64 protein-coding genes, 3 tRNA genes and 2 pseudogenes (1 of these 69 only partly in view) are annotated in these 55,416 nt (G+C 40.2%); 51 read left to right on the forward strand and 18 right to left on the reverse strand.

Annotation, left to right across the window (positions count from 1 at the left end; genetic code table 11):
• Nucleotides 1–184 precede the first annotated feature (184 nt).
• The 6 genes from RMB03_RS12075 (at nucleotide 185) to RMB03_RS12100 (ending at nucleotide 3,729) form a co-directional block, all read left to right on the forward strand.
• Complete coding sequence (locus RMB03_RS12075) at nucleotides 185–394, forward strand: hypothetical protein (RefSeq protein ID WP_026055540.1); 210 nt, start codon at nucleotides 185–187, stop codon at nucleotides 392–394.
• 90 nt (nucleotides 395–484) lie between these two features.
• The gene (locus tag RMB03_RS12080) at nucleotides 485–1,303 is read left to right on the forward strand and encodes an ABC transporter ATP-binding protein (protein ID WP_005043907.1); all 819 of its coding nucleotides are present in this window, start codon (nucleotides 485–487) and stop codon (nucleotides 1,301–1,303) included.
• Nucleotides 1,300–2,079, forward strand: a complete 780-nt coding sequence (gene mlaE, locus RMB03_RS12085; RefSeq protein ID WP_017388296.1) for a lipid asymmetry maintenance ABC transporter permease subunit MlaE — start codon at nucleotides 1,300–1,302, stop codon at nucleotides 2,077–2,079. Before RMB03_RS12080 ends, mlaE begins: the two co-directional genes overlap by 4 nt.
• Complete coding sequence (locus tag RMB03_RS12090; RefSeq protein ID WP_311076372.1) at nucleotides 2,079–2,762, forward strand: outer membrane lipid asymmetry maintenance protein MlaD; 684 nt, start codon at nucleotides 2,079–2,081, stop codon at nucleotides 2,760–2,762. Before mlaE ends, RMB03_RS12090 begins: the two co-directional genes overlap by 1 nt.
• A 26-nt stretch (nucleotides 2,763–2,788) precedes the next feature.
• Nucleotides 2,789–3,430, forward strand: coding sequence for a phospholipid-binding protein MlaC (locus tag RMB03_RS12095; RefSeq protein WP_005038459.1), 642 nt, complete (start codon nucleotides 2,789–2,791; stop codon nucleotides 3,428–3,430).
• 11 nt (nucleotides 3,431–3,441) lie between these two features.
• Nucleotides 3,442–3,729: a lipid asymmetry maintenance protein MlaB gene (locus RMB03_RS12100; protein ID WP_017390219.1), complete on the forward strand. Its 288-nt coding sequence runs from the start codon at nucleotides 3,442–3,444 to the stop codon at nucleotides 3,727–3,729.
• A 72-nt stretch (nucleotides 3,730–3,801) separates the two neighbouring features.
• On the opposite strand, the gene RMB03_RS12105 is transcribed toward RMB03_RS12100, so the two are convergent.
• Nucleotides 3,802–4,815 carry a magnesium and cobalt transport protein CorA gene (locus RMB03_RS12105; protein ID WP_004639553.1) on the reverse strand — a complete coding sequence of 338 codons (1,014 nt, stop codon included), beginning with the start codon at nucleotides 4,813–4,815 and terminating at the stop codon, nucleotides 3,802–3,804.
• Between the two features lie 158 nt (nucleotides 4,816–4,973).
• On the opposite strand from RMB03_RS12105, the gene RMB03_RS12110 reads away from it, so the two are divergent.
• Together RMB03_RS12110 and RMB03_RS12115 are read left to right on the forward strand one after the other, a co-directional pair.
• Complete coding sequence (locus tag RMB03_RS12110; RefSeq protein WP_005038465.1) at nucleotides 4,974–5,555, forward strand: TIGR00730 family Rossman fold protein; 582 nt, start codon at nucleotides 4,974–4,976, stop codon at nucleotides 5,553–5,555.
• 13 nt (nucleotides 5,556–5,568) lie between these two features.
• On the forward strand, nucleotides 5,569–5,967 hold the full coding sequence (locus RMB03_RS12115) for an NUDIX domain-containing protein (RefSeq protein WP_311076377.1): 399 nt from the start codon (nucleotides 5,569–5,571) through the stop codon (nucleotides 5,965–5,967).
• Between the two features lie 5 nt (nucleotides 5,968–5,972).
• Here the strand turns inward: RMB03_RS12115 and RMB03_RS12120 are convergent, their stop codons facing one another.
• Both RMB03_RS12120 and recG read right to left on the reverse strand, forming a co-directional pair.
• On the reverse strand, nucleotides 5,973–6,602 hold the full coding sequence (locus RMB03_RS12120) for a phosphoribosyltransferase family protein (protein ID WP_311076440.1): 630 nt from the start codon (nucleotides 6,600–6,602) through the stop codon (nucleotides 5,973–5,975).
• Nucleotides 6,595–8,640: an ATP-dependent DNA helicase RecG gene (gene recG, locus RMB03_RS12125; RefSeq protein ID WP_311076379.1), complete on the reverse strand. Its 2,046-nt coding sequence runs from the start codon at nucleotides 8,638–8,640 to the stop codon at nucleotides 6,595–6,597. Before recG ends, RMB03_RS12120 begins: the two co-directional genes overlap by 8 nt.
• A gap of 20 nt (nucleotides 8,641–8,660) precedes the next feature.
• On the opposite strand from recG, the gene RMB03_RS12130 reads away from it, so the two are divergent.
• Nucleotides 8,661–9,476, forward strand: a complete 816-nt coding sequence (locus RMB03_RS12130) for an SDR family NAD(P)-dependent oxidoreductase (protein ID WP_311076381.1) — start codon at nucleotides 8,661–8,663, stop codon at nucleotides 9,474–9,476.
• Between the two features lie 79 nt (nucleotides 9,477–9,555).
• Nucleotides 9,556–10,539 (forward strand): putative solute-binding protein, encoded by a 984-nt coding sequence (locus RMB03_RS12135; RefSeq protein ID WP_311076382.1) that lies wholly within the window; start codon nucleotides 9,556–9,558, stop codon nucleotides 10,537–10,539.
• Between the two features lie 45 nt (nucleotides 10,540–10,584).
• On the opposite strand, the gene plsB is transcribed toward RMB03_RS12135, so the two are convergent.
• Entirely contained in the window at nucleotides 10,585–13,149 is a 2,565-nt protein-coding gene (gene plsB, locus RMB03_RS12140; RefSeq protein WP_003653675.1) for a glycerol-3-phosphate 1-O-acyltransferase PlsB, read from the reverse strand.
• Nucleotides 13,150–13,425: 276 nt separating this feature from the next.
• On the opposite strand from plsB, the gene RMB03_RS12145 reads away from it, so the two are divergent.
• Both RMB03_RS12145 and RMB03_RS12150 read left to right on the forward strand, forming a co-directional pair.
• Nucleotides 13,426–14,298, forward strand: coding sequence for an acyl-CoA thioesterase II (locus RMB03_RS12145; RefSeq protein WP_311076383.1), 873 nt, complete (start codon nucleotides 13,426–13,428; stop codon nucleotides 14,296–14,298).
• 109 nt (nucleotides 14,299–14,407) lie between these two features.
• Entirely contained in the window at nucleotides 14,408–15,673 is a 1,266-nt protein-coding gene (locus tag RMB03_RS12150; protein WP_035359955.1) for a dicarboxylate/amino acid:cation symporter, read from the forward strand.
• Between the two features lie 48 nt (nucleotides 15,674–15,721).
• On the opposite strand, the gene RMB03_RS12155 is transcribed toward RMB03_RS12150, so the two are convergent.
• The 7 genes and pseudogenes from RMB03_RS12155 to RMB03_RS12180 form a co-directional block, all read right to left on the reverse strand.
• Entirely contained in the window at nucleotides 15,722–16,672 is a 951-nt protein-coding gene (locus RMB03_RS12155) for a metal-dependent hydrolase (protein ID WP_080632450.1), read from the reverse strand.
• A gap of 123 nt (nucleotides 16,673–16,795) precedes the next feature.
• The gene (yihA, locus tag RMB03_RS12160; RefSeq protein ID WP_003653671.1) at nucleotides 16,796–17,572 is read right to left on the reverse strand and encodes a ribosome biogenesis GTP-binding protein YihA/YsxC; all 777 of its coding nucleotides are present in this window, start codon (nucleotides 17,570–17,572) and stop codon (nucleotides 16,796–16,798) included.
• Nucleotides 17,573–17,672: 100 nt separating this feature from the next.
• A complete protein-coding gene (locus tag RMB03_RS12165) occupies nucleotides 17,673–18,110 on the reverse strand; it encodes an Rrf2 family transcriptional regulator (RefSeq protein WP_004639536.1) in 438 nt (145 codons plus the stop codon).
• A gap of 87 nt (nucleotides 18,111–18,197) precedes the next feature.
• Nucleotides 18,198–18,962 carry a globin domain-containing protein gene (locus tag RMB03_RS12170; RefSeq protein ID WP_056482620.1) on the reverse strand — a complete coding sequence of 255 codons (765 nt, stop codon included), beginning with the start codon at nucleotides 18,960–18,962 and terminating at the stop codon, nucleotides 18,198–18,200.
• Nucleotides 18,963–18,964: 2 nt separating this feature from the next.
• A pseudogene (locus tag RMB03_RS21080) lies at nucleotides 18,965–19,116 on the reverse strand (hypothetical protein).
• On the reverse strand, nucleotides 19,106–20,653 hold the full coding sequence (locus RMB03_RS12175; RefSeq protein ID WP_311076387.1) for a helicase HerA-like domain-containing protein: 1,548 nt from the start codon (nucleotides 20,651–20,653) through the stop codon (nucleotides 19,106–19,108). The pseudogene RMB03_RS21080 and the gene RMB03_RS12175 overlap by 11 nt, the downstream one beginning before the upstream one ends.
• Before the next feature lie 43 nt (nucleotides 20,654–20,696).
• Nucleotides 20,697–21,887: a PLP-dependent transferase gene (locus tag RMB03_RS12180; protein WP_311076390.1), complete on the reverse strand. Its 1,191-nt coding sequence runs from the start codon at nucleotides 21,885–21,887 to the stop codon at nucleotides 20,697–20,699.
• Nucleotides 21,888–22,055: 168 nt separating this feature from the next.
• On the opposite strand from RMB03_RS12180, the gene RMB03_RS12185 reads away from it, so the two are divergent.
• From RMB03_RS12185 to RMB03_RS12330, 30 genes and pseudogenes are all read left to right on the forward strand, one after another.
• Entirely contained in the window at nucleotides 22,056–22,784 is a 729-nt protein-coding gene (locus RMB03_RS12185; RefSeq protein ID WP_005038489.1) for a type 1 glutamine amidotransferase, read from the forward strand.
• A 252-nt stretch (nucleotides 22,785–23,036) separates the two neighbouring features.
• On the forward strand, nucleotides 23,037–23,348 hold the full coding sequence (rpsJ, locus tag RMB03_RS12190) for a 30S ribosomal protein S10 (protein ID WP_000070912.1): 312 nt from the start codon (nucleotides 23,037–23,039) through the stop codon (nucleotides 23,346–23,348).
• A 58-nt stretch (nucleotides 23,349–23,406) separates the two neighbouring features.
• Nucleotides 23,407–24,045: a 50S ribosomal protein L3 gene (gene rplC / locus RMB03_RS12195; protein ID WP_004639526.1), complete on the forward strand. Its 639-nt coding sequence runs from the start codon at nucleotides 23,407–23,409 to the stop codon at nucleotides 24,043–24,045.
• Between the two features lie 11 nt (nucleotides 24,046–24,056).
• Entirely contained in the window at nucleotides 24,057–24,659 is a 603-nt protein-coding gene (rplD, locus tag RMB03_RS12200) for a 50S ribosomal protein L4 (RefSeq protein WP_003653663.1), read from the forward strand.
• The gene (gene rplW / locus RMB03_RS12205; protein WP_003653662.1) at nucleotides 24,656–24,976 is read left to right on the forward strand and encodes a 50S ribosomal protein L23; all 321 of its coding nucleotides are present in this window, start codon (nucleotides 24,656–24,658) and stop codon (nucleotides 24,974–24,976) included. Before rplD ends, rplW begins: the two co-directional genes overlap by 4 nt.
• A gap of 11 nt (nucleotides 24,977–24,987) precedes the next feature.
• The gene (gene rplB, locus RMB03_RS12210) at nucleotides 24,988–25,812 is read left to right on the forward strand and encodes a 50S ribosomal protein L2 (protein ID WP_004789629.1); all 825 of its coding nucleotides are present in this window, start codon (nucleotides 24,988–24,990) and stop codon (nucleotides 25,810–25,812) included.
• A gap of 13 nt (nucleotides 25,813–25,825) precedes the next feature.
• Nucleotides 25,826–26,101, forward strand: a complete 276-nt coding sequence (rpsS, locus tag RMB03_RS12215; protein ID WP_001138119.1) for a 30S ribosomal protein S19 — start codon at nucleotides 25,826–25,828, stop codon at nucleotides 26,099–26,101.
• A gap of 11 nt (nucleotides 26,102–26,112) precedes the next feature.
• Nucleotides 26,113–26,442, forward strand: coding sequence for a 50S ribosomal protein L22 (rplV, locus tag RMB03_RS12220; protein WP_004639524.1), 330 nt, complete (start codon nucleotides 26,113–26,115; stop codon nucleotides 26,440–26,442).
• Between the two features lies 1 nt (nucleotide 26,443).
• Nucleotides 26,444–27,260 (forward strand): annotated as a pseudogene (gene rpsC, locus RMB03_RS12225) (30S ribosomal protein S3).
• Nucleotides 27,200–27,613, forward strand: a complete 414-nt coding sequence (gene rplP, locus RMB03_RS12230; protein ID WP_002049688.1) for a 50S ribosomal protein L16 — start codon at nucleotides 27,200–27,202, stop codon at nucleotides 27,611–27,613. The pseudogene rpsC and the gene rplP overlap by 61 nt, the downstream one beginning before the upstream one ends.
• Nucleotides 27,613–27,810 carry a 50S ribosomal protein L29 gene (gene rpmC, locus RMB03_RS12235; RefSeq protein WP_000849928.1) on the forward strand — a complete coding sequence of 66 codons (198 nt, stop codon included), beginning with the start codon at nucleotides 27,613–27,615 and terminating at the stop codon, nucleotides 27,808–27,810. The genes rplP and rpmC overlap by 1 nt, the downstream gene beginning before the upstream one ends.
• Nucleotides 27,807–28,064, forward strand: a complete 258-nt coding sequence (rpsQ, locus tag RMB03_RS12240; RefSeq protein ID WP_001291845.1) for a 30S ribosomal protein S17 — start codon at nucleotides 27,807–27,809, stop codon at nucleotides 28,062–28,064. Before rpmC ends, rpsQ begins: the two co-directional genes overlap by 4 nt.
• A gap of 92 nt (nucleotides 28,065–28,156) precedes the next feature.
• Nucleotides 28,157–28,525, forward strand: coding sequence for a 50S ribosomal protein L14 (gene rplN, locus RMB03_RS12245; protein ID WP_001982634.1), 369 nt, complete (start codon nucleotides 28,157–28,159; stop codon nucleotides 28,523–28,525).
• 9 nt (nucleotides 28,526–28,534) lie between these two features.
• Nucleotides 28,535–28,852 (forward strand): 50S ribosomal protein L24, encoded by a 318-nt coding sequence (gene rplX / locus RMB03_RS12250; RefSeq protein WP_002116820.1) that lies wholly within the window; start codon nucleotides 28,535–28,537, stop codon nucleotides 28,850–28,852.
• Between the two features lie 15 nt (nucleotides 28,853–28,867).
• Nucleotides 28,868–29,404: a 50S ribosomal protein L5 gene (gene rplE / locus RMB03_RS12255; protein ID WP_003653658.1), complete on the forward strand. Its 537-nt coding sequence runs from the start codon at nucleotides 28,868–28,870 to the stop codon at nucleotides 29,402–29,404.
• 9 nt (nucleotides 29,405–29,413) lie between these two features.
• Nucleotides 29,414–29,719, forward strand: coding sequence for a 30S ribosomal protein S14 (gene rpsN, locus RMB03_RS12260; RefSeq protein WP_003653657.1), 306 nt, complete (start codon nucleotides 29,414–29,416; stop codon nucleotides 29,717–29,719).
• Nucleotides 29,720–29,730: 11 nt separating this feature from the next.
• Entirely contained in the window at nucleotides 29,731–30,126 is a 396-nt protein-coding gene (gene rpsH / locus RMB03_RS12265) for a 30S ribosomal protein S8 (protein ID WP_003653656.1), read from the forward strand.
• Between the two features lie 13 nt (nucleotides 30,127–30,139).
• The gene (gene rplF / locus RMB03_RS12270; protein ID WP_003653655.1) at nucleotides 30,140–30,673 is read left to right on the forward strand and encodes a 50S ribosomal protein L6; all 534 of its coding nucleotides are present in this window, start codon (nucleotides 30,140–30,142) and stop codon (nucleotides 30,671–30,673) included.
• Between the two features lie 14 nt (nucleotides 30,674–30,687).
• The gene (gene rplR / locus RMB03_RS12275) at nucleotides 30,688–31,038 is read left to right on the forward strand and encodes a 50S ribosomal protein L18 (RefSeq protein ID WP_003653654.1); all 351 of its coding nucleotides are present in this window, start codon (nucleotides 30,688–30,690) and stop codon (nucleotides 31,036–31,038) included.
• 2 nt (nucleotides 31,039–31,040) lie between these two features.
• Nucleotides 31,041–31,538, forward strand: a complete 498-nt coding sequence (rpsE, locus tag RMB03_RS12280; protein WP_003653653.1) for a 30S ribosomal protein S5 — start codon at nucleotides 31,041–31,043, stop codon at nucleotides 31,536–31,538.
• 6 nt (nucleotides 31,539–31,544) lie between these two features.
• Complete coding sequence (gene rpmD, locus RMB03_RS12285) at nucleotides 31,545–31,721, forward strand: 50S ribosomal protein L30 (RefSeq protein WP_003653652.1); 177 nt, start codon at nucleotides 31,545–31,547, stop codon at nucleotides 31,719–31,721.
• Nucleotides 31,722–31,724: 3 nt separating this feature from the next.
• Nucleotides 31,725–32,165, forward strand: coding sequence for a 50S ribosomal protein L15 (gene rplO, locus RMB03_RS12290; protein ID WP_003653650.1), 441 nt, complete (start codon nucleotides 31,725–31,727; stop codon nucleotides 32,163–32,165).
• Nucleotides 32,166–32,210: 45 nt separating this feature from the next.
• Nucleotides 32,211–33,530: a preprotein translocase subunit SecY gene (secY, locus tag RMB03_RS12295; RefSeq protein ID WP_281836318.1), complete on the forward strand. Its 1,320-nt coding sequence runs from the start codon at nucleotides 32,211–32,213 to the stop codon at nucleotides 33,528–33,530.
• A 20-nt stretch (nucleotides 33,531–33,550) separates the two neighbouring features.
• Nucleotides 33,551–33,667 (forward strand): 50S ribosomal protein L36, encoded by a 117-nt coding sequence (rpmJ, locus tag RMB03_RS12300; protein ID WP_000867907.1) that lies wholly within the window; start codon nucleotides 33,551–33,553, stop codon nucleotides 33,665–33,667.
• Nucleotides 33,668–33,772: 105 nt separating this feature from the next.
• A complete protein-coding gene (rpsM, locus tag RMB03_RS12305) occupies nucleotides 33,773–34,129 on the forward strand; it encodes a 30S ribosomal protein S13 (RefSeq protein WP_004789609.1) in 357 nt (118 codons plus the stop codon).
• Nucleotides 34,130–34,148: 19 nt separating this feature from the next.
• Nucleotides 34,149–34,535, forward strand: a complete 387-nt coding sequence (gene rpsK / locus RMB03_RS12310) for a 30S ribosomal protein S11 (protein ID WP_001040166.1) — start codon at nucleotides 34,149–34,151, stop codon at nucleotides 34,533–34,535.
• A gap of 12 nt (nucleotides 34,536–34,547) precedes the next feature.
• Nucleotides 34,548–35,174: a 30S ribosomal protein S4 gene (gene rpsD, locus RMB03_RS12315; RefSeq protein ID WP_003653643.1), complete on the forward strand. Its 627-nt coding sequence runs from the start codon at nucleotides 34,548–34,550 to the stop codon at nucleotides 35,172–35,174.
• 17 nt (nucleotides 35,175–35,191) lie between these two features.
• Nucleotides 35,192–36,199, forward strand: a complete 1,008-nt coding sequence (locus RMB03_RS12320; protein WP_003653641.1) for a DNA-directed RNA polymerase subunit alpha — start codon at nucleotides 35,192–35,194, stop codon at nucleotides 36,197–36,199.
• A gap of 18 nt (nucleotides 36,200–36,217) precedes the next feature.
• A complete protein-coding gene (rplQ, locus tag RMB03_RS12325) occupies nucleotides 36,218–36,595 on the forward strand; it encodes a 50S ribosomal protein L17 (RefSeq protein ID WP_311076403.1) in 378 nt (125 codons plus the stop codon).
• A 181-nt stretch (nucleotides 36,596–36,776) separates the two neighbouring features.
• Entirely contained in the window at nucleotides 36,777–38,267 is a 1,491-nt protein-coding gene (locus tag RMB03_RS12330) for an NAD(P)/FAD-dependent oxidoreductase (RefSeq protein ID WP_231764541.1), read from the forward strand.
• 51 nt (nucleotides 38,268–38,318) lie between these two features.
• Here RMB03_RS12330 and RMB03_RS12335 read toward each other — a convergent pair whose 3' ends face one another.
• Nucleotides 38,319–39,491: an acyl-CoA dehydrogenase family protein gene (locus RMB03_RS12335; protein WP_281836251.1), complete on the reverse strand. Its 1,173-nt coding sequence runs from the start codon at nucleotides 39,489–39,491 to the stop codon at nucleotides 38,319–38,321.
• A 189-nt stretch (nucleotides 39,492–39,680) separates the two neighbouring features.
• On the opposite strand from RMB03_RS12335, the gene RMB03_RS12340 reads away from it, so the two are divergent.
• The 5 genes from RMB03_RS12340 to RMB03_RS12360 all read left to right on the forward strand — a co-directional run bounded on the left by RMB03_RS12340 (nucleotide 39,681) and on the right by RMB03_RS12360 (nucleotide 45,225).
• Nucleotides 39,681–39,938 (forward strand): succinate dehydrogenase assembly factor 2, encoded by a 258-nt coding sequence (locus tag RMB03_RS12340; RefSeq protein WP_311076407.1) that lies wholly within the window; start codon nucleotides 39,681–39,683, stop codon nucleotides 39,936–39,938.
• Between the two features lie 6 nt (nucleotides 39,939–39,944).
• Nucleotides 39,945–40,334, forward strand: a complete 390-nt coding sequence (locus RMB03_RS12345) for a hypothetical protein (RefSeq protein WP_311076409.1) — start codon at nucleotides 39,945–39,947, stop codon at nucleotides 40,332–40,334.
• Nucleotides 40,335–41,103: 769 nt separating this feature from the next.
• Entirely contained in the window at nucleotides 41,104–42,192 is a 1,089-nt protein-coding gene (locus RMB03_RS12350) for a hypothetical protein (RefSeq protein WP_281836253.1), read from the forward strand.
• An 83-nt stretch (nucleotides 42,193–42,275) separates the two neighbouring features.
• Nucleotides 42,276–42,851: a rhombosortase gene (gene rrtA, locus RMB03_RS12355; protein WP_017390202.1), complete on the forward strand. Its 576-nt coding sequence runs from the start codon at nucleotides 42,276–42,278 to the stop codon at nucleotides 42,849–42,851.
• Nucleotides 42,852–43,029: 178 nt separating this feature from the next.
• On the forward strand, nucleotides 43,030–45,225 hold the full coding sequence (locus RMB03_RS12360) for a TRAP transporter large permease subunit (protein ID WP_080027826.1): 2,196 nt from the start codon (nucleotides 43,030–43,032) through the stop codon (nucleotides 45,223–45,225).
• A 162-nt stretch (nucleotides 45,226–45,387) separates the two neighbouring features.
• Here the strand turns inward: RMB03_RS12360 and RMB03_RS12365 are convergent, their stop codons facing one another.
• The 4 genes from RMB03_RS12365 to rnr form a co-directional block, all read right to left on the reverse strand.
• Nucleotides 45,388–45,813, reverse strand: a complete 426-nt coding sequence (locus RMB03_RS12365; protein WP_311076412.1) for a hypothetical protein — start codon at nucleotides 45,811–45,813, stop codon at nucleotides 45,388–45,390.
• Between the two features lie 11 nt (nucleotides 45,814–45,824).
• On the reverse strand, nucleotides 45,825–46,034 hold the full coding sequence (locus RMB03_RS12370) for a YheV family putative zinc ribbon protein (protein WP_035358172.1): 210 nt from the start codon (nucleotides 46,032–46,034) through the stop codon (nucleotides 45,825–45,827).
• Nucleotides 46,035–46,074: 40 nt separating this feature from the next.
• Nucleotides 46,075–48,129 (reverse strand): M3 family metallopeptidase, encoded by a 2,055-nt coding sequence (locus RMB03_RS12375; protein ID WP_311076415.1) that lies wholly within the window; start codon nucleotides 48,127–48,129, stop codon nucleotides 46,075–46,077.
• A gap of 134 nt (nucleotides 48,130–48,263) precedes the next feature.
• Entirely contained in the window at nucleotides 48,264–50,681 is a 2,418-nt protein-coding gene (rnr, locus tag RMB03_RS12380) for a ribonuclease R (protein WP_311076417.1), read from the reverse strand.
• Nucleotides 50,682–50,942: 261 nt separating this feature from the next.
• Between rnr and RMB03_RS12385 the strand changes: the two genes are divergently transcribed.
• The 3 genes from RMB03_RS12385 (at nucleotide 50,943) to RMB03_RS12395 (ending at nucleotide 51,820) form a co-directional block, all read left to right on the forward strand.
• Nucleotides 50,943–51,033: transfer RNA gene (locus tag RMB03_RS12385), tRNA-Ser, on the forward strand.
• A gap of 9 nt (nucleotides 51,034–51,042) precedes the next feature.
• Nucleotides 51,043–51,119 (forward strand) — tRNA-Arg (locus RMB03_RS12390).
• 107 nt (nucleotides 51,120–51,226) lie between these two features.
• Nucleotides 51,227–51,820: an HAD family hydrolase gene (locus RMB03_RS12395; RefSeq protein WP_005038503.1), complete on the forward strand. Its 594-nt coding sequence runs from the start codon at nucleotides 51,227–51,229 to the stop codon at nucleotides 51,818–51,820.
• Nucleotides 51,821–51,884: 64 nt separating this feature from the next.
• Here the strand turns inward: RMB03_RS12395 and RMB03_RS12400 are convergent, their stop codons facing one another.
• Nucleotides 51,885–54,056 (reverse strand): hypothetical protein, encoded by a 2,172-nt coding sequence (locus RMB03_RS12400; RefSeq protein WP_311076419.1) that lies wholly within the window; start codon nucleotides 54,054–54,056, stop codon nucleotides 51,885–51,887.
• A gap of 580 nt (nucleotides 54,057–54,636) precedes the next feature.
• Between RMB03_RS12400 and RMB03_RS12405 the strand changes: the two genes are divergently transcribed.
• Nucleotides 54,637–54,713 (forward strand) — tRNA-Arg (locus tag RMB03_RS12405).
• Between the two features lie 114 nt (nucleotides 54,714–54,827).
• Here the strand turns inward: RMB03_RS12405 and RMB03_RS12410 are convergent.
• Nucleotides 54,828–55,416, reverse strand: the 3' portion of a protein-coding gene (locus RMB03_RS12410) for a nitroreductase family protein (RefSeq protein ID WP_056482661.1). The gene runs 104 nt beyond the window's last position; the window shows 589 of its 693 coding nt (coding positions 105–693); its start codon lies off the right edge, out of view; its stop codon occupies nucleotides 54,828–54,830.

Below are 55,416 nucleotides of genomic sequence, written 5' to 3' on the forward strand. Positions count from 1 at the left end.
AAACGTAGCTTTGGTGGTGAAGATCGTCCGCGTCGTAGCTTCGATGATAAACCACCGCGTCGTAAATTCGACCGCTAATCAATATTTAGTTTGAAAAAAAGGCCAGTAAAATACTGGCCTTTTTTATTTTTCAGTTTTGTTATAAACTAACAAAATGTGAATTGGTTCAATTTTTTATTAAATAATGCGTAAAAGTAAGCGAAAAGAAACAATAATGGCACAATTGAAGAACCTTTTGGTTCAGCATGGTTTGCCTTATCTCTTTATTGCACTCGTTTTGTGTAATGGTGTTTACTTCGCCTACGCTTTTATAAATGGAAGTTCTGTTGAGCAATTCCAAGCTTCTGAATTGACCTCTTTTTACGAACATACCTCTTCTATTTCTATAAAATAAGTTAGATTTGCTTTTGTTAAAATTACAACAAGTTTGCTAATTTTCAGTGTTATAGTATGCGTGCATAAAAGTGCAGGAACGATTGCCATTATGAATAATAAAACTCCTCTCTCGACTCAACCACTTATTGAAGTGAAAAACTTGAGTTTTAATCGAGGGGAACGCGTCATTTATGACAATATTAGTTTAAATATACGTCGAGGCCAGATTACGGCCATTATGGGACCTTCTGGTACAGGTAAAACAACTTTATTACGTCTGATTGGTGGGCAGCTTGTTCCAGATCAGGGGGAAGTTTTACTCGACACAAAAGATATTGCCAAAATGTCTCGTCAGGAACTTTTTTCCGCCCGTGCACGTATGGGAATGTTATTTCAGAGCGGAGCTTTATTTACGGATATGTCCGTTTATGAAAATGTGGCGTTTCCAATTCGAGCGCATACTAAGCTTCCTGAAAATCTCATTGCTGAACTGGTTGCGTTAAAACTTGAATCAGTGGGTCTACGTGGTTCTGAACAATTAATGCCGACAGAACTTTCAGGTGGTATGAATCGTCGTGTAGCGTTGGCTCGCGCGATTGCACTTGATCCAGATTTAATCATGTACGATGAACCTTTTGCTGGTCAAGATCCGATTGTAAAAGGTGTTTTAACACGTTTAATCCGTTCGTTAAGAGAAGCTTTGGATTTAACAACAATTATTGTTTCGCATGATGTCGCAGAAACATTATCGATTGCTGACTACATTTATGTGGTAGCAGAAGGAAAAATCCAGGGTGAGGGTACACCTGAAGATTTGCAAAAATATGCTTCTCCATTTGTACACCAATTCTTAACAGGTTCGGCAGAAGGACCGGTTGAATATCAATTTAGTCCTCAAGCCTATTTAAATAACGAGGTTCGTCCATGAATACGATTGCCTGGTTAGGTAGACTCGTTATTGAGCGGATTCGAGGCATTGGTGCTGCGGCACTAATGCTCTTGCAGATTATTTTTTCATTTCCTACCAAGGGTGGTTTTGGTCGTTTTGGTTACCAAATGCACCGCGTAGGTGTGATGTCCTTACTTATTATTACCGTTTCTGGTTTGTTTATTGGTGCGGTTCTTGGCTTGCAGATGTATAGCATTTTGGTTACTTTCGGTGCTGAGTCGATGTTGGGTACAGCGATTTCGTTAACCCTACTCCGTGAGCTTGCTTCTGTGGTTGCTGCATTGCTATTTGCAGGACGGGCCGGTTCTGCATTGACTGCCGAAATTGGTTCAATGAAGCAAAGCGAACAGCTTGCCAGTATGGAAATGATCGGGGTTGACCCTTTAAAGCAAATCGTATCACCACGTCTTTGGGCAGGTATAGTCAGTTTGCCAATGTTAACTGTGATATTTGCTGCGATTGGTATTATTGGTGGCAAGATGGTCGGTGTTGACTTTTTGGGTGCTGATGAAGGCTCCTTCTGGAGTGGTATGCAAAATACAGTGCGTTTCTGGCATGACATTTTCAATGGCACGATTATTAAAAGTATTGTTTTTGCTTTGATTTGTACATGGGTCGCTGTTTATCAAGGCTATGCCTGTGATCCGACACCAGAAGGCATTGCAACGGCAATGACTCGGACGGTTGTGTATTCTTCATTATGTGTTTTAGGTTTTGATTTCGTGTTGACTGCGGTCATGTTCGGAGGGATTTAATGAAATCACGTAGTAGTGAACTGGCCGTTGGTATCTTTGTTATTATCTTCGGTATTGCGTTGTTTTTTTTAGCGATGAAAGTCAGTGGTCTTGTCGGTACGAACTTAAGTGATAGTTATACCATGAAGGCTCAGTTTGATAACGTCAATGGTCTAAAGCCTCGTGCTAAAGTAACAATGAGTGGTGTTACAATTGGTCGTGTTGATTCGATTACGCTTGATCCGGTTACGCGTTTGGCTACCGTAACATTTGGTTTAGATGGAAAGTTGACAAGTTTCAATTCTGAACAATTAAAAGAAGTTCAGAAAAATGCACTGGAAGAGTTACGTTATAGCTCAGATTATACTCAGGCTTCTCCAGAGCAACAAAAAGCAATGGAACAGCAACTGACCAGTAACATGACCTCCATCACAAGTATTGATGAAGATGCTTATATAATGGTAGCAACGAATGGTTTGTTGGGTGAGAAATATTTGAAAGTTGTACCTGGTGGTGGTGTGAACTACCTAAAACGAGGTGACACGATTTCAAACACTCAAGGAACTATGGATTTAGAAGATTTAATTAGTAAATTTATTACTGGTGGCGGGGCTGGTAAAGTTGCTGCCGGTTCAAGCTCAACAGAAGCAGATGCTCCTGCAAGCACTAATAAAGATAGTGCACAAGCATCATTTGTTGAGTAAAAGATTATTTGAAGGAGTGGTTCCTGGTGAATACGTTGTTTAAACAAACCCTGACAGCAAGTCTTTTGTCTACCATGATTGCAGGTACAGCTTTTGCTGCGCCTTCAGAAGCACCACCTGATTTTATCAAGCGTGTTGCTGATGGTTTGATTGCTCGTTTAAAAGCTGATCATGCTAAATTGCAAGCAAACCCTGCTTTAGTGAAGGCTATCGTACGTCAGAATTTAGACCCGTATGTTGATTCACAAGCATTTACACGTATTGTAATGGGTACTTATGCGACTAATCAGTATAGTACAGCTGCACAACGTGCTCAGTTTGAAACAAACTTCCGTAATACGTTAATTGAAAATTACGGTAGTGCATTTGCTAAGTATACGAACCAAAGCTATACAATGCGTCCTTATAAAGCAACTGCGGGTAAAAATCCTGTAGTGACATTGGACTTTAATCACAATGGTGAAAAAATTCCTGTGTCTTTCCAGTTAGCTGATAAAGGTACTCAGTGGAAAATCCGTAATATCAATGTTTCTGGTATTGATTTAGGATTGCAGTTCCGTAACCAGTTTGCTGCAACTGTGAAGCGTAATGGTGGCGATTTAAATAAAGCAATTGCAACCTTCCAACCGGATGCAGACGCTGCTGTTAATCAGAACAAACAGAAATAAGTAGGTGAATAGTGGTTCAGTATCTCAACCAACAATTGGTTGTTTCGGGAAAAATTGATTTTCAAAATGCCGAACAACAGTATAAAGCTGGGTTAGATATCATTAAGAAGCAACAAAGCTTTCCTTTAGTGGTAGATTTAACACAGCTTGAGCATGGTAGTACCTTGGCATTGGCTGTTTTAGTTCAATGGCTACGTGTTACTCCGCAGAATACTGGTTTACATTTTAAAAATGTACCCGAAAAAATGCTGAAGATTATTCAAGCCTGCCATTTGCAGGAAGATCTACATTTGATTTGATCTGTAAAATATAAAAAAGCACCTAAATATAGGTGCTTTTTTATGCTTGGAATTAGCATTTTATTACAAAGCTTAGATCCATTTCTTCCAGCGGAAGTAAATAATAGGGCCAATAAAGAAGCCCATAATAATGAGTAAAACAATAAAGAAACTAGTTGTACCATGTGCGAAAGGTAGCACATCTGTGTTCATACCATAGATGCTGGCAATGAGCATAGGTGGAGCTAACATACTTGGTAAGATCGAGAATCGACGGATCGTGTCATTCTGCTCGGTATTAATGAATCCAGACGTTGTATCAAGCAAGAATCGTACTTTTTGGAATAAGAAGGCATCATGTTCTACGAGCGAGCGAACATCTTCACTAAGTTCTCGAATATCCGCATCGTAAATATGACTGCCTAATGCGCGAGGACGTGATAAAAAAGTAAGTACACGTCGCAAATCAATTAAACAGAGCTGAGCTTTTCCTAGCATATCTTCTTGTTGAGCTAGGCGTGTAATCATGTCGTCAAGATCTAGAATTTGTTCACGCTGGTGATTATTTAGAACTTCGGTAGAGTATTTTTCTAAATCTTTGTGGATATCTTCTAAGATATCCGCAAGCTCATCAAGTTTTGCCTCAAGAAGGCCTAATAAAATCCATGTTGGATCTTTATAGTCCATGTCATAGTCATTTCGACGGGCACGTGCACGGAAGGCACGAAAGGCAACTAATTTTTCTCCCCGCATCGTAAAGAGACGGTCTTTATGTAAGATAAATGCAACCGTTTGCACCATCGCTAAAATATGTGAAGAGTCTTCTGCATCACCATCAACTTGATAATTTTTATTTTTCGTTAAAAAATAGGTGCTGATATGCAAAATACCGTCATCATCACGGTAAAATCGTGCTGAGGATGAAATATCTTCAAGCGACTTTAGTGTGGGTAAGTTTTGATCATAGGCATCTAAGACCCATTGTTGCTCTTCTTGCGAGGGGGCAATAAGATCAAGCCAGACTAATTCGGGATGTAGATCAAATCCACCATTGATGGTGGCATCTTCCAGACTTCCGCGTTCTGTGGCATAAAAGGCTTCAAGCATGTGTCTTTTTTCCTCACGCAGTCTGATGGAAATGGATGGGTGTATTTTAGACAAGGATTTGCCGAAAAACACTTGCTAATACGCTATTTTGCAAAAAAAAACTTTATCGATAGTTTAGTTTGTCAGCATGACAGTTCAATAAAACGGTTTTTTACACTATGAATTCAATTTGTATTTTCTGTGGTTCATCTCTTGGTTCAAACCCAATTTTCCAACAAGTTGCGCAAACTACAGGCGAGGCTATTGCAAAACAAGGTAAGACCTTGGTTTATGGTGGTGGTCGCTCAGGCTTAATGGGCGTTGTCGCTGATAGTGCCTTACGGGCAGGTGGACAAGTCATTGGAGTGATACCTCGTGCTTTGGTCGATCGTGAGTTAGCTCATCCGGGCTTAACCAAATTATATGTTGTCGAAAATATGCATGAGCGTAAGACCAAAATGGCAGATCTTTCCGATGGCTTTATTGCTTTACCAGGCGGTGCGGGTACATTGGAAGAAATCTTTGAACAATGGACGTGGGCGCAATTAGGTATTCATCAAAAGCCATGTGCTTTCTTAAATGTAGCTGGCTTTTATGAAGATTTACTTAAAATGATTCAAGGAACGGTAGATAATGGATTTAGCCAAGCACGGTTCGTTGATAAATTGATCGCATCAGACAAAATCGAAGATATTCTTCAACAATTTGAACAATATCAGGCTCCTGCTCCAAAATGGGCAAATGCTGATGTACAGCCATAAAGAGGTTAAATAGGTGAAAACAATTACGGTCGCTGCTGCAGTGATCTTGAACGAGCAAAATCAGTTATTGCTCGTAAGAAAGCGTAATACCCATGCTTTTATGCAAGTGGGTGGTAAGCTGGAACCTAATGAGGCGCCAGAGATCACAATGCAGCGAGAGATTTTAGAAGAAGTTGGAAGTTTTTGTGTAATTGAGCAATTTCTTGGTCGTTTTGAAACAGCAGCGGCGAATGAACCAGATCATATTCTGGTCAGTCATTTATATCTTGTTCAACTCGATCAGGCTCCTAAAATTGCTGCCGAAATTGCAGAAATGAAATGGGTGGATTTAAGTGATTCAGAAACTCACCTCGCACCATTAACCCGTGAAATTGTTATTCCTTGGTGCGAGCAGCATTTATCTACGGTTTAATCATCTTAGCTCGTTAAAGTTGCCGCTAAACAAGCGGCATGGATGGATGTGCAGCCTAATTGTTTAAGTGCTTGACTGAGCGCATAAATTGAACTTCCGGTGGTAACGACATCATCAATAATCAGAACACGGCGATAACGCCGTTTTTCTTGAGTAAATGCAATGAATTGTTGTTCGATGTTCTCAAAGCGTTCCAGTCGAGAAAGCCCTTTTTGTGAATGCTCAGCAAGGCGTTGCACTGGCTGCCAAACAGGTATTTTTAATTGCTTGCTTAAGATATTTGCGAGTAATAGTGACTGATTAAAACCACGTTCAATTAAGCGTTGATTCGAAATTGGCATAGGTACAATAGCCTGTGCCTTAGGAAATTTGAGTTGTTGTAAAATTTCACCTAATAAGATTTGATAATGTAATTTTTGTTCATATTTAAACTGCTGAATGATCCGATTGATTGGATATGCATAATCACAGGCCACAAGAACTGATTGATCATTACGTTGAATTATTTGTTTAAGCCAAGGTAACTGTTCCCAACAGTTTTTACAGAGCGAATGTTTTTCTCGCATACCTGACTCACACAACAAGCAAGGTGAGAGTGAGTGGATAAGATGCTGCGGATTTAAGAAACTAAACATATGCATAACGAGGCGCTTCTGGAAGCCACCGTTTTAATAGCGCATCTGCTTGTTCTGGATAATCTTTTAACACTTGCTGAGCTACATAATGAGCTTGACTCAGTAAGTGGTCATCTCGTTCTAAACGAGCAACTCTAAACCCCATATCTCCAGTTTGTTTAGTACCTAGTAATTCACCCGGCCCGCGTAACTCAAGATCTTTTTCTGCAATCACAAAGCCATCATTACTTTCTCTTAAAATAGAAAGTCTCTCTTGGCCATTTTGTGAAAGCGGTGTTTTATATAAAAGTACGCAAAAGCTGGCTTGAGCGCCTCGACCGACACGACCACGTAATTGGTGTAACTGAGAAAGTCCTAAACGCTCGGCATTTTCAATCACCATAATAGAGGAGTTGGGAACATCTACTCCAACTTCAATGACTGTCGTTGCAATAAGAAGCTGTAATTCATTATTCTTAAACGCTTGCATGACCGCTTGCTTTTCGTCGGCTTTCATTTTGCCATGCACTAAGCCAATATTGAGCTCAGGAAAGCGCTCTTTCATTTCTTGATAAGTTGCTTCTGCTGCTTGAGCATCTAAAGTTTCAGACTGTTCAACCAGTGTACAAACCCAATAAGCCTGTTTTCCATCTCTGCAATTTGAAGCAATTCGTTGGAGTACTTCCTCACGACGATCAAGAGGAATGGTAACGGTTTGAATTGGGGTACGACCCGGTGGTAACTCATCAATAATTGATGTGTCTAAATCACCATACGCACTCATTGCCAGTGTTCGTGGAATAGGGGTGGCTGTCATGACGAGTTGGTGTGGAGTAAACTGCTCAGCACCTTTATTACGCAGAGCTAGGCGCTGATCTACGCCAAAACGATGTTGTTCATCAATAATCACTAGACCTAATTTGGCGAAGCCAACATTATCTTGAAATAACGCATGTGTTCCAATAATAAGTTCGGCATGACCTTCTTTAATTTGCTGCTCTGCTTGAGCACGCGCTTTACCTTTTTGTTTTCCAGACAACCATGCCACAGTAATGCCTAAGGGTTCAAACCAACGCTTAAAATTCAAATAGTGCTGTTCTGCAAGAATCTCGGTCGGGGCCATTAATGCAACTTGCCAATCAGCTTCTAAAGCATGGCAAGCAGCCACAGCTGCAACCAAGGTCTTTCCAGCTCCTACATCGCCTTGCACTAATCGAAGCATTGGTTGGTTCTGCTTCAAATCATTCAAAATTTCTTTAGATACACGTTTTTGTGCATTGGTCATTTGAAAAGGTAAAGCTTCTAATAGTTTTTTGGCTAATATTTTGCTGCTTGAAAAAGCTGGAGAAGCAATTTGGCGAATATAAGCACGTCGATTAAGTAAACTAATTTGGTGTGCAACCAACTCTTCAAAAATAAGCCGTTGCTGTGCGGGGTGTGAACCTTGAGCCAACTGGACCATATTGGCATCAACTGGAGGCTCATGAATGTAATACAAAGCCTCTTTAAGCGCATAGCCATTGGTATATTGTTTTGGGAGCAGCTCTGGTAAGGCATCACTATGATGCTTTAAAGCTTGTTTTACATATTCACGCAGTTTGGGTTGGGTTAGCCCATCCGTACTTGGGTAAATTGCTGTAAGCTGAGTCTTGGGTAGGGGAGTATGGTCATTAATGAGTTGAATTTCGGGATGATACATCTCAAGGCCGCGAACACCTACGCGAACTTCACCAAAAATACGTAAGCGATGACCTGGTTTTATTTTGTCAGTCAGGTTTTTATAAATATGATAAAAGCGTAAGGTGACTTTACCGAATTCATCTTGAACCAAGGCTGCCATAGATTTTCGTTTTCCCGGAGGGAAATCAATTGATCTGACCTCACCTTCGAGTAAATAGCTACGCCCAACCACAAGTTGATTCATTGCAATAATCGTACTGCGGTCTTCATAATCACGTGGCAGATGAAACAGTAAATCATCTGTGGTAAAAATATTTAGTTTTTCGAGCAGGGCTGCTGAAGCCGATCCAACGCCTTGTAACTGATGGACTGAAGTCATGTCCCCTCAACGAGTTTTCTATGCATATATTATTTATCGGTTATGGTAAAACATCTCAGCGTGTTGCTAAACAACTATTTGAGAAAGAACATCAAATTACCACAATCAGCCGTAGTGTAAAAACAGATAGTTACGCAACCCATCTTGTTCAAGATATCTTTAAACTCGATTTAAGTAAAATTGAACCTGTAGATGTTGTATATATTTTACTTTCCCCGACAGAAGGTACGGTTGAGGGCTATCAGCATACGTATGTAGATAGTATTGAACCGATTCGAGAAGCATTAAAACCACATCCGGTGAAAAAAATAATCGTAGTCTCTTCTACGCGGGTATATGGTGAAAATGCAGGGGAGATCATTGATGATTTTAGTGAAATTCAACCAAGCGATGCACAAGGCCATATCTTACGTAATATGGAGTTGCTTTGGCAGAAGCATTATCCAAACCAATGTGTAATTGTTCGTCCTACAGGTATTTATGGAACTTCCGTTGCCCGTTTGAAGAAAATGGCTGAAAATAGTCAAAGCTATCCAAATATACATTATAGCAATCGAATACATATTGATGATTTAGCAAGATTTTTGGCTTTTATGGCTGATTATGAAAATCATCAAGCGAGTTATATTATGACTAATAATCAACCATTGCCCTTGCATGAAATTATATTGTGGTTTCAAAAACAATTGGGATTGCCTGAGTTAACTTTAGAATCGAACCAAACTTCAGGTAAAAGAATTTATGCTAAACATTTGCTTCAAACAGGTTTTCAATTAGAGCACCCAATTTGCTTTAATGACTATTTATTATGTTTAAATGTTCATGGTACAAAATAAAATTTTGATTAAACTTTAAATAAGCATAGAAATACCTGATGAGGCAGCCAAATTGCCGATAAAGATAAAAAGGTTGAAAGTGAAAAAAATTTGCTTAGCTCTTATTTTGAGCTTAACAGCTGTTGCGAGTTGGGCAGAGGATCAGGTGTGGTGTGCATATGATCCGATTGGCTCCCAAGGGGATATCACACGTCGTTTAAATGACATTCGGTTATATGCCCAGCAATATCAAGTCAAATTTAAAGTGGTTACCTATCAAAAGGAACAACAGGCCATACAAGCATTTGACGAGGGTAAATGTTCTGGTTTAGCGGCATCTAATTTTAATACTTATCGTTATAACCAGTTTATGGGGAGCACCTCAGGTATCGGGCTTATTCCTAATAATCGTACCGCTAAAAGCTTATTGCAGCTTTTGAATCATCCAACAGTCGAGAAAAGGCTAATTTCTAAGGACTATGAAGCGGTAGGGATGATTCCAATTGGCACTGCCTATATGGTTCTAAAAAATAAGAAAATCTCTAGAGTTGCTCAATTAAGAAATCAGCGTATTGGGGTGTTACCAAATAATCCACCACAACAGGCATTGGTGCGAAGTGTGGGTGGTCAGCCAGTTTATGTTGATTTATCTAATGCGATTGTTCAGTTTAAGCAAAACAAAATCGATATTGTTCCTGTCCCAATATATGGACTATTGCCATATAACTTACAAAAAGAATTTGGACCAGATGTCCAAGTCATTAACTTTCCTTTGGCATATTTCGGCGTCAATTTAATTATTAAACCACAAGCTTATCCGGCTAATTTTGGCCGAAAAATTCGAGGATGGTTTGTTCAAAACAGCCAATTACTGACTAACCGTGCGACCCAGTGGGAAAACCATTTACCTGCCTATTACTGGGTAGATGTCTCTTTTTATGAAAAGCAGAGCTATGACGTTATGGTTGCAAAAATACGCAATCAGTATGTACTTTCAGGTTATTACGATGCTTATTTTGTTCAACTTATGAAGCGTCTACGTTGCATGGATGATCCACGTTATTTTGAATGTCCAACTCGCTAATAAAATAAAAGGCAACTTTCGTTGCCTTTTATTTTGACTAAAATCTTAAGATTTTTTACGTTTTAATCGTCGTTTTGCTTGTTGAGATGCCATAGCTTCAAGCGCATCTTTTAATTCTTCATCGGTAAAGGTCGTGATGTGTTGCAACATTTGTAAGGTTACTTCATCAAGAACTAATTGTGCACCCGCAGCCATTTGACGGAAATTATCATCAAACTCGATTTGGCCTTGGTCATTGGTTCGAATGTAATTTTGCTGTGTAAGTACTTTTAAGAAGCTTTGGAATAAAGCTTTGTCAAAGAACTCTGGCGAATTAAATTCATATAGAACAGACAAACGTTGTCCGAGTAAATGACTTAATTCTTCAACCTGTTTAGCAGAAATATTACCCGAACCACGTTGAGTAATTAGCGCAAGCGTCATGTAGTAACGCTCAAGGCTTTGCTTAACAGGAGTAGCTAAAACAACGAGTTGATTATGCTCTTCAGTATTTGGTGCAGAGCTAATCAAGTTACCTTCATCGTCTTGTTGAATCAGTTTCGATTGAACCAACGCATCTGCATATTGCTCAATTTGTTCTTTAAGCTCGCTACTCTTCCATTTAAGGAATAACTCTGCCTTCAAGAATGGATACAGGGTATAGATGACATTGGTTAAATCTGAACGGCTGATTTTTCCATTGTGTTCAACAAGTGATGCAACCAATGATGGTAAAACAAAGGCGTGCAAAATGTTATTGCGGAAATAGGTCAGAAGAACGGCTTGATTATCTTCAATCCCAATAATATCGCCGAGCGCATGCTGAACTCGTTTAATGAGTTTAAGCTTTAAACCATAAGCAATAATTTCTTTACCAGAAAGTGGCGTTACTTCCATACGTTGGTCATATGGGAAGTTTGATGCCAGATTGCGGTAAGCTTCAAGCTGCTTAATACAGATTTCTTCATCAAGCGTATGCTTTGGAGTTGCAAGCAAAATAATAGAAAGTAAAGAGACAGGGTTAATCACCACAGCTCGGTTAATATTTTCTAAAATTGCATGTGCAGAGCTATTTACTGCATCTGAAACCGCTTGAGGAATTGGGTCGTCATTTTTCTCGATATAGACATTTTCTGCATTATGTTGCTTAAGCAGATCATCAAGGAAAACAGGCTCACCAAAGTTCACATGGACTTTACCGAAAATACGTTCAATTTTTCGTAAGGTTTTTACAATACCAAAAATTGATTCGGCTTCTTTCGGTTTACCTTGCATTTCGCCCACGTAGGTCGAGCCTTCCATTAGTCGTTCATAACCAATATAAGTTGGTAAGAAGACGATAGGTTTAGCACGGCCACGTAAATGGCTATGAACTGTCATCGCAAGCATGCCAGTTTTAGGCGGTAATAGGCGTCCTGTACGCGAACGTCCACCTTCAATAAAGTATTCAAGAGGGGTGTTGCGTGACAAAATACTATATAAATATTCTTTAAATACCGTTGTATAAAGGCCATTTCCACGGAAAGAACGACGAATAAAGAATGCGCCACCTCCACGTAAAAGTTGCCCTACAAATGGTAGATTTAAGTTGTCACCCGCAGCAATATACGGAACCATTAAGCCACGTTTATAAATCACATAGGATAATAATAAATAGTCAATGTGACTGCGGTGGCAAGGTGTATAAACCACTTCATAATCTTTTGCCAGTTCACGAACAGTGCTGAAGTTATGCACTTCTACGCCGTCATAAAGTTGGGTCCATAAGCGAGTTAAAGCAAGATCGGCAAAGCGTACAGCTGAGTGTGAATAATCCGATACCACTTCATTCACATAACCAATCGCACGACGTTCAGCTTCGAGCATACTAACTTTTCCGCGAATACTTTCACGGCGAATTGCTTCTTGCACATCGCGAGATTTTACAACTGACTGCATGACATTACGGCGATCCGATAAATCGGGGCCTAAGACCACTTCACGTTGACGATCTAAGTAATCATTTAACGTACTTACAATATATGTAGCTGGTGAAAGGTTTGGATAATGCTGTTGTGCATATTCAACCAGTTCACGTAGCGATTGCGGTTCATGAAATTCTAAATATGATTGGCGGCCATGCAAGCCAATGTTAACCAATTGCTTAACGGTGCTTGGTGTAGCCCATGTATCTGAAAATAAAAGCTTAAACCAAGAATCTTCTTTATCTGGTGTACGGCCCCATAAAACGGTAACCGGAACAAGCTCTATATCAAGTTCAGGATTTTCTTGTAAGACTTCAATTAATTTTAGTAAGCGTGGTGGAAAAGCATGAGGAGGCGGATTCAGTAAATTATTTTCATCATTATGCTGTAAAAATAAAACCGATGCTTTTTCCTGATGAGTGCCAACAACTAATGGGTCTAACGCAGGTTTTAAATTTAAACGACGCGTTTCTCCATCAACCACCAAAGCATTGCTTCGAGAATGGTTTTGTAAGACATAGCACACCACTTTCTGGCGGTCAGTCTTTGCTTCTGTTTCTGATACTGGTTCAGTAGGAACTTCCCCAAGAACATGTGGTGTTACCACGAGGTCAAGTAGTTTACTCGAAAGCCGACGATACATTTGACCAAACCCACTCTTGGACATAAGAACTCCTACTTCTTAAAGACAAATCCCAGCACCAAATGCGGAGGGTAATTATTTTGAGGCATTTATTGAAAAAAACAATATGCTAATAGCGTATAAATTATAATGCTTTTGGCATATTTTATCGTTAAAAATCGTATTTTTAGCTGTTATATGAGCAATGTTCGTCATAAGTTGACTGATTGTTCCATGTTCAAATAGTTTTTTATGGCACAATAGATTCTACACATCTGTCCTTTAATACGATTTTTTACCTGAAATATGAAGGTATCTCTCATGAATGCGTTAACCGAAGAACTGGTCGAGCTTCTCACTTTAGAAAAGCTAGAAGAAAATATTTACCGTGGCATGAGCCGTAATCTTGTCGGTAAACGTGTCTTTGGTGGACAGGTTTTGGGTCAGGCTTTACGTGCAGCATCTTATACAACTGATCGCCCAGCGCATTCTTTGCATGCATACTTTTTATATGGTGGTGATATTAATGCCCCGATTATCTATGAAGTGGACCGTTTACGGGATGGGAAGAGCTTTGTAAGTCGTCAAGTCCGTGCAATTCAGCATGGGCGAGTAATATTTTCAGCGATGGTTTCTTTTGCCAACCCAGAAGAAGGTTTGAACTATCAACATCAAGAACCTGAGTATCCTGCACCAGAAACGCTTAAATCTGAAAATGAGCTGAAACAGGGTATTCTAAACTTTGTACCTGAAAATGTTCGTGCTAGTTTCATGCGTGAGCGTCATGTAGAAATTCGTCCAATTGATCCGGTAAACCCGTTTCAGCCGCAACCCGAAGCTCCATATAATGCGCACTACATCCGCACACATGATCGTATTCCAAAACAATTAGATGATATTGCTTTGCATCAAGCAATTGTTGCCTTTTATTCAGATTTTACCTTAATGACAACGGCTTTAAGGCCGCATGGGCTGAGTTATATTTCTCCAAGTTTGCAATGTGCAAGCATTGATCATGCAATTTATTTTCACCGTCCACTGCGTGCGGATGAGTGGATGCTTTATGACATGGAAGCCACAGTGAGCGCGGCTTCTCGCGGTTTAAACTTCGGTCGTATGTGGCAAAATGGTCAGCTTGTATGTAGTACAGTACAAGAGGGTTTAATCCGTTTGCGGGAAATTGAAACGCAATAAATTCCTCGAAAAAGCCATCTAACCAGATGGCTTTTTTCTTTTTAATGGGATCGATGTGACAAAAAATTGCTCGAATGAAAAGCAAGCTCATGTCATATTGTAAAAAGGTATGCCAACTGAAAAAAATAATGCTGATATGAACTTAAATACACAAATTCTGATTGCCGCCATTTTAGGTTTAGCCTTTGGTTTCCTACTCACAATGTATCCAGACACTGCTTTTGTAAAGCATAGTTTATATGGGCTTGGAATATTAAGTAGCGTTTTTATTGGGCTCCTTAAAATGCTTTTAGTGCCTTTAATTTTTAGTTCGATTGTTGTAGGTGTATCAAATCTACAAGCAGGCGGACAGTTAGGGCCAGTCTGGAAAATCACATTTTTATGCTGTTTAACCACAACCACTTTAGCCTTAATTTTAGGTATCAGTTGTGCTCATTTATTTGAAGTTGGACGTGGCATAGATATTTCTATTTTCCAGACATCTATGCAAAATTATCAAGCACCAGATAGTTTAAACCCTGCAAGTTTTTTCACTAATTTTATTCAAAATACTTTAATTAACCCATTTAAAGCTTTTAGTGATGGTAACGTTTTAGCCGTCGTAGTCTTTGCTTTATTCGTCGGTGTCGCTTTGGTGCAGGGTGGGGAACGTTTCAAAAGTATTCGTTTATTGAGTCACCAGTTCTTTGAAATGATGATGCTGCTGGTTGGCTGGGTCATGAAATTAGCGCCGTTGGGTATTTTTGCTTTGTTAGCAAAGTTAATGGCAACGGAAGATATTTCAGTATTAAGTCGTTTGGCTGAGTTTGCAGTCGTTGTAACGGGCACAACTATTTTTCATGGCGCCGTTGTGTTGCCACTACTGCTTTGGATTTTTGGCCGTATGAGCCCGTGGACCTTTTTTAAAGGGACGCGTACAGCACTGATTACCGCATTTGCAACCAGTTCCAGCTCTGCCACTATGCCGCTTAGTATGAAGTGTGCGCAAGAAAACTTAGGCGTGCGCCCGCAAACCGCGGGATTTGTTATTCCATTAGGCACACAGTTAAACATGGATGGTACTGCTTTATATGAAGCGGCTGCTGCATTGTTTGTAGCAAATTTGGTTGGACTAGATTTAAACCTGACACAACAAATTATTGTGTGCTTAACAGCAATGATTGCATCACTCGGAGCCCCAGGAATACCTAGCGCGGGTATGGTCACTATGATTATGGTTTTACAGTCTGTGGGTTTGCCCGCTGAAGCGATTGCAATTTTACTTCCGATTGATCGTTTATTAGATACAGTCAGAACAGTGGTAAATGTGCAGGGCGATATGATGATTAGTGTGGTTGTAGACCGTTATACGAAAGATAAAGATATCAGTGTCTAACTATCTATAGATCAAAAAAAGCAGGATTTTAAATCCTGCTTTTTTATTTTAAGCAGCTTGAAGTTCTGCTCTTTTTGCTGCTGGAGATTGCGATAAATAGCTAACCGCATCTTCAGTACTGCCTTCTTTGACTGGATCATACCAAGGCATGAGGTAATCAATTTGCTGGGCAATAAGCCAGAGAGGGTTAGGTAAAACCTGATTATCTTTTCGGCTAATTTTGTACCACTCTAAAGTAACCCACACTGGAAAAAATCTAGATTTGGCTGCATCAGCGAAACGTGGATCTTGTTTCATAATATGTGCAGCGCCATCTACCCATAATCCAAGTACAAGTGTGATAACAGCAAGACTCATATAGTAACGTGGAATATAACCGCCACCAAGATGACGATATAAATCAAAGGCAACCGTACGGTGTTCAATTTCTTCTGAACCGTGCCATTTAACCAGATCCACCATTTCTGGATCTGCGCCTAGTTCTTCCCATCGCTCGTTATATAACGCATATTTACCCAATACGCAGGTCATATGCTCAACAGTTGCAATAACTCCTAAACGGAATAAATCCCACTGTTTTTCTAAAATTTTTGGAACTTCTTTATCAAACGGCTTATCTGCCAAAGCGATAGTAAATAGATAATTCATAATGTCCAGATTTCTCTGGATATCAATATTACGTGCGCTTAAATATTCTTTGTTTGCAGAAGTGTGGGCATTGGCATGCATAGCTTCCTGACGGATAAATGCCTGTACATCCTGCTTAAGTTTTTCATCTGTAATTTGTGGTAAAACCTTATTATACAAACGGCAAAACCAGAACTCTCCAGCAGGCAAGATATTATTAATTTCATTAATAAAATAACTTGCGAAAGGTTGATTAGGAATCCAGTCGACAGGGGTATCTTTCCAGTCAAATTTTACTTTACGTGGAAGAATTTTATAATCAATAGAAGAACCTAAAGCCTTGTTCTTCAAAAAAGATAACAATTTCATCATTTATTCCTGATTTTTAACTCGATGAAGTTATAACGAGTATAAAAAAAGCCCCTACATTTGTGTTTAGCAATAGGGGACAATTGAGTATAAATTTAATGAAAAAATTGTATCTGTAAGGATAATTTAGCTTTCAGCATCCTCATCTGTCGCTTCAGGGATTGAATCGACATCAAATTCTGGCTGTTGATCCAGTGTGAAATGTAAACGCCCTGCCATAACACTTGCTAGCTCTTCTAAGCCTATTTTGTTAAGTGAAGAGAAAAGCTGAATAGAAAAATCAAGCTTCATTTTTTTCAGCTGTTGCTTAACTTCTAGTAGAACTTTATTTGCAGGACCGCGATTAAGTTTGTCTGCTTTTGTTAATAGAATATGAACAAAGAGATGACGTGAATAAGCCCACTCTAGCATCATCATGTCGAAATGCTGTAGAGGATGGCGAATATCCATAAGTAATACTAAGCCTTGTAAGCTTTGGCGATGGATCAGATAGTTTTCTAACTCTTTTTGCCACACCCGTTTCATATCTTCGGGAACCGCTGCATAACCGTAACCAGGAAGGTCGACCAAGCGTTGATCAGGGTTACCTAGACTAAAAAAGTTAATCATCTGGGTACGGCCTGGCTTTTTAGAAGCGCGGGCAAGTTGTTTCTGATTGGTTAATGCATTAATCGCACTCGACTTACCAGCATTTGAGCGCCCTGCAAAAGCAATCTCGTAGCCGCTATCTTCAACACAAAGTGCCAATTTAGGTGCACTCATTAGAAACTCAGCTTGGCGTAACCAGTTTAGTGATTGCACAGCATAGGCTGTGATCGCCGGATCTGGTGCTTTTTCATAGCTGATCTTTTGCTTGGGTGCGAGTCTGGCTTTGGTGTCTTTCGATTTTTCACTACGACGCATAAAAAATAACTTTTTAGATGAGAGGGCTCGTGCCTAGTATAAAGGAGCTTGGTTATTCTTGCTAATTTTCAATAAATCTACTTATGAAAATCAATAGAAGTCAGATTTGTAAAAAGGCAATAGGAGAGTCAGGTGGGGCAGACTTTGACTGTTGCAAAACCTCTCCAAGCGTGTATTGGTCTAGACTTTGGTAAAAGCTTTCTAAAGCTTGGTCAAGAATACCTTTTAAACCACAGTGACTTCGCAATACACAAGGTGGCGTATTGCATTCAACGATTTGATTGTCACCCTGTAATATTCGAACAATTGAACCTAAATTTGAGTTAAGTGCATCTGGATTTAAGCGAATTCCACCGCCTTTTCCACGAATGGTAATAATCCATTCCTGCTTACCCATGAAGTGAACAACTTTAACCAGATGGTTTTGTGAAACATGCAAATCTTTCGCGATTTCTGCAATCGTGTAGGGTGCATCACTTGGGCGTGCAACATACATTAATAGTCGTAATGCATAATCGGTAAATTTATTAAGCTGCATGATCACCAAAAATGGAAGAGATTAAAAGGATGATCATCTTAGCCTGAAAGTCTAAATAAGAAAACTTTCAGGCAAGAGGTTTTTATATTAGAGCGTTAAAGGCGCTGAAACTTGAACTTGATCGCCAACTCTATAATGTTCAAGCAAGATGTTCGCTACTGAGAACTCTGTATGGTTTTCTTCAGGCTGAACTTCAAAATGATATGAGTTGTTTTCCTGAGCTTCTGTAAATTTAAAAGCTTTCGGTTGTTCAAGCTGCTCATCTGGAACTTGTACTTTAACCGAAATAAAAGCATTTGCAGGTCCGCTAAGTACATCTTCATGGTCAGTTGCTTTTAAGGTGAAACGTTTGCCAGATTCAAGAGGATCAATTTGAGTAATTTCAAATGAACGCCATCCAGCCCATCCACCATTTAAGTTTTTAAGTTGTTCATATTTTTGTTTTTCAACGCCAATTAGAATATCTGCCAATTGTAAATAAGCCTGTTTCCACGCCTCAATCAGTTCTGATTCAAATGGCACGTTGAGTACTTCACTAATTGAATGAAGTAAGTTGTCGCCAACAATTGCATATTGGTCTGGTTGAATATCTAAGCTCACATGTTTAGTCGTAATACGCTCAACTGCTTTCGCTAAAACAGTAGGGTTCTCAATATTTTCTGCATATGCAAGAACGGCAGCTGCAAGAGCACGAGGTTGACGTAAGCTAGTTTGGTCATCCAAGTTAAAAACATTTTTTAATTCGGGATTGTTATTAAGCATACGCTTATAAAAGTATGTGGTCAGCGTAACGCCGTGTTCACGTAAAACAGGTACTGTAGATTTAACGAGTTCGATTTGTTGTGGAGTCATGGCTAGACCTTATTTATCTGGCTATATAAGATGTATTTAAAATACATCTTTAAAAAAACTATCGCAATAGATTTTTTATAAAAACCATAAAAAAATTAGGGAATATAAAATTCCCTAATTTAAAACTGATATATCGAAGAAAGTTATTTGCCAAATAGTGAACCAAGCAGGCCCCTTACTAATTTTTGACCTGTACTTCCCCCTAGACTGCGTGCGGCACTTTTTGCAAAAGTACCCACAATATCTTGCGTAAGCTTGGCTCGTTCACGTGCTGCTCGTTCTTCTTCTTTTTGCTGTTCACGTGCTAATCGTTCTTGTTCCTTTGATTGCTGCTTTGCTAGGGTTTCTTGCTCTTTTTCTTGTTGTTTAGCTAGTTCAGTATTTTGTTGCTGTTGCTCACGTTCAGCGACTTTATTTTGTAGCATTTCATAAGCGCTATCACGATCTACAGCTTGTTCATAAATACCAGCAATAATACTTTTTGAGATTAGAGTTTGACGCTCTTCTGGAGTGATTGGTGTAAAAGCAGAGTAAGGAGGCATCACCCAGCCACGTTCTACAATTTGTGGCGTACCTTGCTCATCAAGACAACTAATTAGCGCCTCACCAACAGCCAGTTCGGTAATGGCTTCATCAACTTTAAAGTTTGGATTGGCACGGAAAGTATCTGCTGCGGTTTTTACTGCTTTTTGATCTTTAGGGGTAAATGCACGTAGTGCATGTTGAATACGATTGCCAAGCTGACCGAGAACACTTTCTGGTAAATCGAGTGGATTTTGAGTAATAAAATAGATGCCAATACCTTTAGAGCGAATTAAGCGTACAACTTGCTCAATCTTTTCTTGTAATGCTTGACTGGCATTGTCAAATAATAAGTGAGCCTCATCAAAGAAAAACACGAGTTTTGGTTTGTCCATATCGCCAACTTCTGGAAGCTGTTCAAATAACTCCGAAAGCATCCATAACAAGAAAGTGGCATATAGCTTAGGCGTATTCATGAGCTTGTCAGCAGCAAGAATATTGATATAACCATGTCCATTTGCATCGGTTTGTATAAAGTCCAGAATGTTTAAAGCTGGCTCACCAAAAAATTGTTCTCCACCTTGGTCGGCAAGAGCAAGTAAGTTACGCTGAATAGCGCCTAAGCTAGCTGGAGATAAATTGCCATATTCTGCTTTAAACTCTGCTGCGTGCTCACTAACGAAGGTGATCATGGCTTTTAGGTCTTTAAAGTCTACTAACAGTAGGCCCTGATCATCCGCAATTCGAAAAACTGCAGCTAATACACCTTCTTGAGTATCATTTAAATTGAGCATACGAGCCAATAAAATTGGCCCAATCTCAGAAATAGTAGTACGAATAGGGTGGCCTTGTTGGCCGAATAGATCCCAGAAAACGACAGGGTTAGCAGCAAAAGGAACACTATCAATCTGTAATAGTTTTAGACGTTCATTAAACTTATCTGAAGCCTCACCTGATTTTGCGAGACTCGAAACATCGCCTTTGGCATCGGCAAGAAATACAGGAACGCCGATTCGAGAGAAACTTTCTGCTAGAACTTTTAAAGTAACTGTTTTACCTGTACCTGTTGCACCTGCAATCAGGCCATGGCGGTTAGCAAACTGAGAAAGCAAAACAATTTCTTTTGATGTGTCATTCAGATTTTTAGCAATAACAATCGGTGTACCCATATATTTTTATCCTTTGGTTCGAGCCACTATAATGTTGTCGTTTTTACAGTTGTTTCAGTGCATTTTCGATATCTTGAATTAAATCTTGCGGATCTTCCAGTCCTATACAGAAGCGAACTAATAAACCTTGTTGTAAATGTGTATTCTCAAGTTTTCTCATCATTTTTAAATCATAAAGCATGATCAGGCTAACTGGTCCTCCCCAACTAAATCCAAGTTTAAATAACTCTAATGCATCGCAAAAGCGACGTACTGCGGTAATATCATAATCTGGTTTGAAAATAACACTGACTAAGCCAGCACTTTGACCATTTGTGCAGATTTCTTGCCAGTATTGATGGCCCGGGGCGGTCTCATCACTTGGATGTAGAACTTGTGCAAAGTGAGGTTGGTCTTTTAGCCATTTAAGTAAAGTTTGTGCATTGGCTGACTGTTGTTCATAGCGTAAAGACATATGAGCAAGGCTGCGTTGGACTTGAGCCACATCGTCTCCTGAAACTGCAATACCTAAAATGGCATGCGTACGGAAGAGGCGATGATGGAGTTTATCATCACGAGTTACAATGCTACCCATTAAGATGTCACCGCCACCGCTCGGATATTTGGTTAGAGCATGGACGGTTAAGTCGACCGATAGGTGTTCATCTGAAAAATTAAAAGCATTAAACGCAAGCCCAGCTCCCCAGGTGTTATCTAGGGCTGTTAATACACCATGTTTTTTAGCTTTTTTGACTAGATTTTTAAGATCAGGGAATTCTAGAGTAACTGAACCCGCAGCCTCTAACCATAATAGTTTACTTTTTTCAGTCGGTTGAAAACTTGAAGCGTCAATAGGGTTATATACTTTAACAATAACGCCATATTGATTTTGTAGATGATTTAAATGTTCTAGATTTGGTCCATAAATGTTGTCTGGGACCCATACTTCATCATTAGTGCTTAAAAATGCTGAGTTCACAACATTAATTGCTGATAGACCACTCGGTGCAAGCAAACAATGCAGTCCACCTTCAATTTGTGCAATATTGTCGCCTAAGGTAAAGGTGGTGGGGGTACCATGCGTCCCATAGCTATAGTCGTAATCATCAGTCCAATGGCGATCAAAAAGGTGCGAAGTTGATTTAAAAATAATAGTGGATGCACGAAATAAGGGTGGTTGCACTGTTTCGATAAATTGCGGAGCCTTTCTTGGTGCGTGAATGAGGCGAGTCTGGAAGTCGTTATGCTTTTTCATAGTGCGTTGCATTTTAGATAATAAAGTTAGATTAAGAGAAATTTAAATTCTTCGCTAGATTTACGAAGTTTTATAAGACGTTTCGTTACAGTAGACCCATAAAATAAAAACTTGGCTTTATTTTTGCAAAGACCACTACAACATTCTAACAACAATAGGTTTAAGCGCATGAAGTCGCATTTACGAGTTCACTATTTTCAACACATTGCAGGTGAGGGATTTGGAAGTTGTTACTCATTTTTAAAAGCCCATCACGCGACCATTAGCTCTACGGAGTTCTTTGCACTTCCGGTTGATCGATCACTTGAAATAGAGGCTTTACCCAGAATCGAAGAAGTTGATTTGTTACTGGTCATGGGTGGAACGATGAGTGTAAATGATGAGGCAAATTTTCCATGGCTAAAGATAGAGAAAAGATGGTTGCGCCGTTATTTGGCAGCAGGAAAGCCTGCTATTGGTCTTTGTTTAGGGGGGCAACTGATTGCTAATGCATTGGGTGCAGCGGTGAGCCGTAATCGCTATCAGGAACTTGGCTGGTCAACGGTCCAGAGAGTTGCAAATTTGCCTCAAGAAAGTTTTCCGTTACCTGAAAAGATAAATGTTATGCAGTGGCATAGTGAGACATTTGAAATACCTAAAGGTGCTATACACTTGGCGGAGAATAGAGCTTGTCGCAATCAGATGTATCAGATTGGAAAAAATGTGCTTGGTTTTCAGTTTCATCCAGAGATGACACCAGCAGCTTTAGCGCTCTTACTTGAAGATGAAGAGGAGTTGTCTATTTTTGACGGAGAATATGTTCAATCTACGCGTGAACTACAGTATTCAGAAGCACAAAAATTTGAGCAAGGTAATCAACTCCTAAATAAAGCTATTGAGTTTGTAATAAATGCCTAGATGAACTCTGAATGCTCGATCAAAGCAGGTTTTGTGGAGAAAATAGAAAAAGAGAATTGCATAAGACTTAAACAATCGTTATAATGAGCGACCCTCAATAGGAGGGGCATTTACTGCGAAGAAAGTGGTAAATGTGCATTACAGTCGTGGCATCGATCATGACCTTAGTGATTTTCACTGCCTTTGACACTTACCAATGGGTGAGATGCGTCAAGGGTGATTCTTTATATGTTTGGCTTGGAGTTTACTGGTATGTCTAACCAGAGAATTCGTATCCGTTTGAAGTCTTTTGATCATCGTCTGATTGATCAATCTGCTCAAGAGATCGTAGAAACCGCTAAGCGTACTGGCGCACAAGTTTGTGGTCCAATTCCGATGCCTACTCGCATCGAACGCTTCAACGTTCTTACTTCACCGCACGTTAACAAAGATGCGCGTGACCAGTACGAAATCCGCACCTACAAACGTTTGATCGACATCGTTCAACCTACAGATAAAACTGTTGATGCATTGATGAAATTAGATCTTGCGGCTGGTGTTGATGTTCAGATCGCTTTGGGTTAAGGCTTTCGGTTGATTAACTTTTAAGTTAATTAGGCCGCTTTTTTAGAGGTTTATGCACATGGCTATTGGTTTAGTCGGTCGCAAATGTGGTATGACTCGCATCTTTACAGATGCAGGTGTTTCTGTACCTGTTACAGTCATCGAAGTCGATCCAAACCGCATTACGCAAATCAAAACACTTGAAACTGATGGTTATCAAGCTGTTCAAGTAACTACTGGTGAACGTCGCGAATCTCGCGTAACTAACGCTCAGAAAGGTCACTTTGCGAAAGCTGGTGTTGCTGCTGGTCGTTTGGTTAAAGAGTTCCGTGTTACTGAAGCTGAGCTTGAAGGTCGTGAAGTTGGCGGTACTATTGGTGTTGATTTGTTCACAGTTGGTCAAGTTGTTGACGTAACTGGTCAATCAAAAGGTAAAGGTTTCCAAGGTGGTGTTAAGCGTTGGAACTTCCGTACCCAAGACGCTACTCACGGTAACTCAGTTTCTCACCGTGTATTAGGTTCTACAGGTCAAAACCAAACTCCTGGTCGCGTGTTCAAAGGCAAAAAAATGGCTGGTCACTTAGGTGATGAACGCGTAACAGTACAAGGTCTTGAAATCGTATCTATTGACGCTGAACGTTCTGTTTTAGTTGTTAAAGGTGCAATTCCTGGTTCAACTGGCGGTGACGTGATTGTACGTCCTACCATCAAGGCCTGAGGGGAAATACCGTGAATTTGAAAACTGTTTCCGGCTCTGCTGTTGAATTGTCTGAAGTTGCTTTCGGACGTGAATTTAACGAAGCTCTTGTACACCAAGTTGTTACTGCTTATTTAGCAGGTGGTCGTCAAGGTACTCGTGCTCAGAAGTCACGTGCAGACGTTTCTGGCGGTGGTAAAAAACCATTCCGTCAAAAAGGTACTGGTCGTGCTCGTGCGGGTTCTACTCGTAGCCCTATCTGGGTTGGTGGTGGTAAAACTTTTGCTGCTCGTCCACAAGATTGGTCTCAAAAAGTAAACCGCAAAATGTACCGCGGTGCAATGCAATGTATCTTAGCTGAACTTGTTCGCCAAGATCGTCTTGTATTAGTTGAAGAGTTTGCTATTGCAGCTCCAAAAACTAAAGAATTGCTTGCTAAGCTTGGCGATTTAAATGCCGCTCGTGCATTGATCGTTACTGAAGCTGTAGATGAGAACTTATATCTTGCAGCACGCAACCTTCCGCATGTAGATGTGGTGGATGCAACTGCAATCGATCCTGTAAGCTTGATCGCGTTTGATAAAGTTGTTATGTCTGTAGCTGCTGCTAAGAAAATTGAGGTAGAACTCGGATGAACAACGAACGTATCTATCAAGTCCTTAAAGGACCAGTCTTCTCAGAAAAGGCACAAGTTTTAGGTGATACTGTTGGCGTTCAAGTATTTAAAGTGGATATTAATGCTACTAAACTTGAAGTTAAAAAAGCAGTTGAAAAACTTTTTGGCGTAGAAGTTGTTAAAGTTAACACTACTATTACTAAAGGTAAAACTAAGCGCTTTGGTAAAACATTGGGACGTCGTTCTGATGTTAAAAAAGCATACGTCACCCTGAAAGCCGGCCAAGATGTTGAAATGGCTGACTTGGGCGATACCGCTGAAAGCGCAGCGGAATAAGGACGAAAATTATGCCGATTCAAAAATGTAAGCCAACGTCTCCAGGACGTCGCTTTGTAGAGAAAGTGGTTCATGATCACCTTCACAAAGGCGCGCCTTACTCACCGTTGGTTGAAGCAAAAAAACGTACTGGTGGTCGTAATAATAACGGTCACATTACAACTCGTCACGTTGGTGGTGGTCATAAGCAACACTATCGTATCGTTGACTTTAAGCGTAATAAAGACAGCATCCCAGCTGTTGTAGAGCGCATTGAATACGATCCTAACCGTACAGCACATATTGCTTTGTTGAAATATGCTGATGGTGAACGTCGTTATATCATTGCACCTAAAGGCTTACGTGCTGGCGATAAAGTACAATCTGGTAACGATGCTCCAATTCGTCCAGGTAACTGCTTGCCACTTCGTAACATGCCGATCGGTTCTACACTTCATAACGTTGAACTTAAAATTGGTAAGGGTGCGCAATTAGCGCGTTCTGCTGGTGCTTCTGTTCAGTTGTTGGGTCGTGATGGTTCTTACGCAATTGTTCGTCTTCGTTCAGGCGAAATGCGTAAAATTCATGTTGAATGCCGCGCTGTAATTGGTGAAGTTTCTAACCAAGAAAACAACCTTCGTTCATTGGGTAAAGCTGGTGCTGCGCGCTGGCGTGGTGTTCGTCCTACCGTGCGTGGTATGGCGATGAACCCAGTTGATCACCCGCACGGTGGTGGTGAAGGGCGTAATAAAGGTATTCAACCTGTAAGCCCATGGGGTCAAAAAGCTAAAGGGTACAAGACACGTACCAATAAGCGTACGACTAAGATGATTATTCGCGACCGTCGCGTCAAGTAAAGGAATCTGACTAATGCCTCGTTCTCTGAAAAAAGGCCCATTCGTCGATGCGCACTTGTTCGCTAAGGTTGAAGCGGCTGTTGCTAGTAACTCTCGCAAGCCGATTAAAACTTGGTCTCGTCGTTCGATGATCCTTCCAGATTTTGTTGGTTTAACAATTTCTGTTCATAATGGTCGTAATCACGTTCCAGTAATTGTTACTGAGCATATGGTTGGTCATAAACTCGGTGAATTCGCGCCAACTCGTACCTATCGTGGTCACGGTGTTGACAAGAAGTCTAAACGTTAATAGGTGTCATGATGGAAGTAACTGCTAAATTACGCGGTGCCGCTATCTCGGCACAAAAGGCACGTTTGGTTGCAGATCTTATTCGCGGCAAATCTGTTGCGCATGCTTTAAATATTTTAAACTTCAGCAATAAAAAAGCTGCTGTTTTAGTAAAAAAAGCATTGGAATCTGCGATTGCAAACGCTGAACACAATAACAGTTTAGATGTTGATGATCTTAAAGTTTCTACGATTTACGTTGATGAAGGCGTTAGCCTTAAACGTATTATGCCACGTGCTAAAGGCCGTGCAGATCGTATTACTAAGCGTACTTGTCACATCACCGTTAAGGTAGGGGTTTGATATGGGTCAGAAGGTTCATCCAATCGGTATCCGCCTAGGTGTTGTGAAACGTCATAACGCTAACTGGTATGCGAGTCCGAAACAATACGCTGAATACTTGCTTAAAGATCTTCAAGTTCGTGAGTTTTTAAATAAAAAACTTAAGAATGCGATGATCAGCAACATTCTTATCGAACGTCCATCAGGCGCTGCTAAAGTAACAATTAGCACAGCTCGTCCTGGTATCGTAATCGGTAAAAAAGGCGAAGATATTGAGAAATTACAGCGCGAACTTACTAGCATTATGGGTGTTCCTGCGCAAGTAAGTATCAACGAAATTGATCGCCCAGACTTAGATGCGCGTTTAGTTGCTGAAGCAATTGCTTCTCAATTAGAAAAGCGTGTAATGTTCCGTCGTGCTATGAAGCGTGCGGTTCAAAACACTATGCGTGCTGGTGCTAAAGGTATCAAAGTTGAAGTGTCTGGCCGTTTAGGTGGTGCAGAGATTGCTCGTACTGAATGGTATCGTGAAGGTCGTGTACCTTTGCATACATTGCGTGCAGACATTGACTATGCAACTGTGCGTGCAGAAACAACTTACGGTACGATTGGTGTTAAAGTTTGGATTTTCCGTGGCGAGATTTTAGGTGGCATGAAACAAGTCATGAACCCTGCTCCTGCTGAAGATCGTCCAGCTAAACGTGGTCGTGGTCGTGGTGAAGGTCAAGAGCGTCGTGGTCGTCGCGGTGACCGTGCTGCTGACAAGGGAGAATAATCCATGTTGCAACCTAAACGTACCAAATTCCGTAAGGTGCACAAAGGCCGTAATACTGGTCTAGCGCATCGTGGTAGTACAGTATCATTTGGTTCGATTGCAATTAAAGCAACTGAACGTGGTCGTATGACTGCGCGTCAGATTGAAGCTGCACGTCGTACTATTAGCCGCCGTATTAAGCGTGGTGGTAAAATCTTTATTCGCGTATTCCCGGATAAGCCAATTACTCAAAAGCCTCTTGAAGTGCGTATGGGTAAAGGTAAGGGTAGCGTGGAATACTGGGTTTGCCAGATCCAACCAGGCAAGATCCTGTACGAAATTGAAGGTGTGAACGAAGAATTAGCGCGTGAAGCATTTGCTTTAGCTGCTGCTAAACTTCCGTTTAAAACCACTATCGTGACTCGGACGGTAATGTAATGAAAACTAAAGATTTACGTGAAAAGTCGGTAGAAGAGTTGAAAGCTTTGCTTGATGAGCAACAGCTTAACCAATTCCGTCTTCGTATGGCGAAAGCAACTGGTCAGTTGGGTAAATCGCACGAAGTGCAAGTTGCTCGTAAGACAATTGCTCGTATTAAGACACTCCTTACCGAAAAACAGGGGAACGGACAATGAGTGAAAAAACAGTCCGCACGTTAACCGGCAAAGTCGTAAGTGACAAAATGGATAAATCTATTGTTGTTCTTATTGAACGCCGCGTTCAACACCCGTTGTATGGCAAGTCAATTCGCCGTTCAACTAAGTTACACGCTCATGATGAGAATAACGTCGCTAAAATTGGTGATGTTGTGACCATTAAAGAAAGCCGCCCAATTTCTAAAACTAAAGCTTGGACTTTAGTGGAAGTAGTTGAAGCAGCTGCTGAGTAATTCGACGTTCTTGTTGCATCATCGGTCAATTTCGAGTACTCTTTGAGCCTTTCGAAATTGTGACCGGTGATGCTCGGTTTTGGAGTAGGGCAATGATTCAAACCGAAACTATGCTCGACGTAGCAGACAACAGTGGTGCTCGCCGCGTACAATGTATTAAAGTACTTGGTGGTTCACATCGTCGTTATGCTTCTGTTGGCGACATTATTAAAGTTACTGTAAAAGAAGCAATCCCACGCGCACGTGTTAAAAAAGGTGACGTGATGAATGCGGTTGTAGTTCGTACTAAATTCGGCATTCGTCGTCCAGATGGTTCTGTGATCCGTTTTGATGATAATGCTGCAGTTATCCTGAACAACAACAAAGCTCCGATTGCTACTCGTATCTTCGGACCAGTGACTCGTGAACTTCGTACTGAACAGTTCATGAAAATCATTTCATTGGCTCCTGAAGTTCTATAAGAGGCAATCATGGCTAAGATTAAAAAAGGCGATCAAGTTATTGTGATCGCAGGTAAAGAAAAAGGCAAACAGGGTACTGTATTGTCTGTTTCTGAAGACCGCGTTAAGGTTGAAGGCCTTAACTTAGTGAAGAAGCATCAAAAGCCGAATCGTGTAACTGGCGCTGAAGGCGGTATTGTTACTCAAGAAGCTTCGCTTCATATTTCAAACGTGGCAATTTTAAATGCTACAACCCAGAAGGCTGACCGTGTTGGTTACCAAGTGATTGATGGCGTGAAAACTCGCGTTTATAAATCAAATGGTGAATCAGTGGCGGTAGCGAAGTAATAGGTTGAAAAGGCGATGGCCAGACTTAAAGCACGTTACAATGATGAACTTAAAGCCAAGTTAAAAGAAGAACTTAGCGTTAAGAACGTGATGGAAATTCCACGCATCACAAAAATCACCCTAAACATGGGTGTAGGCGCAGCTGCAACTGATAAGAAATTATTAGATGGCGCTGTAGTCGACATGCAATTAATTGCTGGTCAAAAACCAGTAATTACACTTGCTCGTAAATCTATCGCAGGTTTTAAAATCCGTGATGGGTGGCCGATTGGTTGTAAAGTTACTTTACGTGGCGACCAAATGTACGAATTCTTGGATCGTTTGATCTCAATCGCAATCCCTCGTATCCGTGACTTCCGTGGTTTCTCTTCGAAATCATTTGATGGTCGTGGTAACTATTCAATGGGTTTGAAAGAGCAAATCGTTTTCCCTGAAATCGATTTCGATAAGATTGATCGTATTCGTGGTATGGATATTACTATTACTACGACTGCTCGCACCGATGACGAAGGCCGTGCGCTTATGCGTGCATTCGGCTTCCCGTTCAAATAAGAGGTCGATATGGCTAAGAAAGGTATGATTAATCGCGAATTGAAACGCGAAAAAACAGTTGCTAAATACGCTGCAAAACGTGCTGAATTAAAAGCTACAATTGCAAATGTAAACGCAACTGAAGAAGAGCGTTTCGAAGCGACGTTAAAGTTACAAGCATTGCCACGTAATGCATCTCCGGTACGTCTTCGTAACCGTTGTGGTTTAACTGGTCGTCCTCATGGTTACTTCCGTAAGTTCGGTTTAAGCCGTAACAAATTACGTGACACAGTAATGCAGGGTGATGTACCAGGCGTTGTTAAGGCAAGCTGGTAAGGAGCGACTAAATGAGTATGCAAGATACCGTTGCCGACATGCTAACACGTGTTCGTAACGCACAAATGGCTAAGAAACAAACTGTTTCTATGCCTTCTTCTAAGTTGAAAGTTGCAATTGCAAACGTTCTTCAACAAGAAGGTTATGTTTCAAATGTAGAAGTTGCTCAAGAAGAGACAAAATCTACTTTGACAATTACTTTAAAATATTTCGAAGGCAAGCCAGTTATCGAAGTGGTTAAGCGCGTAAGCCGTCCAGGTCTTCGCCAATACCGCGGTAAAGATAAACTTCCAAGCGTTAAGCAAGGTTTAGGTATTGCAATTGTTTCTACAAGCAAAGGCATCATGACTGATCGCGCTGCACGTGCTGCGGGCGTTGGTGGTGAAGTTATTGCTTTTGTTTCTTAATAGGTGATTCCTCATGTCTCGTGTGGCTAAAGCCCCAGTAACTGTACCAAATGGTGTAACAGTTACTCAGAACGGCCGGCAGGTCGAAGTGAAAGGCAGCAAAGGTACGTTGTCTTTCAACCTGCATGCGCTGGTCGAGCTAAAACAGGAAGAAGGTAAACTTCAACTTGCTCCAGTTAAAGAATCGAAAGATGCTTGGATGCAAGCTGGTACTGCTCGCGCTGTATTGAATAACCTTGTAAAAGGGGTTAGTGAAGGCTTCGAACGTAAGTTGCAGCTAGTTGGTGTTGGTTATAAAGCTGCGGTTAAGGGTACTGTTGTAAACCTTAACCTTGGTTTTTCACACCCAATTGACTACGCTTTACCTGAAAGTGTAACAGCGGAAACTCCAACTGCAACTGAAATCATTTTGAAATCAGCAAACAAGCAGTTGTTAGGTCAAGTAGCGGCAGAAATCCGTGCGTATCGTTCTCCTGAACCATATAAAGGTAAAGGTGTTCGTTATTCGGATGAAGTCATTCTTCGTAAAGAAGCTAAGAAGAAATAAGGCGCGAGGTTCTTATGAACGAAAAGAAACAAACCCGTTTGCGTCGTGCGAAAAGCACACGCTTGCACATCCGTGCATTGGGTGCGACTCGTTTGTGTGTAAACCGCACTCCGCGTCACATCTATGCTCAAGTTATTTCAGCAGATGGTGGCAAAGTTTTAGCTCAAGCTTCAACTTTGGATGCATCTTTACGTAGCGGTACTACAGGTAATGTAGATGCGGCTACTAAAGTAGGTGCTTTAATCGCAGAGCGCGCGAAAGCAGCTGGTGTAACTAAAGTTGCATTTGACCGTTCTGGTTTTAAATATCATGGTCGTATCAAAGCCTTGGCTGATGCTGCTCGTGAAAACGGCTTGGAGTTCTAATCATGGCTAAAGTTGAACAAAACGAAGGTCTTGTTGAAAAGCTGGTTGCCGTTGATCGTGTAGCCAAAGTTGTTAAGGGCGGTCGTATCTTCTCTTTCACAGCATTAACTGTTGTGGGTGATGGTAATGGTCGTGTTGGTTTTGGTCGTGGTAAAGCGCGTGAAGTTCCAGCTGCTATTTCTAAAGCACTTGAAGCTGCACGTCGCAACATGATTACTGTAGACCTTGCAGGTACTACTTTACAACACCCTGTGAATGCTCGTCATGGTGCAAGCCGTGTATACATGCAACCTGCTTCTGAAGGTACTGGCGTAATCGCTGGTGGCGCAATGCGTGCCGTTCTAGAAGCTGCAGGCGTGCATAACGTACTTGCTAAATGTTATGGTTCTACTAATGCTGCTAACGTAGTAAACGCAACTTTCAAAGGTTTGCGTGATATGACTTCTCCTGAGAAAGTCGCTGCGAAACGTGGTAAATCAGTAGCAGAAATTCAAGGGTAATCAATCATGAAAACGATTAAAGTTACCCAGACTAAATCTTCTTCACATCGCTTGAAAAATCACAAGCTTTGCTTACAAGGTTTAGGTCTGCGTCGTATTGGTCATACTGTAGAAGTGCAAGATACGCCTTCTAACCGCGGTATGGTCAACAAAGTCTACTATATGGTTAGTGTAGAGGAATAAGCCATGACTCTGCGTTTAAATGAGCTTGCGCCTGCAGAAGGTGCAAAACGTGAAAACCGTCGTTTAGGCCGTGGTATCGGTTCTGGCGTTGGTAAGACCGGTGGCCGTGGTGTCAAAGGTCAAAAATCACGTAAAAGTGGTGGCGTTCGTCCAGGCTTTGAAGGCGGTCAAACAGCGATTTATCGTCGTTTACCTAAATTCGGTTTCACTAGCCAAATCGCTTTAAAAACTGCTGAAGTACGTTTATCTGAGTTAAGCAAGGTTGAAGGCGACATCGTTAGCCTAGAAACTTTGAAAGCTGCGAATGTTGTTCGTCGTGACCAAATTCGTGCTCGTATCGTACTTTCTGGTGAAATCACTCGTGCATTCACTGTTCAAGGTGTTGCATTGACTAAAGGCGCTAAAGCTGCGATTGAAGCAGCTGGCGGCAAAGTCGAGGAGTAATCTCGAGTGTCTATGTCTCCTAGTTCTTCAGGTCATGTCAACATGATGAAAGGTCAGCCATTTCACGTGAAATATCGTGAAATTATTCGCCGGATGAGTTTTCTAATCGGTGCATTGCTGGTCTTTCGACTAGGAGCGCATATTCCAGTACCAGGCATTAATAATGCTGCGTTAGAAAATTTATTTCATGCGAACCAAGGAACTATTCTTGGGCTATTCAATATGTTTTCTGGCGGTGCTTTAGAGCGAATGTCTATTCTTGCTTTAGGGATTATGCCTTACATTTCTGCATCAATTATTGTGCAGTTAATGTCTACGGTAATTCCTTCACTAGAAGCCTTGAAAAAGGAAGGTGAGCAAGGTAAGCGTAAAATTAATCAATATACGCGTCAGGGTACATTATTGCTTGCAGTGGTTCAGGCAGTTGGTATGTGCGCAGGTTTGATTGGTCAGGGTATTACTCTGTCAGTTGGTCTTGAGTTTTATATACCAGCAGTTACATCACTTGTCGCTGGAACTATGTTCTTAATGTGGCTAGGTGAACAAATCACTGAAAGAGGTATTGGTAACGGTATCTCAATGATTATTTTTGCTGGTATTGTTTCTGGTTTGCCTAACTTAATTATGCAATCAGTTTCATCGGTAGATAATGGTCAGACAAGCTTAATTGGTCTTGTAATCTTTGGTCTTTTGTCTTTAGGTGTGTTGGCTGCCATTGTGTTTATTGAAAAAGCACAACGTCGTATTCCAGTAAACTATGCACAAAAGCAGCAAGGTCGTCGTATATTTACAGCACAGCAGACACATTTGCCATTGAAAATTAATATGGCTGGTGTGATTCCTGCGATTTTTGCAAGTTCTTTACTATTGTTCCCAGCGAGTCTTGGTCAATGGGTAGGAAGTGCAGATGCAAATGCTGGATTAATTAAGCGTAGCTTACAAGATTTAGCTTTAGTATTGTCGCCTGGACAGCCTTTGTATTTGGTGCTCTTTGGTGCGTTAATTATCTTTTTCTGTTACTTTTATACGGCTTTAGTATTTAGCCCTAAGGAAGTATCAGAAAATCTAAAACGCAGCGGAGCTTATGTGCCTGGTATTCGCCCAGGTGAGCAAACTGCTCGTTACTTAGATCATATTCTTAATCGTTTGACGTTTATTGGTGCGATTTATATTACGGTCATTTGTTTAATGCCAATGATTCTACAAAGTTCTTTTGGGATCCCATTCTCTTTGGGTGGTACATCATTACTAATCGTAGTTGTCGTTGTTATGGACTTTATGGCTCAGCTACAAGCGCACTTAACATCTCATCAATATGATAATCAAACATTAATGAGAAAAACGACTGCTCATCCTAAGGGATAAGCGCACTTAGAGGTTTCATCATGAAAGTACAAGCTTCTGTAAAGAAAATTTGTGGTAGCTGTAAAGTTATCCGTCGTAATGGGGTTATTCGCGTAATTTGTAGCGCAGAACCTCGTCATAAGCAGCGTCAAGGTTAATCTAATCAAGACCTGTTGATTTCAGTAGGCGAATTGGGTTAATATCCGCCCCTCAAGATTTTGTGGGGCGGTTGATTATCTCTACTGCCTTTTTGGAGAAAGTGAATGGCTCGTATTGCCGGTGTAAACATTCCGGATAACAAGCATGCTGTTATCTCCCTCACTTACATCTTTGGTGTCGGTCGCCATACTGCTAAGAATATCTTAGCTACAGTTGGTATTACTGAAACTACTAAGATCCGTGAGTTGGACGATGCTCAGCTTGATGCGATTCGTGCAGAAGTTGCTAAGGTTCCTACCGAAGGTGACTTGCGTCGCGAAATTTCCATGAACATTAAACGTTTAATGGATTTGGGTTGCTATCGCGGCCTTCGCCATCGTCGCAGCTTGCCTGTCCGTGGTCAACGCACCAAAACTAACGCACGTACCCGTAAAGGTCCGCGCAAACCGATTAAAAAGTAAGATTTCTGGAAGCTAAAAGATGGCTAAAGATACTCGCACACGCAAGAAGGTCACTCGTACCGTCTCTGAAGGTGTTGCACACATTCACGCGTCTTTTAATAACACCATTGTTACGATTACTGATCGTCAAGGTAATGCATTGGCTTGGGCCACCTCTGGTGGACAAGGCTTCCGTGGTTCACGTAAATCAACTCCGTTTGCTGCTCAGGTAGCTGCTGAAGTTGCTGGTAAAGCAGCTTTAGATTACGGTTTGAAAAATCTGGATGTCCTTGTAAAAGGTCCTGGTCCAGGTCGTGAGTCTGCGGTTCGTGCATTAGGCGCAGTGGGTTATAAAATTAACAGCATTACCGATGTGACGCCAATTCCTCACAACGGTTGCCGTCCACCTAAAAAACGTCGCGTGTAAGGAGAAACATTCATGGCTCGTTATATTGGTCCAAAATGCAAACTCTCTCGCCGCGAAGGGACAGACCTGCAACTTAAATCTGGCGTTAAACCATTTGACGTCAAAACTAAAAAAGCTAACAAAGCACCTGGTCAACATGGTCAGGCACGCGGTGGTAAGCAATCTGAGTATTCACTACAATTACGTGAAAAACAAAAAGTCCGTCGTATTTACGGTGTGTTAGAACGTCAATTTAGTAACTACTATAAAGAAGCAGCTCGTGTTAAAGGCGCAACAGGTGAGAACTTGTTGAAATTGCTTGAAAGCCGTCTTGATAACGTTGTTTATCGCATGGGTTTTGGTTCTACACGTGCAGAAGCTCGTCAGTTAGTAAGTCACCGTAGCATTACTTTGAATGGTCGTCGTGTAAACATCGCATCTATTCAAGTTAAAGCTGGTGATGTAATTGCGGTTCACGAAGGTGCTAAACAACAATTGCGTATTAAAAACGCGATTGAGTTAGCTGCACAACGTGGTATTCCAGCTTGGATGGATGTTGATCATTCTAAGCTTGAAGGTACGTTTAAAGCTGCACCAGATCGTGCTGATTTACCTGCTGAAATCAATGAAAGCTTGATTGTAGAATTGTATTCTAAATAATCCTTGAGGTAGCAATAATGACGCGTACTGCAAACGAGTTTCTAACTCCGCAAGCGATCAAGGTCGAAGCGGTTAGCGGGACCTCGGCAAAAGTGATTCTAGAACCTTTAGAGCGTGGTTTTGGCCACACTCTAGGGAATGCTTTACGTCGCATTCTATTGTCTTCTTTACCTGGCGCTGCTGTGGTTGAAGTTGAGATAGAAGGTGTCGAGCACGAGTACAGTACTTTAGAAGGCTTGCAGCAGGACATCGTCGAGCTCTTGCTGAACCTAAAAGGATTGTCTATTAAGCTGTTCGATCAAAATGAAGCATATTTAACATTAGAGAAACAAGGTCCTGGCGAAATTACTGCTGCTGATCTTCGTTTACCTCATAATGTTGAAGTGGTTAATCCAGAACATTTAATAGGTACTTTGAGTGCTTCAGGCTCATTAAAAATGCGCTTGAAGGTTGCTCAAGGTCGTGGTTATGAAACATCTGATTCTCGTTTCCCTGAAGGTGAAACACGTCCTGTTGGTCGTTTGCAATTAGATGCTTCTTATAGCCCGATTAAGCGTGTTTCTTACACCGTTGAAAATGCGCGTGTAGAACAACGTACCGATTTAGATAAACTGGTAATCGACCTCGAGACAAATGGAACGGTTGATCCTGAAGAAGCAATCCGCAAAGCGGCAACAATCTTGCAACAACAAATTGCAATTTTTGTTGATCTTCAGAAAGACCAAACTCCAGTTGCTCAAGAGCCTCGTGAAGAAGTTGACCCAATCTTGCTTCGCCCAGTAGATGATCTAGAGCTTACTGTTCGTTCTGCTAACTGTTTGAAAGCAGAAAATATTTACTACATTGGTGATCTTGTTCAACGTACTGAAGTTGAGTTGTTAAAAACTCCTAACCTTGGTAAAAAATCGTTAACAGAGATCAAAGATGTTTTGGCATCGAAAGGCTTACAACTCGGTATGCGTCTTGAAAACTGGCCACCAGCTAGTCTTCGTATGGACGACCGTTTTGCCTATCGTAGCCGTTAATTAAGTAGGACTATCACCATGCGTCATCGTAATAGTGGTGTGAAATTAGGCCGTACAAGCAGCCATCGTAAAGCGATGTTCCAAAACTTGGCTAATTCTTTATTTGAACACGAGTTGATCAAAACAACTGTGCCTAAAGCTAAAGAATTACGTCGTGTTGCTGAGCCTTTAATCACTCTAGCAAAAAACGATACTGTAGCAAATCGTCGTTTAGCATTTGCTCGTACTCGTAATGCTGCAACTGTAGGTAAATTATTTACCGTACTCGGCCCTCGTTACAAAGAACGTAACGGCGGTTATCTACGTGTTCTTAAAGCGGGCTTCCGTGCTGGTGATGCAGCACCGATGGCTTACGTTGAGCTTGTAGATCGTGAAGTGAACACTTCAACTGAATAATTGATTTTATTCAAAAAAGACCGGTTTTATACCGGTCTTTTTTATTTTTGTTAATTAATAAAATTATAAAAATGTCCCCAAGTGACATAAAAAAACGGATAAACGGTCAAACTTGACATTGTGTATTGTCAAAATTGTGCTTTAATAAACTTATATTCTCAACAATGGGTATAAAAATAAAATGGAAAAGCAAGTTGATATTTTAATCATTGGCGCAGGTATCTCAGGAATTGGAATTGCTGCCCATCTATCAAAAAATTCTCCACAACGCCAATTTGAAATTTTAGAGCGTCGTGAATCTTTTGGTGGAACATGGGATCTTTTCCGTTATCCAGGCATTCGCTCAGACTCAGATATGTCCACATTTGGTTTTAATTTTAAACCATGGTGTAAAGCGAATGTATTAGCTGATGGTGCTTCTATTAAAGGGTATTTAGGCGAAGTAATTGATGAATATAAATTAAAAGAAAAAATTCACTTTGGTCATCGTGTGCTTTCTGCTAATTATGATTCTGAATCAAAGAAATGGCAGGTTGTAATTGAAGATGGTAAGAAAAAACAACAGACTTGGATTGCTAATTTTGTTGTAGGGTGTACCGGTTATTATAATTATGATCAGGGATATGCTCCTTCTTTCCCAAATCAAGAAGCATTTAAAGGGCAACTCATTCACCCACAGCATTGGCCTGAAAACTTAGATTACACAGGTAAAAAAGTCGTTATTATTGGTAGTGGCGCAACTGCAATTACTTTAGTACCGGCAATGGCTAAAGGTGGCGCTGGTCATGTCACTATGTTGCAGCGTTCACCAACGTATATTGCTAGTGTACCGTCTATCGATTTCGTTTATGAAAAAACGCGTAAATTTATGTCTGAAGAAACAGCTTATAAATTTACCCGCGCACGTAATATTGGTATGCAGCGCGCTATTTATGCATTATCGCAGAAACATCCAAAGACTGTACGTCGTTTACTCTTAAAAGCAATTGAAGTGCAGTTGAAGGGTAAGGTAGATATGAAGCATTTTACACCTTCATATAATCCTTGGGATCAACGTTTGTGTGTGGTACCTGATGGCGATTTGTTTAAAATTTTGCGTGAAGGTAAAGCAAGCGTAGAAACTGATCAAATTGAGAAATTTACCGAAAAAGGTATTCTACTTAAATCTGGTAAACACCTTGATGCTGATATTATTGTTTCTGCAACAGGCTTACAAGTTCAGATTATGGGTGGTGTTCAGGCGACTATTGATGGGAAAGCAATTAATTCATCTGAGCATATGCTTTATAACGGTGTGATGTTAAGTGATGTACCAAACATGGCTATGATTATTGGTTATGTAAATGCATCGTGGACCCTTAAAGTTGATATCGCTGCGGAATATATTTGTCGCTTGTTAAATTATATGGATAAAAATCACTATGATGAAGTGATCCCATCTGGTGATAAAACTGAAATGGAAGAAGATACTGTAATGGGTAAATTGTCTTCAGGTTATATTAGCCGTGCGGCACATGAACTTCCAAAACAGGGTAAGCATGCTCCATGGCAAGTGACTAATAACTATTTAGAAGATAGAAAGTCGCTGAAAAATTCAAAATTTGAAGATGGCGTTCTACATTTTCATAAACGTTCAGAAGCTAATGAGCGTAAGCCAAAATTAGTATCTTAATAGATATTAGATAAAGAAAAGGGGCATAATGCCCCTTTTCTTATGAAGGTATTAAAGTGTTCTTGAAATTAACTCTTTCATGATTTCATTGGTACCTGCATAAATTCGATTTGCTCGATGATCAATGTATGCACGTGCAATTGGATATTCAAGCATATAGCCATAACCACCATGCAATTGAAGACACTCATCTACAATTTTTGAGAACATGTCTGAAATTTTATATTTAGCAGCTGCGGCAGCTTCCACACTCAATTTTTCCTCAAGTTGTAATTCCATACAACGATCTAAATAGGTACGGCAGAAATCTATTTCTGTTCTGAGTTCAGCAAGTTTAAAACGCGTATTTTGAAATGCACTAATTGGTTTACCAAACGCTTTACGGTCTTTCGTGTATTGAACGGTATGTGCAAATGCCGCTTCAGCTCCTGCCTGACAAATAATCGCAACTAGCATTCGTTCCCAAGCTAACTCTTTCATGAGCATAATAAAGCCCATGCCTTCCATACCTAAAAGATTTTCTTTGGGAACACGAACATTATCGAAAAACAATTCGCAGGTATCTTGGCCTTTCATTCCAATTTTATTCAGAGGCTTACCTTTGCTAAAACCAGCTCGGTCTGCTTCAACAATAATGAGTGATAAGTTTGCTGAACCTTTGTCGTTATTACCAGTTTTACAAACCACTACGACCATGTCACATAAGTAGCCATTAGTGATGAAAATCTTGGAACCATTAATGACGTAATCATCACCATCAAGAACGGCTGTAGTTCTTACTGCTTGTAAATCAGAACCAGTGCCTGGCTCAGTCATGGCAATAGCTGTGACCACTTCTCCTGTTGCCATCTTCGGTAGCCACTTTTGTTTTTGTTCTTCATTACCAAAGTTGTTCACATAATTGGCAACAATATCCGAATGCAAAGAAAAGCCCGTACTAGAGTCCATAGCATAAGCTTGTTCTTCGATTAAGATCATACTGTACAAGCGGTCTACTCCAGACCCACCGTATTGTTCTGGCATTGTGGTACACAATAGGCCTAATTCTCCGGCCTTATTCCAAAGGTCTCGATCAACATGTTGCTGTTTTTCATATTTTTCAATATTGGGAACAACTTCTTTTTCATAGAATTTACGAACTGTTTCGCGGAATGCCTCATGTTCTTCGTTAAATAGTTTTCTTGGTAACATATTTGGAATGGGACGGATAGCACCAGATTGCATTTGTGTTTCTTCCTTGGTTCAGGTGTGATGTTATGAACTTAAACATACGGAAGCCTTGCTTATGTAACAATGTGATGAATGCTCAATTATGGATACAAGATGATAAATTTGGTCAATTTGATATTTTTAGCGATCTTTGGAATGTGATCAGGTAAACTAAGCGCACTATCAACGCAGATGGGGAAATAAATGTCTGACGAAATGACCTTGGAAGAACGTAAAGTAATTTATCGAGCACGCCGCGGCTTAAAAGAAATTGACGTCTATTTTGACCCTTATGTAAAAAACTATTATCTAAAAGCGGATTTGGCAGAGAAGGCCTTATTTGCAGAGTTAGTTGAACAAGAAGATCCTGATTTACTAGATTGGTTCATGGAAGTTTCTGAACCTCCACGTACAGAGTTACGTGAATTTATTTATAAATTAAAACAGTACGTTCATGGCTAAGCTGTTTTGATAAAAGAATTGAATTTTGAGCTGAAATATAGTCGTTTCTCGATAATATTTCAGCTTTTTATTGGCTTGAGTTTAGCAATCTTGCTGTATCAATTGTTATCACCCATTTGGTGGTTGATTGCTTTCATCCTTTTATCTATTAGTTTTCTATTTTTTTTAAGACAATCACAAATTTCTCAAATTGCATATTTAGACCAAAAATCGTGGTCAATTGCATATCCCTCGAAAAAGATAATTTCTCGTGTGGAAATTTCTAAAATAATTGATTATCAGTTGTTTATGGTTATTTATCTTGAGGGGGCACCTATGAAAGTAGCCATAATTTGGTTTGATCAACTTCCTTTACAACATTGGAAAAAGCTAAAAGTCTTACAGAAACTTCATTAATTGTTAGACAATTCTACATTTGTATATTTATTTAAAAACTATAAAAAACAATAATTTAATCTTTATTTTTTTGCTTGAGTTTAGGATTGTCTAATTAAAAATTAGAAAAAAGCTAAGGAAATACAATTGTCTGACAATTTCACCTATGGGTATCTAGTTGATCGGTTAAAGTACAAACACCAACGTAAAGTGTGTCGGAGGTCTCAAAATGGAGATGCCAACATGGTCGTTCTTGGTCATTGCCATCATTTTGGCAGTGGTGATCGGAAGAGCAGGAACTTTACTCAGGGAACATCTTAACAAAGTTAATTTTAACAAAGTTAAGAGACAGAGGATGCAAGGTCGTCGATCAGTCAATTATTAAATTGGTTAGTCGATTAATTTCATCAAGTGTCCAGTTTATAACTGGGTGCGATTGTAGTAAGGAGGTCTCTCATGGAGATTTCAATGTGGATGTTTCTGTTAATTGCAGTGCTTATGGCTGTGGTAGTAGGAAGAGCAGGAACTTTACTTAAGGATTATATAGAACAAAAATAATATAAGCCGTTAAAAGCTTATCTCAGTTAATAAGTAGCATGTGCTGAACCGTCGCAATGCTACTTTTTTTTGCCTAAAATTTCTGTTTTCTGAAAAAACTGTCAATTTTATCTACTGTGAAGTATGTCAAAGTATAAGCGCTACAATTAGAGTAATTACTCTTTTATTCAAGATATGCATCTGCTAATGTACATCTGAAAAGGAAAAAACAAATTACATAGAGGACAGGAAGATGTCTAAAGTCCAAAAAATAAGCCAAGGTTTGGCAGTAAGTTTGCTTGCAGCTTCAGTTTTATCAGGTTGTTCATACGTCGTGAAAACCGGAGCAAATGTTGCTTTAGGTTTTACGGAAAAGCACGTCGTTCCACCTATTTTAGCAATGCAAGATGCTGAAATGGTTTGTAATACGGGTAGTGCATTAACACCTGCAATTATGTCTACCAAAGGTATGGGTGCAGATCCAACTCGTGTTGCTGTATTAATGTATGCCGCATCAGGTGTATGTGCGGAAAACCAAGCCTTAGAACAGGAATTACGTTATTTACGTGCATCAAAAGCAGGTCAAGTAACCGAAGCTCAAGATGCTCGTATTGCTCAGAAGCGTTGGGCAGCCATTGCTGCTGAGCGTCAATATACGGGCTATAAATTGTTCGCTGATCGTTGGGAATCTAAATATAAATATCATTTAGGTGATTCTTGCCCAACCATGCGCAGTGATACTGATCAAACTGTATATTTACTTGGAATGATTAGTGGTCTTCAGGCTGTAACCAATGATATTAACTCTGGTGGTGCAGTCAATGTTCCAAAAGATATTGCGGCTATTGTAGAGCGCGGCATGGTTTGTCTAGATAATGAAAAATTCTGGGGCGCACCTAATGCAACACGTGCTGTTATTTGGACCTTACTGCCTGGGGCTGATGAAGGGAAACCTGACCCATATCAAACGTTAAAACAGTCAGTTCAAATCGGTGAACAAAAGGGTGTTCGCCTGTCCCATGCTTTGTATGCGGTAGCTGCCCAAGCAAGTGGTGATGATGCAAAAATCCGTGATGCATTAAGATCATATGCCGCATCTCAAGCTGATGATAAGCCTGTCAATCCGAACTTTAAGTTAATCGATAGTATGGCTGGTTTGATAGTACGTGGTATTTCTGACCGTTACTGGACTGAGCATACTGGTGTGCGTACCGGAGATGATGGTATGTCACATTTCTGGGATGATAAGAATGAAGGTGCAGCAGAGTTAGATGAATTGTTTGATGGAGGGGCCGCATCTGAAGCTCCTGCAGACTCATCTGCTCCACAAGCAGCGCAGTAAAAATATTTGAAAGGTTAACTTCTTGCGAGACTGTTGTTAAGTTTTACAATGGTAGCAAGAAGTTTAATTTCAAGGAGTGTGCCATGAAGGATCATGTACTGAATCATAAAGTGCTTTTGGTCGCAGTGTGCATTTCTGTGTCTGCCTGTCTACAGGTGTTTCCTGATACATTTATTTATTGGCGTGAAAGCCTACTTGGCGAATTCTGGCGTTTGTGGACAGCGCACTGGGTACACGTTGGGTGGATTCATTTCCTTTTAAATATGATGGCATTTGCCTGTTTGCCTTTTATCTTCCCGCATACCAAAGCGTGGCATCTTTTAAGTCTGCTTTTCCTTTTGCCACCGTTCATTAGTTTGGTTTTCTATTTTTATTTACCTTATATCGAAGCATATGCTGGTTTGTCAGGCGTTTTACATGGGCTCTATACAGCAGTTGCTTTAGTTTATTTGCAATATCGTAAAGAACGGAATTTTGCTTTTCTGGTTCTAGGATTAATTATTGCAAAACTGATATGGGAAAATACTTTTGGGCAAACAGGAACGGCTCAGTTAATAGGAAGCCCTGTTTTAACTGAAGCTCATCTCTATGGTGCGATTGGTGGCGCAATCTTTGGTGGGTGCTATTGGCTGGTACAGAGATTAAAAAAGAAATATTGACAATACGAACTGTTAAAAAAGTGATTTTAGTCATTCTTTATTAATAAAGTTTGATGCAAATTTGATCGTTGAATAAAGGGATTGGTAGAAGGGGTATGGATTTAACCCCTGACCAAGAAAATTGCATGACTCAAGTCTTTATTTTTTAGGGACTTGAGAGAACAAAATTGGAATATTTATGCAAGAATATCAAGAAAAAAGATCTGGATTAGGTCTGCTGGGTTATATCTGGAACGAATGGATCTCAACATTCGTTATCCTCACTCTGCTATTAATGACTTTAATAATTGGTACCGGGGAAATGATCCACGGACAATTATTACGTATCGGGGAACGTCTTTATGGTGACCCTGCTATAGGCATGCAATATTCATTTTTGCGTGCTGAACCTGAAAAGCCGACTTGTGATCGACATCCAAATATCGATGCCCAAGTAAAAGAACAAATGAAAGCGAATGCATCTGATGATTTCTCGAGTTTCTTTGGTGCAGCATCGGAAAGTGATGTCCGTGCATCGCTACTTGCCGCGCAGCAACAATGTGACGAGAAATATCAGGCCTATGACAAGACAATTAAATATATCGAAGCTAACCCAGGGGTGCGTACTTACCGTGCTGTCGAAACAGGTTTCTTTGGTATTTTTAAATTTGGTACAGAGAATCGTGCCATTTTACTTATCTTTATGGTTCTGATTTCTGCGATTACGGCATCGTTAAAATTTCACCATATTGGCTTACGTAATCCGGCAACAAAAATAGATTACAAAGTCTATTCCATCTTTATGGTGATTGGTAATGCCTTACTCAGTACCTCTGTAATCAGCCAGTATCGTTCAGTTATTAATTCTGGGGTAATACCTACCTATGAAACAGTAACTATTTACTGGATATGGATGATTCTATTTGTTGTTCTGACCTTAATTAGTCTTTATCAATTATTTGTTTCACCTCCACCAAAACGCGAAGGCGGTAATATTGGTTTAGCCCTTTTAAGTGTGCCTTTATATGCTTACATGGCTTTGATTACGGGTATCGTATTTACATTCTTTATGGATTATCCAATGGGGCAAGGGATTTACCTTGGTTTATTGGTTGAGTTTTCAGGTATTTTCCTAAACCTTGCCTTGTTTATTTGGGCAGGTATGCTTCTAACTCAAACACGTGTTATGGATTTATTCCTTAATGTGCTTCGTCCATGGAATTTGGCACCAGAAACCCTAACATGGTTAATTCTAATTGCTGCTGCTGTACCAACGGCTTATACCGGCGCATCAGGTATCTTCGTTATTGCAGCCGGTGCAATTATTTATAAAGAAGTTTGGAATGCAGGTGCTCGCCGTCAATATGCTTTGGCTGTGTCTGCAATGTCAGGTTCTTTAGGGGTAGTTGTACGTCCATGTCTATTGGTCGTTTTAATTGCCATGCTTGATAGCCGACATGTAACGTCCGATGAGTTGTTTGGCCATGGTATTTATGTATTTTGGCTAACAGCATTTATCTTCTTGGGTGTCTCATTACTATTGGCTGAAGAAAAATTCCGCGTGAATTCACCAAAAGTAGCGATTCCGGGTATGTTACGTGCCTTTGTACCAGTGATCCCATACATTCTGATTACTGTTGTTGTTCTTGCGATCTATAAATATGCACTAGACACAGGAATGAATGAATTTACTGCACCAGTAATTTTGCCATTAGTCCTGATCGCAATGATCTTGTATGACAAATTGGTGTCTACAAAAGAAGCTCCTGCAATCAATATTCATGAAGCAATTGTTCGTGAACATGAACAAAAATCCCCATTCTTGCAGTCACATGATCCGCATAGTTCTCAATACCGTCTTGGTTTTGGTGGAGCACTTCGTTTTGCGACCTCAGAAACTGTCGGCCATATTGGTGCACTAATTATCTTGATGGCATTGTCTGCAAGTGTAGGTGGTTTAATTGAACGCTCTGAAGTGGTTGAATTGTTACCGACTCATTTAGGCAGTATTTATATATCACTGGCATGTATTGCACTATTGCTTGCCATTATTGGTATGTGTACAGATCCATTTGGTGCTGTAATTTTAGTTGCTGCAACTATTGCGCCTGTGGCATACGAAAATGGTATTCATCCAATTCACTTCTGGATGATTGTATTAGTTGCATTCGAGTTTGGTTATGTAACGCCGCCAGTAGCCTTGAACCATCTACTCACGCGGTTGTCCGTCGGAGATGATGAAGTTAATGCGGCGGATGCGGAAGCGAAAGAGAAATATACAAGCTTCTACTACCGTTATGAGCGTTGGTTATTACCAATTATTGTCTTGTTCTCATCATTGGTATTGGTTACTTATGTACCGTATGTGTTCAAGTTATTCGATTGGTATAAATAGCTTAAATTAAAATATCTGTTATACAAAAAAGCCCTCCTAAATGAAGGGCTTTTTTAGTAAGAGACTTTAGTAAATTTAGGAAAAAGATGACTGGAATTATTTTAATTAGAATAAAAAAGCTAAAGATGAATAACTTTAGCTTTTTAAGTTCCCATTGAAAAACTATTGCTGTTTGAGCTGAGCTTCAAGCAATTTAACTTGTTCTTCTTTGAGTTTCGTTAATTGATCTGCATCTGCATGCTGAGCTTTTAATGAACTTTCTTGATCTTGCAACTGACGGTGGATGTCATCGAGTTTAGACACTTCTTCTTTAGCTAAAGATTCTTGAGCAGGTACAGGCTGTTTAAGCACATCTTCATTCACCAGTTGTTGTGAACTCGCAGCCTCTGTTATCGGTTCAGAACCTGATGATGGATCAGTGGTTTTAGCGGGCGCAGGTGTCGAAACAGGATGAGGATCAACCATTGGTGTGGATGACTCGGTTTTTTTGAAAAACCATTGTGCAGCGAAAAAAAGCACTACGAGAATGCTTAAGCCCCCAATTAAAATCCACAATAGTTTTGAGTTTTGTTTTCTTTGTAGTGGCATCTCTAAGACCTTTAGTCAGGACGACGAGGCTTGAACTGTATTACTCCAATTTCATCAGGTACAGCAGGTGCTTCAGGCTCATCAATATGAGTCGGACGATTTTCGCTATAACCGCATTCGATACATTCAATCCATTCGTCTTCAGCGGTGGTTAGCATGACAATCCGATCTGTTGCTTCACATTTTGGACATTTAGCCCCAGCAATGAAACGTTTTTTCATCTTTATCACCCTAACCACACGATCAATTTAGGCCCATAGTTTAAGCGGTTTTGCTGTCATTCGTCCAACCTTGATGACGTAACAATGCATCAATTTTAGGTTCACGGCCACGGAAATTAACAAATGCTTCAAGCGCAGTGTCTTTTCCGCCTACAGCTAAAATCGCCTGACGGAATTCTTTACCCGTTTGAGTATTGAAAATGCCTTCATGTTCAAAACGGTCAAATGCATCGCTAGCTAACACTTCTGCCCATTTGTAAGAGTAATAACCAGCCGCATAACCACCAGCAAAAATATGGCTGAAGCTATGTTGGAAACGGTTGTATCCGACAGTAGGAACGACAGCATATTGGCTACGTATTTCATTTAAAGTCTGCTGAATTTGCTCACTGTTCAGTGCTGGTGTTTTGGTGTGAATTGTTAAATCAAACAAGGCAAATTCAAGTTGACGTAAAGTCTGCATGCCAGATTGGAAGAAGCGGGCATTTAATAAAGCATCGAGTAATTCTTGCGGTAAGGTCTGTTTACTCTCAATGTGCTCACTTAATACATCTAGACTTTCTTTATCCCAAGACCAGAATTCCATGAACTGACTTGGAAGTTCTACCGCATCCCAAGCAACACCATGAGTACCTGCAACCGAAATGTTATCTACTTCGGTTAGCATGTGATGTAGACCATGTCCAAACTCATGGAATAAGGTGATGACTTCATCATGAGTTAGTAAAGCAGGCTGATCACCTACTGGAGGTGTAAAGTTACATACCATGTAGCAAATTGGTTTTTGCAGACCGTGAAGAGTTTGCATGCGTGAGCGGAAACCATTCATCCATGCACCACCACGTTTGCCCGTACGTGCATAGATGTCAAAGAAGAATCCACCAATTACTTGGCCTTGGTCTTCTAACTCAAAATAACGTGCATCTGGGTGCCAGACAGGTGCTTGTCGCTCAATGATGTTAATACCATATAAGCGCTGTACGATCTGGAATAATCCTTGAATGACTTTAGGCGCAGGGAAGTAAGGTTTTAACGCTTCTTGAGATAAGTTGAACTGTTGTTGTTTAAGCTTTTCAGAATAATAAGTGGTATCCCAAGGTTGAAGTTCATCGACACCATCTTGTTTGGCAATATCCCGAAGTTCAGCAACTTCTTGGAGAGCAGGGGCACGTGCATGTTCGGCTAGATCAACCAAAAACTCATGTACTGTTTTTACATCTGGCGCCATCTTGCTTGCAAGAGAATATTCAGCATAGTTATTGAAACCGAGTAGCTTCGCCATTTCTTGACGAAGACTCAAAATTTCTTCCATAATTTTACTGTTATCAAATTCAGCTTGCTCAGATTGATCAGAAGCACGAGTCACATACGCTCTGTAAAGCTCTTCACGTAATGCTCGATCATCTGCATAGGTCATAATGGCAAAGTAAGCAGGAAAGTCGAGTGTCGCTACTGCTTGATCTAATTCACGCTGTTTACCGTACTGTTTCAACAACTCAACATTACTTTCTGGAAGACCTTTTAGCTCAGCTTCTGTAAGGGGTTTAAAATAAGCTTGTGTTGCATCAAGTACATGATTAGAAAAATCAGAAGAAATTTGTGACAAACGTGCAGAAATCTCTGCATAACGTTTTTTCTCTTCGCCCTCTAAAGCCACACCTGAAAGTTTAAAATCACGTAAAGCAAGGCGAATAGCACTTTGTTGGGCTGGACTAAGAGACGTATAGCCCTGACCATCATGGATATGTTGATACGTTTGATAGAGCGCCGTGTGTTGACCAAGCTGAGTATAGTATTCGCTCAAAGCTGGTAATAACGATTGATAGACTTCTCTGGTTTCAGCATTGTTCATCACCGCGTTTAAATGCGATAAAACACCCCATGATTCACTGAGGTTGTTTTCAAGTGTATCGACTTGTTCAAGTACGGCAAGTTGTTGAGCGGTATCGCTAGGTACAACTGTAAGCGTATTTAAAAATTCTTGACCTGCTTGAATCGCTTGTTGGATGTCTTCTTTTAAATTTTCTAATTCAATTTGATCAAAACGCGGAGTTGGTAAGGTCGCTTGTTGAAAAGTCATTGCTGCTAGCCACATTATTTTTTAAACATGGTATTAGATGTAGGTCCTGTCAGGTAGGAAATCAAGTTTAATTTGCAAAATAAGCTTTTTAAAAAGAAATAAGCTCCAAATCGGAGCTTATTTCTAGGCTGGCAACATCTATTGTTTAATTATTCAGCCTTTGATTTTGCATTCGCTTTTTTCTTTTTAGGCTTAGACTTTTTCTTTACTTTTTCTGGTTTACTTTCAGCTTTTGCAGAAGTTTTTTTACCAGGCTTTTTAGTATAAGAACTAGGCTTGGCTTTTTCTTTCTTTTTGTGAACAGGTCTTTCTCCATCAGTACTGACAGTCGGTTTGCTGAAAACTTCTTCAGTTGCTTGTGAAGATGTTTTGGTTGTGCGTGGAGCTCGGCTACGAACTACTCGTCCTGCATGTGTGACTTGTTGAAGAAGCTGGAAGTCAATTTTACGTTCTTCAAGATTTACGCCAGCAACCTGAATTTTAACTTCATCGCCTAAACCAAAAACTTGACCTCTATTTTGGCCTACAAGATTTTGACTCGCTTGGTCATAAATAAAGAAGTCATCACCGAGTTGGCTAATATGAATCATGCCATCGACATATAAGTCTTTCAGTGTCACGAACAAACCAAATTCAGTTACGGCACTCACAATACCAATGAATTCCTCGCCTAAATGCTGTTGCATATAGTGACATTTCAACCAAGTCGTTACACTACGAGATGCTTCATCTGCACGGCGTTCAGTTTTAGAGAAATGTTCACCAGCGTCATCTAGCGCAGCGCCAGAAAGTGGAGAAGGTTTTTGTTTCAAGTGTGCCTTAATAGCGCGGTGTAACAATAAATCTGGGTAACGACGGATTGGCGAAGTGAAATGCGTATAGGCTTCATAAGCCAAACCATAGTGCCCCGCATTTTTTGCACCATAATAAGCTTGCATCATTGAGCGTAATAGCACGGCATGAATGCTTGGTGCATCAATACGATCTTTAGTTGCCTCAATTACTCGTTGATAATCTGCTTGAGTTGGCTGGTCAGGGAAGGGTAGACCAAGTAATTTAACAAAGTCTTTTACTTTCTGAATACGTGAAAACTCAGGAGCTTCATGTACGCGATACAACATTGGAATATCATTTTCTAACGCATATTCAGCTGCAGCTACGTTAGCAAGCAACATACATTCTTCAATCAGCTTATGAGCTTCATTACGTGTACGTGGCAAAATTTCTTTAATCCCGCCTAGCTCATCAAAAGTCATGTACGTTTCAATGGTTTCAAATTCCATTGCATGACGGTCAGCACGTAAGTTTTTCAAAATTTGATAAAGCTGGAAAAGCGTATTTAAGGATTTATGAACATCACGATCTTTTGGAATCGCGTCTGTTGCCCCTTCAAAATATTGTGCTACTTGAGTATAGGTCAAACGTGCTTTTGAGTGCATGACTGATGGATAAAACTCAAATCCAGTCACACGTCCAGTGCGCGATAGTTTAAGGTCACAGACCATACATAAACGGTCTACATGCGGATTCAGAGAGCACAGACCATTTGACAATGCCTCTGGTAGCATTGGTAATACAAAGTGAGGGAAGTATACAGAAGTACCTCGTTCCTCAGCTTCTTCATTGAGTGCTGAGTCTAAGCGTACATAATGACTTACGTCGGCAATTGCCACTACAACACGGTAACCACCACCCGGACGTTTTTCTGCATAAACTGCATCGTCAAAATCGCGGGCATCTTCACCATCAATTGTAACGAGTGCCAAGTCTCTTAAATCAATGCGGCCTTCACGGTCTTGAGCTGATGGCTCTTTAAAGCTTTCAGCTTCTTTTAATACCTGATCTGGAAATTCATATGGCAAACCAAATTCAAGAATAGTTTGTGGAATGATAATTTCTGTATCAGCTTTATCGGCCATAGACTGAATAATATGCGCCGTTGAAAACTCTTCGCGGGTCGGATAACTATCAATTGCAACACGTAGCATATCGCCAACATTTGCTTCAGCATGTTTTACGAGTTCTTTTTCTAAAGGAATAGGTTGGTGCTGATTAGGACTGTTGGGTTGAATAAAATATTCGCCCTCATGAACTGACAATTTACCGATCAACTGTTTGACGCGATGTTGTAAAACTTCTGTAATAAAACCCCAAGGTTTACCTTTACGGTCTACCGAAGTCTGGCGCACTCTAACTCGGTCGCCATTAAATACTAAACGTAATTCACGTTCAGGAAGTAAGAGGTCAGTTTGACCATCAATATGTGCTGTACCTAAACCTTTACTATTAATATAAACAGTTGCTTCATATGTTGGTTGATCTGCCACCAACTGAAATTTAAAACCGTCTTTCATGATTTGACCATCACGAACCATAGCACTTAAACGATGACTTAACGCTTCGATACTTTTTTGGTCATGAATATTAAAATGATCGACAAGCTCTGCATGAGATTGTGGTGTTTGCACCTGCTCCAATGTATCTAAAATAAGAGTACGGCTTGGAATAGGATTGTCATAACGTTCAGCTTCAGCTTTCGCTTCAGGGTCAGCCCAGTTTTTTGTCATGTCGTTTGGTTTCACGCTTGGCAGATAAGTTTAGCATAAGCCATGCAGACCCGAACTGCACGTTTAGGTTTGCAATAATGTGTTATGCACTACAGTATTTTGATGAAGAAATAATATCTATCTTAACAAGCGTTTGGTCGAAAAAGACGAAAATAATGAGTAAATTGCTTAAAAAGTAATTCATTGAACTAAAAAACAAGAAAATTTCAGTATGATGACTTGATCAATGTGGTTTTAGTTTGTATTATGGCGGCTCGTTCCGGTGAGGTGGATGAGTGGCTGAAATCACTTCCCTGCTAAGGAAGCATACCTATTACTGGTATCGAGGGTTCGAATCCCTCTCTCACCGCCATTACTTAATGCGCTCATAGCTCAGCTGGATAGAGCACTTGGCTACGAACTAAGGGGTCGGGAGTTCGAATCTCTCTGAGCGCACCAACTTGAAGAATTAACCGCTTTTATAGCGGTTTTTTTGTGCTTGTTTTTTAGTAATTTTAAAAAAATCTAAATTTATAACTTTTTAATTATATTAGAGATAATCATAAATGAATCTAGCTTTATTTGATTTTGATGGCACGATCACTCACAACGACACATTTAGCTTATTTCTTAAGTTTTCGTTGAATAGAAAAACTCAAATAGTCGGCGGTATCCGACTTGCGCCATATATAGCAGGTTATAAACTTGGTTGGGTAACGGATAAAACTATTCGGACTAAGCTCTGTCAGGTAGGGTATGTAGGCTATGATGCGAATTCCCTAAAATATATGGGACAAGAGTTTGCAAAAAAAGTACTTCCTAAATGTGTTCGTGAAAATGCTTTGGAGCGTATTCTCTGGCATAAAGAGCAAGGTGATCAGATTGTTGTTGTATCTGCATCATTAGGTGTTTATTTAGAAAGTTGGTGCCACTCTTTAGGTTTAGATGTTATATGCAATCAACTTGAAATACATAATGGTATTTTAACAGGTCATTTTGTTGATGGTGATTGTGGTTATTTAGAAAAAGTAAATAGAATAAAAAATAAATATGATTTAAGCCAATATCCTACAATTTATGCTTATGGTGATACGCCTAATGATTATGCAATGTTAGAGTTGGCGCATAAGAAATATTATAGATGGCAAGAAATGAATTAATATTTAAAAATATATTAATAAAGAAAGCCACTTACTATAAGTGGCTTTCTTTTGTTTAATTATATTAAACAGTATTGAAAGAGTTTTCTAGGAAGTTATCAGTAAGTAATGATGAAGGTACGATAGTATGCGTTGTATTTGTTACGCTAGATACTGTAGAAGTTACTCCACCGAGTAAGCTGCCCCCGGTTAATCCACCAAGTAAATTAGAAATAACATCTAAACCACTTCCACCCGTAACACCGCCAGTTAAGCTGCCCACGATATCTGTTACGATACCAATTGGATTGTCACCACCCACACCGCCAGTAACCCCACCAGTTAAGCCACCCAGAAGGTCAGTTACTACACCAAGAGGACTCTCACCGCCAGTAACTCCACCAGTTAAACCACCGAGAAGATCAGTTACTACGCCAAGAGGGCTATCACCACCAACGCTACCAGTTGCGCCACCAATAGTTCCTGTCACTCCGCCAAGGATTTCTGTTAATAAGCCCGTTGCAGTCGTACCATTTGTAATAAGCGTATCAAGAATACCAGTTGCTGATTCAGTTGCGCCTTGAATATCACCACCGACTAAATCAGAAACCACTTCAAGAGCACCATTTACTGTGTCGCGTGAAGTCTCGAAAGTTAACGTACCGAGGTCTGCAATTTCAGAAACAGGATGTTCTGCTTGTGGAAGGATACCGATAATTGTGTCAGCAACTGTGTCAATACCAGTGTTGATAATTTCAGTTTTTAAGCTTTCGACACCTTGAAGAATATCAATACCGCCTTGAACTACGTCAATCACTGGAGAGATTGGAGACGTTCCACCACCGATACCGCCAGTTACGCCACCGATAATGTCAGTAATCACTTCAAGTGGGTTACCGTCCACACCACCAGTTACGCCACCGATGATATCAGTGATCACTTCAAGTGGATTACCGTCAACACCGCCAGTTACGCCACCAATAATGTCAGTGATCACTTCAAGCGGATTACCACCAACGCCACCAGTTACCCCGCCAATAATATCGGTTACTACGCCAAGAGGGCTATCACCACTGGTTACACCGCCGATAATATTATTGACAATTCCCGTTGCGGTTGTACCGTTAGTGATAAGTGTATCGAGAATGCCAGTAGCAGATTCAGTTGCGCCTTGAATATCGCCACCGACTAAATCAGAAACAGTTTCAAGAGCGCCGTTTACTGTGTCGCGAGAAGTTTCGAAAGTTAATGTACCAAGATCTGCTAGGTCTGAAACAGGATGTTCAGTTTGTGGAAGGATGCTAATGATTGTGTCGGCAACAGTGTCGATACCTGTATTAATAATTTCAGTTTTTAAGCTTTCTACGCCCTGAAGAATATCGATACCACCTTGAACAACATCAATAACTGGAGAGATTGGGGATGTGCCACCACCGATACCACCAGTTACACCACCGATAATGTCAGTAATTACTTCAAGTGGGTTGCCGTCAACACCGCCGGTTACGCCGCCGATAATGTCGGTAATCACTTCAAGCGGGTTACCATCAACACCGCCAGTTACGCCACCAACAACACCAGTCACAATACCTGTAGCAGTCGTACCGTTGGTGATAAGCGTATCAAGAATACCAGTAGCAGATTCAGTTGCACCTTGGATGTCGCCACCAACCAAATCAGAAACAACTTCAAGAGCGCCATTTACTGTGTCGCGAGAAGTTTCAAAAGTTAATGTACCCAAGTCAGCAATTTCAGAAACTGGGTGCTCAGTTTGAGGAAGGATGCCGATAATAGCGTCGGCTACAGTTTCAATACCTGTGTTAATAATTTCAGTTTTGAGGCTTTCTACACCTTGAAGAATATCGATACCACCTTGAACAACATCAATAACAGGAGCGATTGGTGAGGTTCCAAGATCAATGCCACCCGTTACGCCACCAATGATATTGGTTACGGTTTCAAGAGGATTACCACTAATACCACCAGTTACTCCGCCAATAATATTAGTGACAGTGTCTACAGGACTTGTAGAACCAATACTACCCGTAACAGTACCAACAGCATCGGAAACAAGGCCAGTTGTGGTTGTTGTAAGCGTATTTGTTGCTGTAGATAGAGTGTCTGAAAGTAGGCCAGAGGTTGATATGTGACCATCAACTGAAGAGCCGCCAGTTACGTTAGTATTCACCGATATAATATTACCTAAGTCTTGAGTAACTTTTGATATCGAAGAAACAAGAGTTTTTAGTAAGAACATGTTGGTCTATTTCCTATATAATTATGTATTTTTAAGTAAGTATTATTTATTGCGCTACATAATTAATGAGATTTGTATCTCAATAATTGGAATTTAGTATTGGTTAGATCTCAAAAGCTGTCAATGTGTATTTCTAGTCACATTTTTTGATATTAAATAATATTTAAAGAAATAATAATTCATTTAATTTAGACGTAAAAATAATAATAGTTTTTATATAATATTTTTTTAATTAATTATATTTTTACTTATATTTTCATTTATTTGAATCATTATATTAGATAAATTTTACTTAGGCCTATATTGTTAGAGTTCAACTAGAAATATTTTATTTCTATAATGTTGACTAAAATAGTCGCCTTTAACTTCTAGGTATATGACCAAATACTTCAAAAAGCCTATAAAACTTATTTGAAAAAAAATATTTCAAATACATCTTAGGTGAGAAAAACACCAATAATTTTAGCTACTATTTTATGTAAAATAGGGTGCTGGCTAAGAACTAGACGGTTAATGACAGAAAGATGAAAAAAGGCTTCCTAAGCTTTGAAAAATGCGTATAATGCGCAACATCAAGTACGCGCTCATAGCTCAGCTGGATAGAGCACTTGGCTACGAACTAAGGGGTCGGGAGTTCGAATCTCTCTGAGCGCACCACTTGAAGAATTAACCGCTATTATATAGCGGTTTTTTTGTGTCTGATTTTTATCATCTTTATTAAAAGCCGTTGTTCATAGAAACCAGCTTTGAAAAGAATAAAGGTGAAAAAGATTAACCAAATGTTTTAAAACGGCTTTCATCTTCAATAAAAGCTTTTTCACCTGCTTCGCCTTCGATTGAACCAAATACTAATTGAGCTCTTAATTTCCAGTGAGTAGGAATATTAAAAGCTGCATTAATTTTCTCATCAATGATTGGATTATAGTGTTGCAATGAAGCGCCAATGCCTTGTTCAGCTAGGACGTTCCATACTGCAAATTGTGCAATTGCTGTTGAATGCTCAGACCAGATTGGAAAGTTATCGGCATATAGCTCGAATTGCTCTTGTAGACCTTTAATCACATCTTGATCTTCAAAAAATAAAACTGTACCTGCGCCTGATGCAAAACTTTGAATTTTCTGTTCAGTTCCAGTTAGGGCTTCTGCCGGAATAATAGTTTTTAATACATCTAGAACTATATTCCAGAAATTTTGGTGTGATTGATCAAATAAAACTACAACGCGAGAAGATTGGGAGTTAAAAGCAGATGGGCTATGTTTTACAGCCTCTTGAATTAGTTTTTCAATTTCAGTAGGAGAGTGTTTTAAGTTTTTTCCTATTGAATAAATAGAACGACGTTTTTTAATTAATTCTAAAAAG

The sequence above is a fragment of the Acinetobacter sp. V91_7 genome (genome assembly GCF_031799075.1).
Taxonomy (GTDB): domain Bacteria; phylum Pseudomonadota; class Gammaproteobacteria; order Pseudomonadales; family Moraxellaceae; genus Acinetobacter; species Acinetobacter calcoaceticus.

Coding starts and splice junctions, on each gene's coding strand:
- RMB03_RS12130 (WP_311076381.1), top strand. CDS start 8,661: ATGCATATATTATTTATCGGTTATGGTAAAACATCTCAGCGTGTTGCT.
- plsB (WP_003653675.1), bottom strand. CDS start 13,149: ATGTCCAAGAGTGGGTTTGGTCAAATGTATCGTCGGCTTTCGAGTAAA.
- rrtA (WP_017390202.1), top strand. CDS start 42,276: ATGAAGGATCATGTACTGAATCATAAAGTGCTTTTGGTCGCAGTGTGC.
- rpsQ (WP_001291845.1), top strand. CDS start 27,807: ATGAGTGAAAAAACAGTCCGCACGTTAACCGGCAAAGTCGTAAGTGAC.
- rpsD (WP_003653643.1), top strand. CDS start 34,548: ATGGCTCGTTATATTGGTCCAAAATGCAAACTCTCTCGCCGCGAAGGG.
- rplW (WP_003653662.1), top strand. CDS start 24,656: ATGAACAACGAACGTATCTATCAAGTCCTTAAAGGACCAGTCTTCTCA.
- RMB03_RS12320 (WP_003653641.1), top strand. CDS start 35,192: ATGACGCGTACTGCAAACGAGTTTCTAACTCCGCAAGCGATCAAGGTC.
- rplC (WP_004639526.1), top strand. CDS start 23,407: ATGGCTATTGGTTTAGTCGGTCGCAAATGTGGTATGACTCGCATCTTT.
- rpmJ (WP_000867907.1), top strand. CDS start 33,551: ATGAAAGTACAAGCTTCTGTAAAGAAAATTTGTGGTAGCTGTAAAGTT.
- RMB03_RS12185 (WP_005038489.1), top strand. CDS start 22,056: ATGAAGTCGCATTTACGAGTTCACTATTTTCAACACATTGCAGGTGAG.
- RMB03_RS12370 (WP_035358172.1), bottom strand. CDS start 46,034: ATGAAAAAACGTTTCATTGCTGGGGCTAAATGTCCAAAATGTGAAGCA.
- RMB03_RS12075 (WP_026055540.1), top strand. CDS start 185: ATGCGTAAAAGTAAGCGAAAAGAAACAATAATGGCACAATTGAAGAAC.
- RMB03_RS12175 (WP_311076387.1), bottom strand. CDS start 20,653: ATGGGTACACCGATTGTTATTGCTAAAAATCTGAATGACACATCAAAA.
- rplB (WP_004789629.1), top strand. CDS start 24,988: ATGCCGATTCAAAAATGTAAGCCAACGTCTCCAGGACGTCGCTTTGTA.
- rplP (WP_002049688.1), top strand. CDS start 27,200: ATGTTGCAACCTAAACGTACCAAATTCCGTAAGGTGCACAAAGGCCGT.
- rplX (WP_002116820.1), top strand. CDS start 28,535: ATGGCTAAGATTAAAAAAGGCGATCAAGTTATTGTGATCGCAGGTAAA.
- RMB03_RS12365 (WP_311076412.1), bottom strand. CDS start 45,813: ATGCCACTACAAAGAAAACAAAACTCAAAACTATTGTGGATTTTAATT.
- RMB03_RS12090 (WP_311076372.1), top strand. CDS start 2,079: ATGAAATCACGTAGTAGTGAACTGGCCGTTGGTATCTTTGTTATTATC.
- RMB03_RS12155 (WP_080632450.1), bottom strand. CDS start 16,672: ATGATGAAATTGTTATCTTTTTTGAAGAACAAGGCTTTAGGTTCTTCT.
- rplO (WP_003653650.1), top strand. CDS start 31,725: ATGACTCTGCGTTTAAATGAGCTTGCGCCTGCAGAAGGTGCAAAACGT.
- RMB03_RS12110 (WP_005038465.1), top strand. CDS start 4,974: ATGAATTCAATTTGTATTTTCTGTGGTTCATCTCTTGGTTCAAACCCA.
- RMB03_RS12375 (WP_311076415.1), bottom strand. CDS start 48,129: ATGTGGCTAGCAGCAATGACTTTTCAACAAGCGACCTTACCAACTCCG.
- rplR (WP_003653654.1), top strand. CDS start 30,688: ATGAACGAAAAGAAACAAACCCGTTTGCGTCGTGCGAAAAGCACACGC.
- rpsE (WP_003653653.1), top strand. CDS start 31,041: ATGGCTAAAGTTGAACAAAACGAAGGTCTTGTTGAAAAGCTGGTTGCC.
- RMB03_RS12340 (WP_311076407.1), top strand. CDS start 39,681: ATGTCTGACGAAATGACCTTGGAAGAACGTAAAGTAATTTATCGAGCA.
- RMB03_RS12350 (WP_281836253.1), top strand. CDS start 41,104: ATGTCTAAAGTCCAAAAAATAAGCCAAGGTTTGGCAGTAAGTTTGCTT.
- rplQ (WP_311076403.1), top strand. CDS start 36,218: ATGCGTCATCGTAATAGTGGTGTGAAATTAGGCCGTACAAGCAGCCAT.
- rnr (WP_311076417.1), bottom strand. CDS start 50,681: ATGACAAAAAACTGGGCTGACCCTGAAGCGAAAGCTGAAGCTGAACGT.
- recG (WP_311076379.1), bottom strand. CDS start 8,640: ATGACTTCAGTCCATCAGTTACAAGGCGTTGGATCGGCTTCAGCAGCC.
- secY (WP_281836318.1), top strand. CDS start 32,211: ATGAAAGGTCAGCCATTTCACGTGAAATATCGTGAAATTATTCGCCGG.
- yihA (WP_003653671.1), bottom strand. CDS start 17,572: ATGCGTCGTAGTGAAAAATCGAAAGACACCAAAGCCAGACTCGCACCC.
- rplE (WP_003653658.1), top strand. CDS start 28,868: ATGGCCAGACTTAAAGCACGTTACAATGATGAACTTAAAGCCAAGTTA.
- rpsN (WP_003653657.1), top strand. CDS start 29,414: ATGGCTAAGAAAGGTATGATTAATCGCGAATTGAAACGCGAAAAAACA.
- RMB03_RS12170 (WP_056482620.1), bottom strand. CDS start 18,962: ATGACTCCACAACAAATCGAACTCGTTAAATCTACAGTACCTGTTTTA.
- mlaE (WP_017388296.1), top strand. CDS start 1,300: ATGAATACGATTGCCTGGTTAGGTAGACTCGTTATTGAGCGGATTCGA.
- rpsS (WP_001138119.1), top strand. CDS start 25,826: ATGCCTCGTTCTCTGAAAAAAGGCCCATTCGTCGATGCGCACTTGTTC.
- rplV (WP_004639524.1), top strand. CDS start 26,113: ATGGAAGTAACTGCTAAATTACGCGGTGCCGCTATCTCGGCACAAAAG.
- RMB03_RS12105 (WP_004639553.1), bottom strand. CDS start 4,815: ATGCTTGAAGCCTTTTATGCCACAGAACGCGGAAGTCTGGAAGATGCC.
- rpsJ (WP_000070912.1), top strand. CDS start 23,037: ATGTCTAACCAGAGAATTCGTATCCGTTTGAAGTCTTTTGATCATCGT.
- rpsK (WP_001040166.1), top strand. CDS start 34,149: ATGGCTAAAGATACTCGCACACGCAAGAAGGTCACTCGTACCGTCTCT.
- RMB03_RS12330 (WP_231764541.1), top strand. CDS start 36,777: ATGGAAAAGCAAGTTGATATTTTAATCATTGGCGCAGGTATCTCAGGA.
- rpsM (WP_004789609.1), top strand. CDS start 33,773: ATGGCTCGTATTGCCGGTGTAAACATTCCGGATAACAAGCATGCTGTT.
- rplN (WP_001982634.1), top strand. CDS start 28,157: ATGATTCAAACCGAAACTATGCTCGACGTAGCAGACAACAGTGGTGCT.
- rpmD (WP_003653652.1), top strand. CDS start 31,545: ATGAAAACGATTAAAGTTACCCAGACTAAATCTTCTTCACATCGCTTG.
- rpmC (WP_000849928.1), top strand. CDS start 27,613: ATGAAAACTAAAGATTTACGTGAAAAGTCGGTAGAAGAGTTGAAAGCT.
- RMB03_RS12080 (WP_005043907.1), top strand. CDS start 485: ATGAATAATAAAACTCCTCTCTCGACTCAACCACTTATTGAAGTGAAA.
- RMB03_RS12335 (WP_281836251.1), bottom strand. CDS start 39,491: ATGCAATCTGGTGCTATCCGTCCCATTCCAAATATGTTACCAAGAAAA.
- RMB03_RS12360 (WP_080027826.1), top strand. CDS start 43,030: ATGCAAGAATATCAAGAAAAAAGATCTGGATTAGGTCTGCTGGGTTAT.
- RMB03_RS12165 (WP_004639536.1), bottom strand. CDS start 18,110: ATGCAGCTTAATAAATTTACCGATTATGCATTACGACTATTAATGTAT.
- RMB03_RS12395 (WP_005038503.1), top strand. CDS start 51,227: ATGAATCTAGCTTTATTTGATTTTGATGGCACGATCACTCACAACGAC.
- RMB03_RS12120 (WP_311076440.1), bottom strand. CDS start 6,602: ATGTTTAGTTTCTTAAATCCGCAGCATCTTATCCACTCACTCTCACCT.
- RMB03_RS12150 (WP_035359955.1), top strand. CDS start 14,408: ATGCCAACTGAAAAAAATAATGCTGATATGAACTTAAATACACAAATT.
- RMB03_RS12400 (WP_311076419.1), bottom strand. CDS start 54,056: ATGTTCTTACTAAAAACTCTTGTTTCTTCGATATCAAAAGTTACTCAA.
- rpsH (WP_003653656.1), top strand. CDS start 29,731: ATGAGTATGCAAGATACCGTTGCCGACATGCTAACACGTGTTCGTAAC.
- RMB03_RS12145 (WP_311076383.1), top strand. CDS start 13,426: ATGAATGCGTTAACCGAAGAACTGGTCGAGCTTCTCACTTTAGAAAAG.
- rplF (WP_003653655.1), top strand. CDS start 30,140: ATGTCTCGTGTGGCTAAAGCCCCAGTAACTGTACCAAATGGTGTAACA.
- RMB03_RS12180 (WP_311076390.1), bottom strand. CDS start 21,887: ATGAAAAAGCATAACGACTTCCAGACTCGCCTCATTCACGCACCAAGA.